General features: G+C 71.4%; 38 protein-coding genes (1 of these 38 cut by a window edge). 12 read left to right on the top strand and 26 right to left on the bottom strand.

What is annotated here, in order from left to right:
• The 6 genes from ABZT49_RS00375 to ABZT49_RS00350 form a co-directional block, all read right to left on the bottom strand.
• Positions 1-1375, bottom strand: a 1375-nt coding sequence (locus ABZT49_RS00375; protein ID WP_355281541.1) for an AtzE family amidohydrolase, incomplete at its 3' end; no start/stop codon positions are given.
• The gene (locus ABZT49_RS00370; protein ID WP_355281539.1) at positions 1372-1590 is read right to left on the bottom strand and encodes a DUF4089 domain-containing protein; all 219 of its coding nucleotides are present in this window, start codon (positions 1588-1590) and stop codon (positions 1372-1374) included. The genes ABZT49_RS00375 and ABZT49_RS00370, both read right to left, overlap by 4 nt.
• A 295-nt stretch (positions 1591-1885) precedes the next feature.
• Complete coding sequence (locus tag ABZT49_RS00365) at positions 1886-3550, bottom strand: ABC transporter ATP-binding protein (protein WP_355281536.1); 1665 nt, start codon at positions 3548-3550, stop codon at positions 1886-1888.
• A complete protein-coding gene (locus tag ABZT49_RS00360; RefSeq protein ID WP_355281534.1) occupies positions 3547-4443 on the bottom strand; it encodes an ABC transporter permease in 897 nt (298 codons plus the stop codon). Before ABZT49_RS00360 ends, ABZT49_RS00365 begins: the two co-directional genes overlap by 4 nt.
• Positions 4440-5453: an ABC transporter permease gene (locus ABZT49_RS00355; protein WP_355281530.1), complete on the bottom strand. Its 1014-nt coding sequence runs from the start codon at positions 5451-5453 to the stop codon at positions 4440-4442. The genes ABZT49_RS00360 and ABZT49_RS00355 overlap by 4 nt, the downstream gene beginning before the upstream one ends.
• Positions 5454-5784: 331 nt before the next feature.
• Entirely contained in the window at positions 5785-7386 is a 1602-nt protein-coding gene (locus tag ABZT49_RS00350; RefSeq protein WP_355281527.1) for an ABC transporter substrate-binding protein, read from the bottom strand.
• A gap of 198 nt (positions 7387-7584) precedes the next feature.
• On the opposite strand from ABZT49_RS00350, the gene ABZT49_RS00345 reads away from it, so the two are divergent.
• A complete protein-coding gene (locus ABZT49_RS00345) occupies positions 7585-8313 on the top strand; it encodes a GntR family transcriptional regulator (RefSeq protein ID WP_355281524.1) in 729 nt (242 codons plus the stop codon).
• 303 nt (positions 8314-8616) lie between these two features.
• On the opposite strand, the gene yghU is transcribed toward ABZT49_RS00345, so the two are convergent.
• The 15 genes from yghU to ABZT49_RS00270 form a co-directional block, all read right to left on the bottom strand.
• Positions 8617-9495, bottom strand: coding sequence for a glutathione-dependent disulfide-bond oxidoreductase (gene yghU / locus ABZT49_RS00340; protein WP_355281521.1), 879 nt, complete (start codon positions 9493-9495; stop codon positions 8617-8619).
• 111 nt (positions 9496-9606) lie between these two features.
• A complete protein-coding gene (locus ABZT49_RS00335; RefSeq protein WP_355281518.1) occupies positions 9607-11097 on the bottom strand; it encodes an FGGY-family carbohydrate kinase in 1491 nt (496 codons plus the stop codon).
• Between the two features lie 65 nt (positions 11098-11162).
• A complete protein-coding gene (locus ABZT49_RS00330) occupies positions 11163-14216 on the bottom strand; it encodes a PAS domain S-box protein (RefSeq protein WP_355281515.1) in 3054 nt (1017 codons plus the stop codon).
• Positions 14217-14504: 288 nt separating this feature from the next.
• Positions 14505-15995, bottom strand: a complete 1491-nt coding sequence (locus ABZT49_RS00325; protein WP_355281512.1) for an FAD-dependent monooxygenase — start codon at positions 15993-15995, stop codon at positions 14505-14507.
• Between the two features lie 254 nt (positions 15996-16249).
• Entirely contained in the window at positions 16250-17848 is a 1599-nt protein-coding gene (locus tag ABZT49_RS00320) for an FAD-dependent monooxygenase (protein WP_355281509.1), read from the bottom strand.
• Between the two features lie 36 nt (positions 17849-17884).
• A complete protein-coding gene (locus ABZT49_RS00315) occupies positions 17885-19066 on the bottom strand; it encodes an alpha/beta fold hydrolase (protein WP_355281506.1) in 1182 nt (393 codons plus the stop codon).
• Positions 19067-19121: 55 nt separating this feature from the next.
• Positions 19122-19442, bottom strand: coding sequence for a GCG_CRPN prefix-to-repeats domain-containing protein (locus ABZT49_RS00310; RefSeq protein WP_355281503.1), 321 nt, complete (start codon positions 19440-19442; stop codon positions 19122-19124).
• A 433-nt stretch (positions 19443-19875) separates the two neighbouring features.
• Positions 19876-21168, bottom strand: coding sequence for a phosphopyruvate hydratase (gene eno, locus ABZT49_RS00305; protein WP_355281500.1), 1293 nt, complete (start codon positions 21166-21168; stop codon positions 19876-19878).
• Positions 21165-22163 (bottom strand): phosphotransferase, encoded by a 999-nt coding sequence (locus tag ABZT49_RS00300; protein ID WP_355281497.1) that lies wholly within the window; start codon positions 22161-22163, stop codon positions 21165-21167. The genes eno and ABZT49_RS00300 overlap by 4 nt, the downstream gene beginning before the upstream one ends.
• A 217-nt stretch (positions 22164-22380) precedes the next feature.
• Positions 22381-23409 carry a galactofuranose ABC transporter, permease protein YjfF gene (yjfF, locus tag ABZT49_RS00295; protein ID WP_355281494.1) on the bottom strand — a complete coding sequence of 343 codons (1029 nt, stop codon included), beginning with the start codon at positions 23407-23409 and terminating at the stop codon, positions 22381-22383.
• Positions 23406-24398, bottom strand: a complete 993-nt coding sequence (locus ABZT49_RS00290) for an ABC transporter permease (RefSeq protein ID WP_355281491.1) — start codon at positions 24396-24398, stop codon at positions 23406-23408. The genes yjfF and ABZT49_RS00290 overlap by 4 nt, the downstream gene beginning before the upstream one ends.
• Positions 24399-24401: 3 nt before the next feature.
• Complete coding sequence (locus tag ABZT49_RS00285; RefSeq protein WP_355281488.1) at positions 24402-25946, bottom strand: sugar ABC transporter ATP-binding protein; 1545 nt, start codon at positions 25944-25946, stop codon at positions 24402-24404.
• A gap of 26 nt (positions 25947-25972) precedes the next feature.
• Positions 25973-26965 (bottom strand): galactofuranose ABC transporter, galactofuranose-binding protein YtfQ, encoded by a 993-nt coding sequence (gene ytfQ, locus ABZT49_RS00280; RefSeq protein ID WP_355281485.1) that lies wholly within the window; start codon positions 26963-26965, stop codon positions 25973-25975.
• A 446-nt stretch (positions 26966-27411) separates the two neighbouring features.
• The gene (gene rhaI, locus ABZT49_RS00275; RefSeq protein WP_355281483.1) at positions 27412-28710 is read right to left on the bottom strand and encodes an L-rhamnose catabolism isomerase; all 1299 of its coding nucleotides are present in this window, start codon (positions 28708-28710) and stop codon (positions 27412-27414) included.
• Between the two features lie 65 nt (positions 28711-28775).
• On the bottom strand, positions 28776-30875 hold the full coding sequence (locus tag ABZT49_RS00270) for a bifunctional rhamnulose-1-phosphate aldolase/short-chain dehydrogenase (protein ID WP_355281481.1): 2100 nt from the start codon (positions 30873-30875) through the stop codon (positions 28776-28778).
• 262 nt (positions 30876-31137) lie between these two features.
• On the opposite strand from ABZT49_RS00270, the gene ABZT49_RS00265 reads away from it, so the two are divergent.
• The 7 genes from ABZT49_RS00265 (at position 31138) to ABZT49_RS00235 (ending at position 38730) form a co-directional block, all read left to right on the top strand.
• Positions 31138-31971, top strand: a complete 834-nt coding sequence (locus tag ABZT49_RS00265) for a DeoR/GlpR family DNA-binding transcription regulator (protein WP_355281478.1) — start codon at positions 31138-31140, stop codon at positions 31969-31971.
• Positions 31972-32024: 53 nt separating this feature from the next.
• Entirely contained in the window at positions 32025-33017 is a 993-nt protein-coding gene (gene rhaS / locus ABZT49_RS00260) for a rhamnose ABC transporter substrate-binding protein (RefSeq protein WP_407943410.1), read from the top strand.
• Positions 33018-33309: 292 nt separating this feature from the next.
• Complete coding sequence (locus ABZT49_RS00255) at positions 33310-34878, top strand: sugar ABC transporter ATP-binding protein (RefSeq protein WP_355281472.1); 1569 nt, start codon at positions 33310-33312, stop codon at positions 34876-34878.
• A 65-nt stretch (positions 34879-34943) separates the two neighbouring features.
• Positions 34944-35900, top strand: a complete 957-nt coding sequence (locus ABZT49_RS00250) for an ABC transporter permease (RefSeq protein WP_355281545.1) — start codon at positions 34944-34946, stop codon at positions 35898-35900.
• 4 nt (positions 35901-35904) lie between these two features.
• Positions 35905-36948, top strand: a complete 1044-nt coding sequence (locus tag ABZT49_RS00245) for an ABC transporter permease (RefSeq protein WP_355281469.1) — start codon at positions 35905-35907, stop codon at positions 36946-36948.
• On the top strand, positions 36945-37286 hold the full coding sequence (locus ABZT49_RS00240; protein ID WP_355281466.1) for an L-rhamnose mutarotase: 342 nt from the start codon (positions 36945-36947) through the stop codon (positions 37284-37286). The genes ABZT49_RS00245 and ABZT49_RS00240 overlap by 4 nt, the downstream gene beginning before the upstream one ends.
• Positions 37287-37311: 25 nt before the next feature.
• Positions 37312-38730 carry an FGGY-family carbohydrate kinase gene (locus tag ABZT49_RS00235; RefSeq protein ID WP_355281463.1) on the top strand — a complete coding sequence of 473 codons (1419 nt, stop codon included), beginning with the start codon at positions 37312-37314 and terminating at the stop codon, positions 38728-38730.
• Between the two features lie 79 nt (positions 38731-38809).
• Here the strand turns inward: ABZT49_RS00235 and ABZT49_RS00230 are convergent, their stop codons facing one another.
• Together ABZT49_RS00230 and ABZT49_RS00225 are read right to left on the bottom strand one after the other, a co-directional pair.
• Positions 38810-39304, bottom strand: coding sequence for a hypothetical protein (locus tag ABZT49_RS00230; protein ID WP_355281460.1), 495 nt, complete (start codon positions 39302-39304; stop codon positions 38810-38812).
• A 60-nt stretch (positions 39305-39364) separates the two neighbouring features.
• Positions 39365-40069, bottom strand: a complete 705-nt coding sequence (locus ABZT49_RS00225) for a GntR family transcriptional regulator (RefSeq protein ID WP_355281458.1) — start codon at positions 40067-40069, stop codon at positions 39365-39367.
• Between the two features lie 165 nt (positions 40070-40234).
• Here ABZT49_RS00225 and ABZT49_RS00220 point away from each other — a divergent pair, with 165 nt between their 5' ends.
• The 4 genes from ABZT49_RS00220 to pyk are packed head-to-tail and all read left to right on the top strand — an operon-like array spanning position 40235 to position 45405.
• Positions 40235-41548, top strand: coding sequence for an MFS transporter (locus ABZT49_RS00220; RefSeq protein ID WP_355281455.1), 1314 nt, complete (start codon positions 40235-40237; stop codon positions 41546-41548).
• A gap of 39 nt (positions 41549-41587) precedes the next feature.
• The gene (locus tag ABZT49_RS00215; protein WP_355281452.1) at positions 41588-42667 is read left to right on the top strand and encodes a tartrate dehydrogenase; all 1080 of its coding nucleotides are present in this window, start codon (positions 41588-41590) and stop codon (positions 42665-42667) included.
• Positions 42668-42677: 10 nt separating this feature from the next.
• On the top strand, positions 42678-43937 hold the full coding sequence (locus ABZT49_RS00210; protein WP_355281449.1) for a glycerate kinase: 1260 nt from the start codon (positions 42678-42680) through the stop codon (positions 43935-43937).
• 55 nt (positions 43938-43992) lie between these two features.
• Positions 43993-45405, top strand: a complete 1413-nt coding sequence (pyk, locus tag ABZT49_RS00205) for a pyruvate kinase (protein WP_355281447.1) — start codon at positions 43993-43995, stop codon at positions 45403-45405.
• A gap of 360 nt (positions 45406-45765) precedes the next feature.
• Here pyk and ABZT49_RS00200 read toward each other — a convergent pair whose 3' ends face one another.
• The 3 genes from ABZT49_RS00200 to ABZT49_RS00190 all read right to left on the bottom strand — a co-directional run.
• Complete coding sequence (locus tag ABZT49_RS00200) at positions 45766-46947, bottom strand: hypothetical protein (RefSeq protein ID WP_355281444.1); 1182 nt, start codon at positions 46945-46947, stop codon at positions 45766-45768.
• A 62-nt stretch (positions 46948-47009) separates the two neighbouring features.
• On the bottom strand, positions 47010-47606 hold the full coding sequence (locus tag ABZT49_RS00195) for an SCO family protein (protein ID WP_355281442.1): 597 nt from the start codon (positions 47604-47606) through the stop codon (positions 47010-47012).
• Positions 47603-47610 carry the 3' end of a hypothetical protein gene (locus tag ABZT49_RS00190; protein WP_355281439.1) on the bottom strand. It continues 1867 nt past the right edge of the window, so 8 of the gene's 1875 nt are visible here — the last part of the coding sequence; the start codon falls outside the window, past its right edge — the gene reads right to left on this strand; its stop codon occupies positions 47603-47605. Before ABZT49_RS00190 ends, ABZT49_RS00195 begins: the two co-directional genes overlap by 4 nt.

Raw genomic sequence — 47610 nt, 5'->3', positions numbered from 1 at the left:
GGGGTGGGTTGAGGACGATCAGACTGGATGGGCAGCGTGCGCGCCGGACGAGCCGGCACCCCGCCACCGGCGCCGCGATGACCTGCACGGCCAGCGGCAGCCCGCCCCCGACCCGCACCGGCACCGCCGCGACCGGCAGGCCGATGAAGGAGATCGGCTGGGTGAACACCCCGATATTCGGCCGCGCCGGCACGGTCACGCCGTCGAGCTCCATGGTGGTCTGGCCGAGGCGCAGCGCCCGGCAGGGCGTGCAGGGAGCGAGGATCACGTCGACCTCGTCGAACAGGGCCAGCACCCGCGCCCGGTACCAGCTGCGGAAGCGCTGGGCGCGGTGCACCCAGGCGGCGGGGATCGTCGTGCCAGCGATGAGCCGGTCGCGCACCGCCGGGTCGTAGTCGCCGGGGCGCTCGCGCAGGCGGTCGAGGTGGAGGCCCGCCGCCTCCGAGGCGGTGATGACGAAGGCCGCGGCGCGGGCGCGGGCCGCCTCCGGAATCTCGACGGCGCGGGTGGCGCCCACGGCCTCGGCCGCGCGCGCGACGGCCGCGAAGCAATCCGGCTCGCCGCCCCGGGCGAAATAGCCGCCCGCGACCGCGATGCGAAGGTTCGTCGTGCCCTGCGCCAGCGCCTCCGTCACCGGCTCGGTCGCGCGCGGCGTCTGCCAGGGATCGTCCGGATCCGCGCCCTGCATCGCGTCGTAGGAGAGGGCCAGATCGGCGACCGAGCGGGCGAGCGGCCCGAGATGGTCGAAGCTCGCGACGAACGGGAACGAGCCGGCCCGCGACAGCCGGCCGAAGGTGGGCTTGAGCCCGAAGGTGCCGCAGAACGCCGAGGGCACCCGGATCGACCCGTTGGTATCCGAGCCGAGGGCGAGGGGCACGAGCCCCGCCGCCACGGCCGCCCCCGACCCGCCCGACGAGCCGCCGGACATCCGCTCGCGGTCGTGCGGGTTGCGCGAGGGGCCGTCGTGGGCGTTCTCGCCGGTGAAATCGTAGGCGTATTGCCCCATGTTGAGGGCGCCGACCAGCACCGCGCCGGCCGCCTCCAGCCGCCGTACCAGGGCGCCGTCGCGGGCAGCGGATTCGCGCTCGCGGTTGATCTTCGAGCCGGCGCGGGTCGCAAGGCCCTCGACGTCGAACAGGTTCTTGACCGCGAAGGGCACGCCCGCGAGCGGGCCGGGCGCCTCGCCGGCCGCGATGCCGGCGTCGATCGCGGCCGCCCGGGCCCGGGCACGCCCGGCGGTCACGTCGGTGAAGGCGTTCACGCCGGGATCGATTGCGGCGATCCGCGCGAGCGCTGCCTCGACCGCGGCTGTGGCGGTGAGCCGGCCCGCCGCTACGGCGGCGGCGATCCCGGCGGCTGTGTCGGGCGCGCTCATGCCAGGGGCCCGCTTGCCTGAAACACCGGCGCCGGCTCGACGGTGTCGTCGAGGGGGAAATCCAGCACGAGGCGCGCCGCCGCCGCCGTCGCCTTGACGCTGACAATCACCGTTTCGCGCCACTCGGGCGCCATCGGGATGCCGACGAGGGGCATCATTGCGTCGACGATGGCGCCGGCTTCGGCGTCGTCGAGGGGGAGAGGAGGTGTCGTCATGGTCGAACCTCAATCTGTTTGACGTGGTGGCGTATAGAGATGCTTGGTCCTGGTCGGTCCCGGTCGCGACATGCTCTGCGCTCCCGACACCCTCCGCGTCATTCCGGGGCCGCGATAGCGGAGCCCGGAATCCAGAGCCGCGGATGGTTCAGGATCGAGCGGACGCCGTACCACCCTCTTTTCAAACACCTGCGTTTCTGGATTCCGGGCTCCGCTGCGCGGCCCCGGAATGACGCGGAGGGTGTGAGCACGGTCGAGACCACCGATGAGCGTCGGATTAGGATGATCCGCCTCCTCACACCGGCGGATGCGGGATCGCGGCGAGCAGCGCGCGGGTGTACTCGGCCTGCGGCGCCTCCAGCACCTGCGCCGTCGGCCCTTCCTCGACGATGCGGCCGGCGCGCATCACGATCACCCGGTCGCACAGCATCCGCACCACCTGGAGGTCGTGGCTGACGAACAGGTAGCTCATGCCGAGCGCCTGCTTGAGGTCGGCGAGCAGGTTCAAGACGACCGCCTGGACCGAGACGTCGAGGGCCGCGGTCGGCTCGTCGAGGATCACGAGGTCGGGGGAGGGCGCGATCGCCCGCGCGATGCCGACCCGCGCCTTTTGGCCGCCGGAGAGCTGGTGCGGGAAGCGGTCGAGGAGGTCGACCGGCAGGCCGACGAGGCGGGCCAGCTCCTCGCAGCGCGCCCGGATCGCGTCCGCCCCCGTCACGGTGCGAAAGCGCAGGAGCGGGTCGGCGATGGCGCGTGCCGCGGTCCAGCGCGGGTTGAGCGCTTCGGTCGGATCCTGAAACACCATCTGGATCTTCGGCCGCAAGGGATGGCGGGCGAAGCGGGCGGCCGGCACCCGGCCGATCTCCTCGCCGGCGAACACGATCGCGCCTTCCGTCGGGTCGGCGAGGCGCATCACCATCGTCGAGGTGGTGGACTTGCCGCAGCCCGACTCGCCGACGAGCCCGACGCTCTCGCCGCGATCGACCGTGAAGCTGAGCGAGTCGACCGCCCGGAACGGCGCCTCCGGGGCCTTGCGCGCGAGCAGGGCCTTCGGCTTCGGGTACTCCTTCACCAGGCCCGAGACCGCGAGGAGCGGCGCGCCCGCGGCCTCGGCCCGCTCCAGGGGCGCGGCCGGCGCCCCCGCCGGCAGGAGGTCGCGCAAGGTCACGCCCGGGCGCGGCGTCGCCTGCATGAGCTTGCGGGTATAGGCGTGGGCCGGCGCGCGGAAGATCGTGTCCGCCGGCGCGGTCTCGACGACGCGGCCCTGCTCCATCACGGCGATCCGGTCGCAATAGGCCGCCGCGAGGCCGAGATCGTGGGTGATCAGCACGGTCGACATGCCGCGCTCCCGCGTCAGCGCGGTGACGAGGTCCATCACCGCCTTCTGGGTCGTCACGTCGAGGCCGGTGGTCGGCTCGTCGGCGATGAGGAGCTGCGGCCGGCACGCCAGCGCCAGCGCGATCACCACCCGCTGGCACATGCCGCCGGACAATTCGAACGGGTAGGCGTGGTAGCGCTCCTCCGGCCGGGCGATCTTCACCTGTTCGAGCGCCGCGATGGCCTTGGCCTTGGCGTCGCCGGACCCCGCCTCGGCGTGCTGGCGCAGCACGTCCTCGATCTGGTGGCCGACCTTGCGGATCGGGTTCAGGGCCGCGCGGGGATTCTGGAAGATCATCGAGATCTCCCGCCCGCGCAGGTCGCGCATCTGGCGCTCGGTCGCCGCCCGCAGGTCGATGCCGGAAAAGTCGACTGCGCCGCCGGCGATGCGCCCGGCCCGGTCGAGGATGCGCATCACCGCGTAGGAGGTGACCGACTTGCCCGAGCCGGACTCGCCGACGATGCCGACGGTCTCTCCCTTGGCGACCGTGACGTCGACCTGGCGCACCGCCTGGACCGGCCCGCGGCGGGTGGCGAACTCGACCGTGAGGTCGCGGATGGCGAGGAGCGGGATCGCGGTCACGTGCGCCTCTGGGGGTCGACGATGTCGCGCAGGCCGTCGCCGATGAGGTTGAAGCAGAACACCGCGAGCATCAGCGCGAGGCCCGGGAACAGCGCGATCCACCACTCGCCCGAGACGATGAAGCTCGCGCCCTCCGCCACCATGATCCCCCATTCGGGAGTGGGCGGGCGCACGCCGAGGCCGATGAAGGAGAGGCCGGCGGCGTTGAGGATCGCGTAGCCCATGGTGAGCGACATCTGCACCATCATGATCGGCAGGATGTTGGGCAGGATGCTCGTGAGCACGATGCGCAGGTCGGTGTTGCCGGTCAGGCGTGCCGCCAGCACGAAACCGGCATTGCGCCGTTGCGCGGCCTCGGCCCGGGCGAGGCGGGCGTAGAGCGGAAAGTTGATGATGGCGGTGGCGAGAACGATGTTGCCGACGGTGTTGCCGAGCGCCGCCACGATGCCCATCGCCAGGACGAAGAGCGGGAAGGCCATGATGGTGTCGGCGAGCCGCCCGACGATCCGGTCGGTCCAGCCGCCGAAGAACCCGGCCATGATCCCGGCAAGTCCCCCGGCGACGAAGACCAGCGCCACCGAGAACACCGCGATGGCGAGGTCGAGGCGCGCGGCCACCACCACCCGCGAGAGGATGTCGCGGCCGAGCTGGTCGGTGCCGAAGGGGTGGGCCCAGGTCGGGGCCTGGAGCGCGGCGGAGGTGTCGGAGGCCAGCGGATCGTAGGGCACGAGCGAGGGGCCGACGACCGCGCAGGCGACGAGGCCCAGCAGCAGCGCGAAGGCGAAACCGGTGACCGGGTTGCCGGAGACGACCGAGCCGGCATGGGCGAGCGTCGCGGACAGGCCGCTGCGGGACCGCTCGGGCAAGAGGGCGGGGGAGCCGGTGGCGGTCATGGGTTGGCCCTCACGCGCGGGTCGATCAGCCCGTAGGCGAGGTCGATCAGGAGGTTGAGCAAAGTGTAGAGCAACGCCATGGCGAGCACGAAGCCCTGGACCGGGGCGAAGTCGGAGGCGATCAGCGCCTCGACCGCGTAGGAGCCGACGCCCGGCCAGGCAAACACCTTCTCGACCAGCACGTTGGCCCCGAGCAGGAAGGAGAACACCATGCCGAGCGTCGTCACCACCGGCAGCAGGGCGTTGCGCAGCGCGTAGGTCACCACGACCCGGCGGCTCGACAAGCCGGCGGCCCGGGCGGTGCGGACGAACTCGGCGGCGAGCACCGCGAGCATCGCCGCCCGGGTGATGCGGGCGATGGGGGCGAGGGCGAAGATCGCCAGCGTCAGGCCGGGCAGGGCGATCTGGGCGAGCGCCGCCCGGAAGGTCTCGATGTCGCCGGTGAGCAGGCTGTCGAGGAGGAAGAAGCCGGTGCGCGTCGGCGGCGGCGTGGCGAAGGCGTCGAGGCGGCCCAAGGGGGCCGGGGCCCAGCCGAGGACGAAGTAGAACGCATAGACGAGGAGGAGCCCGGTGAAGAAGACCGGCAGCGACACGCCGGCCGTCGCCACCACCCGGCAGGCATGGTCGACGAGGGAGCCCTGCCTCAGCGCCGCCGCGACGCCGAGGGGGATCGCCACGAGGAGCGAGAGGACGAGGCCGAACAGGGTCAGCTCGGCGGAGGCCGGCAGGCGGCTGCCGAGATCCGCGGTCACCGGCTGGCCGGTGGTGAGCGAGCGGCCGAGGTCGCCGTGGGCGAGATCGGCGACGTAGCGGGCAAATTGCTCCGGCAGCGGCCGGTCGAGGCCGAGTTCGGTGCGGATCTGGGCGATCGCCTCGGGCGTCGCGGCGGGCCCGGCGAAATAGGCCGCGGTGTCGCCGGGCAGGACCCGGGTGAGCAGGAACGACACCACGACGACGCCGGCAAGCGCCGGGAGCGTGGTGGCGAGGCGGTCGAGGAGCGTGCGCAGCATCGTGTGGCCCTCCTGGGTGTGAGTACGATGGCTGATCCCGGACGAGCGAGAGTGGTGACGACGCCAAGGCATCGTTCGCGTGCTGACTTGATGAAGTGGCCAGCCGGAACGGCGCATACGGTGCCACTTCTTGGCGTCATCCCGGGGCTCGCCGAAGGCGAGAACCCGGGATCCATAACCGCTGATGATGCCGGATGAAGCGACCGGCGTTCCGCTTCGTTCTGAACTGTCGGCGGTTATGGATCCCGGGTTCCGCTGCGCGGCCCCGGGATGACGATGGAGGGTAAGAGTTCGGTCGCTCGACACGACCAAGCTCCAGGACAGCCCGTCCTCACGACGCCGTCCCCTTGGTCAGGTACCGGAAGTCCGGCTCGCGACACGGCTGGAACTGGTAGCAGTTGATCGTGCGCTGCATCGCGACGTCGTGGGTCGGCTGGGCGATCGGCACCATCGGCACCTCGCGCTCGGCGAGCGACACGAAGTCGATCACGCTCTTCCGGTAGACCTCCGGATCCTCGGTGAAGCGGGCCGTATCGATCAGCTTGTCGAGGGCCGGGTTCTGGTACGAGGCGATGTTGAAGATCGAGTTCGCCCCGTGCAGGGTCCAGAACAGGTAGTAGTCGGGATAATCGAGCCAGCCGGCGAAGCGGTTGAGCACCATCGGGTTGGTCTTCTTCGAGATCTCGCCGCGGAAATTCGCGCCGGGGATCTTGCCGATCTCGACCGTGATGCCGATCCCGGCGAGCGCCTCCTTGATCAGCACCGCCATCGGCTCGGCAACCGTGGCGTTGCCGGCGTCGAACAGGAGCGTGGTCGTGAGGCCGCCCGGCGCCGCCGCCTGGACCAGGGCTTTCGCCTTCGCCGGATCGGTCTTGTACGGATAGGGTTGCGGCCAGGCCACGAGCGGCGTCTCCGGCCCGCCCGACATGTCGAGGCCGCGGCCGAACAGCGAGGCCTGCAGGATCTTCTCGTAGGGCAGCACCCAGGCCACCGCCTGGCGCAGGCGGACATCGGTGAACGGCCCGACGGCGGTGTTGAGATAGACCGACCAGACCCCGTTCGGGATCGGCACGCCGACGACCTTGATCTTGCCGGCGTCGATCAGATCCTTGAAATCCTTCGGCGGCAGCCCGTACGAGATGTCGGCATCGCCTTTCTCGATCAGCGCCCGGCGGGTCGAGGGCGAGGCGATGTCGCGGGCGATGACCCGGCGCAATTGCGGCAGCTTGCCCGACGCCCAGGCATCGTTGCGGGCATAGATCGTCTCGACGCCGGGCTTCCAGCTCTCGACCCGGTAGGCGCCCGAGCCCGCGACGTTGTTCTTCAGCCACTCCTTCGCCCAGGGGTCGCCGCCGCCGTTGGCTTTCGCCAGTTCCGCGTCGATCACGAACGGGATCGTGACGGCGAGGTTCGACATCGTCATCTTGTCCTTGCGGACGAAGTCGATGCGGAATGTTTTCTCGTCGAGGGCTACGAACTGCTCGGGCTTCTCCAAAGAGCTGGCATTCATCTGCGTGGTGGCGAAGCCCCCGATCGACACCGCCCGGTCGAGCGACCACTTCACGTCCTTCGCGGTGACCGGGCGGCCGGAATGGAACTTGGCGTCGCGAAGCTTGAAGGTGCAGCTCATCCCGTCGGAGGCGACCTGCCAGCTCTCGGCGAGCTCGCCCTCCATCTCGCCCATCTTCACCGCGTTCCCGCCGCCGCCCGGGATCGGCACCGGCTTGAAGCGCAGGAGCCGGTCGTAGCAGTTGAGCGCGACGCCGTTCACCGGCTGCGAGGCGCCGATGCCCTGCATGTCGAGGGAGTTCGGCCCGTATTCCTGCACCAGGAGCAGGGTCTCGTTGCGGGTCGGGTTCTGCGCGCTCGCTTCGCGGCGCACCACGAACGGCGCGGCGAGCCCGGCGGCGAGGGCGGTGCGGCGGGTGATCATGCGGCGCGGACCTTTGAACGAGAGGAATCGGATGCCCGCGCCGGCGGGCATCCGCCGACAGGAGGCAAGGTTCGGACCGGCACTCGAAATTGCATGCAACTCGGGTAGAGTGCATGCATTGCGGCGATGTTGCACGCATGGAGTTTGTGCGCGGCCGCCGCAATTTCAGGCAGGCCTGCGGCCTTCCGATGCGGCAGGGTGACGACCGGTCTGGACGGGGGCGGGATGGACGAGGCGGCAGGACGGACGCGGACCGAGCGGCTGGCGGCGGAGATCGCCGAGGCGATCGTCACCGGTGCGCTCGCGCCGGGCAGCCGCCTCGACGAGCAGGCGCTGGCCGACCGGTTCGGCGTGTCGCGCACGCCGGTGCGCGAGGCCCTGCGCCAGCTCGGCACGTCGGGTCTCGTCGAGGTGCGGCCGCGCCGGGGCGCGGTGGTGGCGCAGGTAACGGCCGATCAGCTCGCCGAATTGTTCGTCGCCATGGCGGAGGTCGAGGCGACCTGCGCGCGCCTCGCCGCCCAGTCGATGAGCCCGCTCGAGCGCCGCCGCCTCGACGCCCTGCACGAGGCCATGGGCGGCCTCGCCCGGGCGGGCGACTGGGCGGCCTATGCGCGGGCCAACACGGCCTTTCACGGGGCGATCTATGCCGGCGCGCACAATTCCGTGCTGTCCGACTTCGCCTCGAGCCTGCGCCGTCGCCTCCAGCCCTATCGCGAGGCGCAGTTCCGCTTGAGCGGCCGCCTCGCCCTCTCGCACGCGGAGCACGGCGCGGTGGTGGCGGCAATCCTGGCGGGGCAGGCGGCGGAGGCGCACGCGGCGATGCTGCGGCACGTCACGCTGGTGGAGAGTTCGGTGGAGGGGCTGCTGGCGGGGGAGGGGGGTGCGGTCGCGTCAGGACCGCACGGTGGCGCGCGGCAGTCTACGTGATGTCACAGAATCTCTCCGACCATCTCCGACAGTCGTGACAACCTCCGAGTCTAATACAGATTTCGCTCGTTCTGTCGAAATAAAAATCAAGCGCATCTCCCCTCTCCCGTCTGGGAGAGGGGCCGGGGGTGAGGGTGACACGCTTCAGTGTAAAACTCTGACCGTTGTGGCAGCAGGCCGATCAGAGCCTGGCCCAGAACCGTAGCACCCTCGCGCGATCTTCGATCGCCCCTACCCCTCTCCCACACGGGAGAGGGGATCCCGCGCTTTACTTGTGTGATTATAGATCAGGCGGAACCTGATTCACCCCTGCCCGCCGCCCACCTTGTCCTGCGTCTTCGTCTCGAAATCGCCCGCATCGTGCCGCTCGTGGAGCTGGTCGGCCGGATCGCCGGTGAGGCGGTTGACCTTGCGCCCGCGCTGCACCGCCGGGCGGGCGAGGAGCTGGTCGGCCCAGCGCAGGACGTTGCGGTAGCTCTGGACGTCCAGGAACTCGGCCGCCTCGTAGAGCCAGCCCTTCACCACGCCGCCGTACCAGGGCCAGATCGCCATGTCGGCGATCGTGTAAGCGTCGCCGGCGATGAATTCATGCTCGGCGAGGCGCCGGTCGAGGACGTCGAGCTGGCGCTTCGACTCCATCGCGTAGCGGTTGATCGGGTACTCGAACTTCTGCGGCGCGTAGGCGTAGAAGTGACCGAAGCCGCCGCCGAGGAACGGCGCCGAGCCCATCTGCCAGAACAGCCAGGACAGGGTCTCGGCCCGTGCCGCCGGCTCGGTCGGCAGGAAGGCGCCGAACTTTTCCGCGAGGTAGGTCAGGATGGCGCCCGATTCGAAGACCCGGATCGGCGTCGCGCCGCTGCGGTCGACGAGGGCGGGGATCTTCGAGTTCGGGTTGGCCTCGACGAAGCCGGAGCCGAACTGGTCGCCGTCGCCGATGCGGATCAGCCACGCATCGTACTCGGCGCCCGCGTGCCCGAGCGCCAGAAGCTCTTCCAGCAGGATCGTGACCTTCTGGCCGTTCGGCGTGCCCAGCGAGTAGAGCTGGAGCGGGTGCTTGCCGACAGGCAGGGGCTTGTCGTGCGTCGCGCCCGCGATCGGGCGGTTGATGCTGGCGAAGCGGCCGCCGCTCTCCTTGTCCCAGGTCCAGACCTTCGGCGGCACGTAATCGGCTCGATCGCTCATGGGGCGCTCTCCGGTGTTGCGAGGCAACAGATAGGCGCTCCGACCGCCCGGCGAGAAGGGCCCCGCTTGCAGAGCTGACGGGAAGCGGGCGCGAGCCCGCCCCCGCCGGGATCAGCCGCGCAGGGTCGCGAGCGCGTGGTAGGCCTGCTTGTAGCGCTCGTAGACCGGCCGGTACTGCGCGTGGGCCGCCTCGTTCGGCGCGATGCGGCGGGAGACGTGCACCATCGCGCCCGCCGCCTCCTCGATCGAGCCGTAATGGCCCGCCGCCTTCGCCGCCAGGATGGCGCTGCCGAGCGCCGGCGCCTCGCCCACCTCGGTCACGGTCAGCGGCTGGCCACAGACGTCGGCGTGAATCTGCATCCAGAGGTCCGAGCGGGTCGCGCCGCCGCAGATCACGATCTCGTCCGGCCGGTAGCCGCCCGCGCGCATCGTCTCGAAGATCAGCTCGGTGCCGAAGGCTACGCCCTCCATCGCCGCGCGGAACAGGTGGGCGCGGCCATGCGCCAGGGTCAGCCCGGTGAAGGCGCCGCGCGAGGCCGCGTCGGTGTGCGGCGTGCGGTTGCCCTGGAAGTGGTCCTGCACCAGCACCCCGTCCGAGCCCGGCGGCAGGGCGGCGGCCTCGGCGTTCAGCGCGTCGTAGGACCAGTCGGTGCCGACGATCCGGCGCAGCCAGTTGACGATCGAGCCCGTCGAGGTCTGACCGCCCTCGACCACGTGCAGGCCCGGGATCACCGCGTCGGCGTAGGTGCCCCAGATGCCGCGGCCGTGGAACGGCTCGGCCGAGAGCCCGAGATGCAGGTGCGACGAGCCGGTGATGAAGGCGAGCTTGCCCGGCGCGGTGACGTTCAGGCCGATCATCGCGATCTCGGCATCCGAGCCGCCCTGCGCGACGGGGAGCCCGGCCGGGAGCCCGAAATGCGCGGCGGCCTCCGGCGTCAGCCCGCCCACCACCTCGCCGAGCGGCAGCACCTCCGCCGGCCATTTCTCCGCGAGTTCCGGGATGCCCAAGCTCTCGACCAGGCTGCGGGCGTAGCCGCCCTCCCGCGACCGGTAGTGCCAGCGGATCGCCGCGTTGGTGATCGAGGCGGCGCGCCGCCCCGTCATCCGCAGGTTCATGTAGTCCTGGTACTCGCAGATCGTCGCCGCGCGGTCGAAGAGGTCGCGCTCGTGCCGGGCGAGCCACAGCGCCTTCGGGATCATCCACTCGGCCGAGACCGGCCCCGCACCGGCAGAATTGAGGATCAGCGCGGGATCGCCGGTGGCGAGCACCAGGGCGGCCTCGTCCGCGGCGCGCACGTCCATCCAGATCAGGGCCGGGCGCACCGGGACCCCGTCGCGGTCGAGCGCCACGACGGAGCAGTTGGTGGTGTCGGCGCAGAGGGCCGAGACGTCGCGGGGATCGATGCCGGACTTGTGCACCGCCTCGCGTACCGCAAGGCCCGCCGCGTTCCACCAGTCCTGCGGATTCTGCTCGGCCCAGGACGGCCGCGGGAAGTGCGTGGGGTAGGGGTGCGCTGCGAAGGCGAGGGGCCGGCCGGCGAGATCGAACACCCCGGCCCGGATGCCCTCCGTGCCCCCGTCGAGACCGATGACGACGCTCATGACGGCTCCTTGCGGGGCGAGGCTCGGGGGGGTGACGGGATACGGCGACGGCGCGGGGGAGCGCCCTAGACCGCTTCGGAGCTCAGGCGCGAACCGAGGGCCTGGTGGAGGATGCGGCCGAGCTGCTCGGCCGAATAGGGCTTGTGCAGCAGCTCGAACCCGTGCGCGTCCGATTGGGCGAGCACGTGGCTGTAGCCCGAGGCCAGCACCACGGGCACGTGGGGCGAGCGCTTCTGCATCTCCTGCGCCAGGGCGACGCCGCCCATGCCCGGCATCACCACGTCGGAGAAGACCAGGTCGAACCGGCTGCCGTCGCGCCCGAGCTGCTCCAGCGCCTCCTCGGCATTGGCGGCCCAGATCGGCTGGTAGCCGAGATCCTCCAGGATCTGCGTCGCGAACTGGCCGACGCCGACATTGTCCTCGACGACGAGAATCCGCTGGCCGGTCCCGAGGGGGGCCAGGCCGAGATCCTGCGGGCGCTCGGCCGCCGACCTTTCCTCGGCGACGACCTCCGGCAGGTAGAGCGTGAATGTGGTCCCCTGTCCGGGGGCGCTGCGCACGTCGACGTCGCCGCCCGACTGCTTGGCGAAGCCGAAGACCTGGCTCAACCCTAAGCCCGTGCCCTTGCCGACCTCCTTCGTGGTGAAGAACGGCTCGAAGATCCGGCCGAGCTGCTCGGCCGGGATGCCCGTGCCGGTATCGACCAGGGCCACGGCCGCGAAGGGGTTCTGGGATCCGGCATGGCCGCGGATCGCGGGCAGGGCCGCGCCGCAGGACACGCGCAGGGTCAGGGTGCCCTCGCCGTCCATGGCGTCGCGGGCATTGACCGCCATGTTGACGAGCGCCGTCTCGAACTGGCTCACATCCGCCCGGATGAGGCAGGGCGCCCGCGGGACCTCGGTGACGACGCGCACCCGCGAGCCCGTGAGGGTGTCGAGCATGTCGGCGATCCCCCGGACCTTCTGGCCGACGTCGAAGACCTCCGGCTTGAGGGCCTGGCGGCGCGCGAAGGCCAGGAGCTGTCCCGTGAGCTTGGCGGCCCGCTCGACCGTGTCCGACACCGCGTCGAGGTAACGCGCTTTGCGCGCCTCCGGCAGGTCGGGACGGCGCAGGAAGTCGACCGAGGAGCGGATGATGGTGAGCAGGTTGTTGAAGTCGTGCGCCACGCCGCCGGTGAGCTGGCCCACCGCCTCGAGCTTCTGTGACTGGCGCAGGGCCTCCTGGGCCTGGGCCAGCTCGGCCTGGCTCCGCAACCTCTCGGTCACGTCCATCACGAACTGGTAGCAGCCGGTCCTCGCGCCGTTCGCGTCGCGCAAGGTCCGGAAGCTGATCTGGTAGCAGGGACGGGCGCGGGCCGGATCGCCGTACTCCTCCACCAGGGTGATCTCCTCGCCGGCGAGTCCCCGGCCCCAGCCGGCCCGCACCTGGGCCTGATGCTCGGGCTGGTCGGCGAGAAGATCGAGCATGTTGTCGCCGACCTTGGGCCGCACGCCATAGATGCGCGCGAACTCGTCGGCATTGGCCTTGTTGATGGCGAGGATCGTGTAGTCGAGGTCGGCGGCCATCATCATGATGTCGGTTCGCTCGACGATGGTGGCGAGCAGGTTGCGCTCCGCCGTACGCTCGGAGACCTGCTGCTCCAGGGTCTCGTTGAGTTCCTGCAGGCGGCGCTCGCTCTCCGCCAGGCGCTGCTCGGCCTCCTTGCGCCGGCTCAGGTCGGCGGTCACGACCAGCAGGTTCTTGAGGCGTCCATCCGCGTCGTCGAGGCGCTCGATGCTGCTGTTGGCCCAGATCGCCGTGCCGTCCGGGCGGCGGTAGCGCTTGTCGAGGGAGATGCTGCGTCCGGTCGCGATCGCCTCGGCGACCGCCGCCAGGCTCGGCCGGAGATCGTCGGGGTCGGTGACCGCGGCGAGGTCGAGCCGCAAGACCTCCTCGGCCGATCGCCCGAGGATGCGGCACAATTCGGTGTTCACCCGCAGGAAGCGACCGTCGGCGCTCACCTCGGACAGGCCGACCGAGGCCCCGTCGAAGATCGCCGCGAGGTGCGCCTCGCTCTCGCTCAAAGCCGTCTCGGCGCGGCCGCGCTCGATCGCCGCCTTGACGCGCTCCCCGACCTCCCGGATCAGGTTCTCCTCGGCCCGGGTCCAGGCGCGCGGGGTCGCGCTCTGCACCGCCAGGAGGCCCACCCACTCCTCCTCCCGGAACAGGATGATGTCGACGAAGGCGGCGACCTGCCGCGTCTTCAGGCCGGCGCGGGCCTCGTCGCTGAACCGGGGGTCGGCGGGCACGTCCTCGACCGCCACGACCGCGCCGTCGCGGTAGGCGGCCAGGAGGTCCGGGCCGAACGCCGCGAGCGAGTGTTCTCCCACGATCGTCTCGACGCCGTTCGTGTAGTCCCGCTCGACCTTCATCAGGCTGCCGCCGATCTCGGCGTAGAAGACCCGGCTGGCACCGACCCGCTCGCCGAGACGCTGGGCCGCGACCTCGGCGATGTCCGTCGGCGAGGTCAGCGTCCGCAGCGTGTCGCTGAGGTCGAGGAGGAAGGATTGCCGCTCCTCGTTGTCGTGGAGCAGCGCCTCCTCCCGCTGGCGGTGCGCGACGAGCCCCTGGCGGGGGGGCTCGATGCAAGTGGCCTCGGTGAATGTGGTCTCGATGCAGGTGCCGGACAGCCCCTCGACTCGCCCGGCCGCATCGCGGACCGGCACGCAGGAGAGGGCGAACCGCGTCGCCTCACGGCCGTCCTCCCGCTCCAGGACGTGCACGGCGTCGTCCGTGCGGGATGCGCGGCCGGACACCGCCTGCGCGAGGGGAGCGAGGACGGCCTCGATCCCGGACCAGACCTGGAGGTAATCGCGCCCGAGCGCGGCGGGGTGCCGGTCGCCGAGGATCTCGGCATAGAGATCGTTGTAGAGGAGCGTCCGCTCGGTCCCCCAGACGAGGAACATCGGCTGGTGCGCGGCGAGCATCACGCCGACGAGCGTCGTCAGGCAGGGCGGCCAGGTCGCCGGATCGCCGAGCGGCGAGGCGCGCCAATCGTGCCCGCCCATCAGCGCGCTCATCGCGCCGCCGTCGACGAGGAAGCTCGGGACGATCAGAATGGCGTCGGATCTGCCGTGCATGACGTCCTGTCCCTGCCTCACGGGGCGGTGATGGCGCGCCCGGCCGACCCGTCGCGCGAACGGCCAAGGAAGCAGGAGCGCCACCACTTCGACATTTTGGTGGTCACTCGAGGCGCCTCGGACAGGAATCGGCCGATCCGGTTCGTCCGTCGCGGAAGGCGGTCGTCGGGTGCCGGTACGGCAAGCGTGAGCGGTCTCACAGGACACCGCTTCTGTCAAAGATTCATCGTGGGATCCGGTTCGCACGGCGCCCGTGTCCCGGGGGCCGGCCGCCGGCCGTCCTCCCCGTCACGCGGCGGGCGCGCCGGCGCCGCGATCGCCCGGCACGAGCGCCCGGAGGTATCGCTCGGCCTCGTCCCAGTCGCTTCCTCCGGCAGACAGGCCGAGATACCCGTCCGGCCGCACGAGGAAGAGGCGGGATGGGTCCGGCGGCCTGCGCGGCGCCGCCTCCACGAGGCCGGGGAAGCGCGCCGTCAACGCCCGGCCGCCCACCGCGTCGGCGGCGTAGAGCACGAAGAGCGGCGCGCGCCCCGCGCCCGGCGGCGCGCCGCCATCCGCCTCGGGCTCCCAGCGCGCGCCGGCTCCGGGACCCCGCGACAGGGGGCTTCTCTCGTAGGCGATCTCGATCTCGCTCATCTGCGTCGCCATCCTGTCGCGGACGGCGTGCAGGCCGAGCAGGAAGCGCAGCGCGAGGTTGCGCGCCGCCTGCGCCGCCGGGTGCGACAGCGTCGCCATGTCGGTGAGCCGGCCGGCATTGCGCAGCACCAGATCGCCGACCGCGCTCCGCTCGGGGCTGTAGCTGGCAAGCAGCGCGTCGTCCGCCCGGCAGCGCACCACCATCGCCAGCTTCCAGGCGAGGTTCACCGCGTCCTGCATGCCGGTATTCATGCCCTGGCCGCCGGCGGGGCTGTGGATATGGGCGGCGTCGCCGGCGAGGAAGACCCGGCCGTGCCGGTACTCGGCCACCTTGCGCTCGTTGATCCGGAAATGCGTCAGCCAGACCGGGTCGGAGGCGCGAAATCCGCCCCCCGCTCGCCGGTCGATCAGCGCCTGCACCTCGACGAGGGTGGGGTCGGGCCGTGGATGCGCCGGATCCGTCCGGCCCACCGTGGCGACGACCCGCGCCCGGCCGCCCGGGATCGGGAAGATCACGAAGGGGCCGTCGCGGTGCAGGTAGGTCGCGACCTCGTCCGGGGGCGGGGCGCCCGGGCCGTCGAGGCGCACGTCGGCGAGCAGCCAGTCGTCGCCCTGGGCCGCGCCCGCGAAGGCCACCCCGAGCCCGTGCCGCACGGTGCTGTGGGCGCCGTCGCAGCCGATCAGCCACGGCGTCCGCACGCTCTCCTCGCGCCCGTCCGGGTGACGCAGGCGCGCCGCGACGCCGCCCGGGGCTTCAGTAAAGCCGATCAGCTCCACCTGCCGCTCGACCGCGACGCCGAAGGTTTGCAGGTGTTCCGTCAGCAGGCGCTCGGTGTCGCGCTGCGGCACCATCAGGGCGAAGTTGTAGGCGCTCGCGATGTCGGCGAAGCGCGGCGCGCCGAGAACCGTCCCGCCGCTGCGGATCGAGGCGCCGGGCGCGCGCAGGCCGGCATCGAGGAAGGCCTGGGTGCAGCCCATGCGGTCCATGAGCTCGAGCGTGCGCGACCAGACCACGAGGGCCTTGGAGGTCTCGGTGGCGTGCGCGGCGCGGTCGATCAGGCGCACGCCGACGCCGTAGCGGGCGAGCTCCGCCGCCATGGTCAGGCCCACCGGGCCGGCGCCGACGATGAGAATGTCCGTCATCTGGTGGTCTCCCAGAGCCTGATCGTCGTGCGAGGATAGCACCGCGAGGAAATTTTCTGTCCCATCCGCGACCTCATCCTGAGGTGCTGCGTAGCAGCCTCGAAGGAGGCCTCCAGGGATCTTCAAGACTTCTGGAGGCCTCCTTCGAGGTCAGTCGATCTTCGATCGACTAACACCTCAGGATGAGGTCGCGGATGGGAAACATGTACGTTGATGAATCCAGCAGGGTCCGAGACTTCCGTAAGAGGGCCGGCTCAGGCGGCCAGGAACAGTTTTCGTAAGTACGCCCCGAGTCCGGGCTCCCGCCACGAACGGCCGCGCCAGCCGAGATGGCCGTCGGGCCGGACGAGATAGCTCATCGCCCGGCGCCCGTAGGCCTCGGCGAACGTCCCCGCGCGGTCCTCGATCAGCTCGGCCCCCGGCAGCGCGCGGTCCGCCCCGGCGCTCACCACCACGACGACGCGCAAGTGGTCCTGCAGCAGGGCGGCGTGGTGCTGCATCCAGTCGGAGAGGGCCCGCGCCTCCTCCCGGTCGCAGGCGCCGTCCGGGTGGACCAGCAGGACGTGCCGCGTGCCGCGCAGCAGGTCGAACAGGCGCAGCGGGAAGCCGAGACCCGGCCGCCCGAGACCGTTCACGTCCGGCGCGCGGTCGCCGGCCGCGGGACCGCCCAGCTCCTCCGCCTCCTCCGCGACGAAACCCGTTCCCCGGTAGGAGATCGAGACCTGGGCGTCGGCGGCCCGGTCGGGCGCGCCGCCGCGCTCGCGGCCGTAGCTCTCGCTCGCCCGGCGGGTCCGCGCGATCACCTCGGCCCCGACCGGGCGGCGCTCCCCCTCGTAGCCGTCGAGGAGGCTCTCCGGGCTCGCGCCCGTCGCGACCAGGGCCAGCTTCCAGGCCAGGTTGTAGGCGTCCTGGATCCCGGTATTCATGCCCTGCCCGCCGGTCGGCGGGTGGATGTGGGCGGCGTCGCCCGCGATGAAGCAGCGTCCCCGGCGGTAGGCGGCGGCGAGCCGCAGGCTGATCCGGTAGACGGAGGACCAGCGCAGATCCGAGAGCGGCGCCGGATCGGGCAGGAGAGCGTCGGCGACCGCCTGCAGGTCTGCGAGCGTGGGACCTGCGAGCTCGGCCTGGATGCCGTGATCGGTCCCGCCGCCGGGAACGAGGTGGGGCGGGGCCAGCATCGAGACGCGGTAGCGGCCGGGCTCGGGCAGCGGGATGGCGACGAACAGGTCGGGCGGTCCGCCCTCCACCAGCCGCAGGGCGCGCACCGACAGGCCGTAGGGCACGTCCCAGTCGATCCGGACGTCGCCGAGCATGAACGGCCAAGGGTAGGCCTCCCCCTCGAAGCCGATCCCGAGCCGCCGCCGGACCGCGCTGTGCGCCCCGTCGCAGCCGACCACATAGGCGGCGCGGACCTCCTCGGCGGGCCGGCCGTCGCGCTCGATCCGCGCGGTGACGCCCGTGCCGTCCTGGTCCAGGGCGGTCAGGGTCGAACCGCGCTCGACCGCGATTCCGTAGCGGTCGAGGTGCCGGGCGAGGATGCGCTCGGTCTCGTATTGCGGCAGCCCGAGAGCGGCGTAGGGCAGGCTTAAGGCGGGCTGGACGGCGTCGCCGGTCCACCGGCCGTCCACGATGGAGCGCAGGCCGGTCAGCCACAAACCGGCATCGATCATCTCGCGGGCGACGCCCATGTCGTCCCAGACTTCGAGCGTTCGCGGCGTGACGCCGATGGCACGGCAATAGGCGGAAGGGTGCGGCGCCGCGTCGACGATCCGCGGGCGCACCCCGTGCCGGGCCAGCTCGCAGGCGAGCGTCAGCCCGACCGGGCCGGCTCCGACGACCAGGATCTCCGCCACCGGCACCTCCTCACGCGCGATGTCGTCACGCGGGGGCTATTGCGCCCCGCAATTGCTCGGCGCCGGCGCGCCGGCGAACCGGTCGCCGATCCAGTCGAGGGCGGCCGGCGCCGCGTCCCGGGCGATCGAGAGGTGGCCGACGCCCGGCACGAGGTCGTACTCGACGCGGCTGCCGGCCCGGCACAGCCGCTCCCGGTAATCCTGCGTCACCCGCGGCAGCACGAGGGTGTCGGCGGCGCCCTGCGCGAGGAAGACCGGGATGTTCGGCGGTAGCGGGCCGGGGGTGTTGCGGGCGAGCAGCGCGCGCCAGGGCTCGCGGTCGGCGAGGTTGTCGACCGACAGGAAGCTTCGGTCGAGCGCCTTCGAGGGGCCGCGCCGCTCCAGCACGTCGAGGATCGTCTCGATGCAGTCGTTGGCAAGCTCATTGATGACGGGGAGAGCGGCCGGCACCACCACCTTCGTCATCGGCGCACCGTAGACCTGCGACCACGACCACAGGGTCATGGCGGTGAGGTTCTTGCCGCCCGAGGTGTCGAGGTCGGCCATCATCAGGGTGGCGAGCTCGGTGGCGGGCGCGGCCGCCGCGACGCCGACGAGCGCCAGGTCCGGCGCGTAGGCGCGGGCGAGGAGGCCGGTGAAGAGCGCGGCGTGGCCGCCCTGCGAGTGACCCCAGACCGCGAAGGCGTTCGTCGCAGCCCCGGGGCCGGCGAGCTGCCGGGCGGCCCGCACCGAATCGAGCACCGCCCGTCCCTCACTGAGGCCGACGAGGTAGGGATGCACGCCCGGCGTGCCGAGGCCCGGATAGTCGGTGGCGGCGACGATATAGCCGCGCGCCAGCATCTCCTGCAGGCCCTGGATCGAGCGGTAGAGCACGCGGGCGAGGGAAGGCGCGCACTTGTCGACGACGCCGGTGGTCGGGTGGGCCCAGGCGACGATCGGCCGGCCGCCGGGGGGCACCGGCCCGGCCGGCACGATGATCGCGCCCGAGACCGCGATCGGCTCGCCGCGCAGGCCGGTCGAGCGGTACAGCACGCGGTACGCCGCGGCGCCGTCGGGCGCGTTCGGCAGGGGCTGCGCGTCGAGCAGCGTCCCGGGCGCCGCGCGACCGGCGGCCGGCCGCGCCTCGGCCCGCGGCGCTGCCGCGGCGAGGCCCAGCACGAACATCAGGGCCCCGGCCAGCCGGGCGCACCGCGCGGCCTGCATCACTCTCGTCAGCACGTCGCTCTCCGCTGAGGCCGGGATCGATCGGGGGGTCCGTCCGCGGGTCGGGTGCTCACGGCTTCCAGCCGCCGCCCGGCAGGCGTCCGTGATACGGCGTGTTGCGGCAATGGCCCCACGGGCCGCGCCAGTATCCCGGCGGGCAGCCGTTGCCACCGCGCACCTGGTACCAGCCGCCGGGCAGCGGCCCGACATAGGGCGTGCTGCGGCAATGGCCCCAGGGACCGCGCCAGCGCCCGGGCCCGCACCCGCCGGCCACGAATTCGACCGGGGCCTGGACCCCGGGATCGGCCGGCACGGGCAGGGCCCGGGCCGGTCCGGCAAGGGGGATGGCGAGGGCGAAGGACGCGGCGAAGAGCACGATCGCGCGAGGCATGGTGGCGGATCTCCCTGTCTGCCTTCAATCAAACATAGAAATGACAAGCTTGGCAAGTCAATCGTTCAATATAATTACATAATATATTTTGCTAATTTACTGCAACTGATGCATGGCGCAGTTCGCGTTAATTTCAAATGATAAATAATATCGAATTACGACCAATTTTATGCGCGCAGTACAGCGTGCCCTGTCGTCACGGTCGGTCTTTCCGCGAGAGTTGTCGCTCGTGGCGTTTCGCCTTGCGATGGAGACGGCAACGCTGCGTCCTCCGTCGTTCAGGCCGTCGATCGCCACGCCGGGTGCAACGTCACGGCCGTCCCGGCGATCGCGATGACCGATGGATGCGCCGGGATCGACCCGCGGAACGCCGCCATCGGCCGGCCCGCGCGGGGACGGGCGCCCGCAGCCCCGGCGGCGGCGTTCGCGACCGTCAGGAGTCCCGCCGGAAGGGCAGGGCGCTCCAGCCCGCGAAGCGCGCCTCCGTGCCGAGGCTCTCCTCGATGCGCAGCACCTCGTTCCACTTCGCCATGCGCTCCGACCGGGAGAAGGACCCGACCTTGAGCTGGCCGGCGTCCCAGCCGACGGCGAGATGGGCGATGGTCGTGTCCTCGGTCTCGCCGGAGCGGGCCGACACGATGGTGCCGAAGCCGTGCCGCTGGCCAGCCAGGAGCGCGGCGTGGGTCTCGCTCAGCGTGCCGGCCTGGTTGGGCTTGATCAGCACGGCATTGGCCGCGCCCGCCTCGGCCGCGCGCTCGACGCGCCCCGCATCGGTCACCAGAAAATCGTCGCCGATGACCTGGCAGCGCCCGCCATGGGCCGCCGTGAAGGCCCGGAACCCCTCGGCGTCGTCCTCGGCCACGGGATCCTCGATCGACACGATCGGGTAGGCGTCGAGCCACCCTTCGAGCATCGCGATCATCCCGGCGGTGTCCAGGGTCCGGCCGTCGAGGGCGAGCCGGTAGGATCCGGCCCGGCCGAATTCCGAGGCCGCGACGTCGAGCGAGATCGCCACGTCGGCCCCCGGCGCGAAGCCGGCGGCCTCGATCGCCAGGACGAGGGTGTCGAGGGCCTCCTCGTTCGCGGCGAAGACGGGCCAGTACCCGCCCTCGTCGGCGACGCCCTGGAGCTTGCCGGCCCTGCGCATCAGGGCGCCGGCCGCGCGGTAGATCTCCGCCGTCCAGTCCAGCGCCTCGGCGAAGGAGCCGGCGCCGGGGCACATCACCATGAAGTCCTGGACGTCGACCCGCCGCTCGGCATGCGCGCCGCCGCCGAAGATCTGGATCTCGGGAAGCGGGAGGCGCACCGGCTTGCCTCCGGCGAGCAGCCGCCAGACCGGGAGCCCGGCGGCGGCGGCCCTCGCGTGCAGCACGGCCATCGACGTCGCCACGATCGCGTTGCCGCCGAGCCGCGCCTTGTTCGGCGTCCCGTCGAGGCCGATCAGCGCCGCGTCGATGGCGGCGGGATCGCCCGCGTCCCTGCCGACGAGCGCCCGGGCGATCGGCCCGTCGACGTGGCCGACGGCCTGGCGCACGTCGAGCCCGCCGAACGGCGCGCCCCCGTCCCGCAGGTCGATCGCCTCGCCCGAGCCGGTGGAGGCCCCGGCCGGCGCGATCGCCCGGCCGACGGCGTCGCCGCCTAAGCTGACCTCGACCTCGACGGTCGGACGGCCCCGGGAATCCCAGACGCGGCGTCCGCGCACGGCGGTGATGGTCGTGGCGATCACGGCAGGATCTCCTTCGCCCACTCGTCCCGGACCTGCGCCAGCCGCGAGCAGCGGCCCGCGATCAGCCGCCGGGCCACGCGCCGGACGAGGTCGCGGTCGCCCTCCCCGGTGATGTACTCGACCGGCGACTTGCCATCGACGCGGGCGAGGAACAGGGCCGGCAGCAGCCGGGCCGCCCGCGCCTCTATGGCCTCGGGCGCCTCCCAGGCCACGCCGGCGCGGTAGGCATCCGCCAGCGCATCGAAGCAGGCGAGGTAGTCGGCCGCGTGCGCCCGCTGCCACACGCCCTTGAGGAGCAGGTGGTTGAGGCAGAAGGCGAGGTCGAAGGCCGGCTCGCCGTACCAGGCGCATTCGGCGTCGAGCAGCACGGGTCCGTCCGGGCCGGCGAGGATGTTCTTCGGGCTGACGTCGCCGTGCACGAGGGCGAGTCTGGTCCCGAGGGCCGCCGTCGAGAGGGCGAAGAGGTCGTTGGCGAGGTCGCCGTGCCGCTCCGCCGTCGCCTCGAGATAGGGTTCCAGGCGGATGGCGTGGAAGGTGTCGTCGTTCGCGAAACGGCGCGCCAGGTCGGGCGAGCCGGCGGTCGCGGCGTGGATCGCCGCGATGGTCCGGCCGACCGCCGCGGCGAAGGCGGGGTCGGCGCGGCCGTCGCGCAGCTCCTCCTTCCAGACCGGATGGGTGGCGGGATCGAGGTAGCTCATCGCGAACACCCCGAGGACCGGGTCGTGCGCCAGGATCTCCGGGACGGCGCGCGGCACGGCGCGCCGGGCCTCGACGAACCAGCCCACCTCGCTCGCGTTGCGCGAGACCGGCGCGGTCCATTCCCGCGCGACGCGCAGGCGCGCCAGCGCCTTCTTGACCACGAAGGTCCGTCCCCCGGCCTCCACCCGAAAGATGTCCGAGGCGACGCCGCCTGTGAGCGGCACGAGCCGCGCCGGTACGCCGGGCGTCACCAGCCCGGACCGGGCAAGGAAGTCACGGATCGCAGGATCGGCCACGGTCGGCGACGCGGCAGTGTCGGAGCCTGTTTGACTTGCGAGGCCAGTACCAAGGGACACTTTCCTCTCCCAACCCACGACCTCATCCTGAGGGGCGAACACAATGAGCCTCGTAGGAGAGCTCCAGAGACCTCGGAGATTTCCGGAGGCCTCCTTCGAGGCTAGTCGATTTGCAACCGACTAACACCTCAGGATGAGGTCGTTGGGGGGATAAAATTTACCCGTTCGGCAGCGCCCGGGCGGGGAGGGGATCCGCTGCCGGGTTCTTGCGGGCCGGGGCCCCGCCGGGGCGGCGGACCCGGCGCGCCAGGACGGACAGGCCCTGCTGGAGCGCGATGAAGGCGAAGAGCAGCGCGCCGGTGGCGATCTTGGCCCACCAGCTCGACAGCGTGCCATCGAAGGTGATGTAGGTGCCGATCAAGGCCTGGATCATCACGCCGAGGAAGGTGCCGACCATCAGCCCCTGTCCGCCGGTGAGCAGCGTGCCCCCGATCACCACCGCCGCGATGGTGTCGAGCTCGACCCCGACCGCCGAGAGCGAGGTGCCCGACGAGGTGTAGAGCGAGAACACGATGCCCGAGAGCCCCGCGAGCGCGCTCGACAGGGTGTAGATCGCGATCGTCCGGGCGCCGACGCGCAGGCCCATCAGCCGGGCCGAGACGCGGTTGCCGCCGAGCGCGTAGGCCGCGGTGCCGAACCGGGTCAGGTGCAGGAGGATGCTGCCGGCGACGAAGACGGCGAGCATGAGGCCGGCGACGATCGTAAGTCGTCCGCCGCCGGGCAGGCGCAGGCTCGCCTCGCTCACCGCCTCGTAGAGCGGCGCGGTGATCGGGATCGATTCCGTCGAGATGAGGAAGCTCGCGCCGCGCGCCAGGAACATGCCGGCGAGCGTCACGATGAAGGGCGGGAGATCGAGGACGGCGATGATCCATCCCATCGCCGCCCCGAAGGCGGCCGCGATCAGGAGCGCCAGGGCGAAGGCGGCGAGGGGCGGCAGGCCCCAGCGCTCGATGGCGATGGCAAGGAAGACGCTCGTGAAGCCGATCACCGAGCCGATCGACAAATCGATGCCGCCCGAGACGATCACGATCGTCATGCCGACCGCGACGATGCCCAGGAAGGCGCTGTCGGTGAGGAGGTTGCCGACGACCCGCGTCGACAGGAAGGCCGGGAACTGCGCGGCGCAGAGCGCGTAGGCGGCCGCGAAGACGAGTGCCGTGACGAGGACGGGGAGGTAGCGGTTCATGCCGCCCTCCGCCGGAACAGCAGCGACAGGCCGGCGAGCCGGGGCGACTGGACGAGGAGCACGGCGAGCACCACCACCGCCTTGACGAGAAGGTTCGTCTCCGAGGGCAGGCCCGAGAGCAGGATGCCGGTGTTCATCGCCTGGATGATGAAGGCGCCGAGCACCGCGAGCGGCACGCTGAACCGCCCGCCGAGGAGCGAGGTCCCGGCGATCACCACCGCGAGGATCGCGTCGAGCTCGAGCCACAGGCCGGCATTGTTGGCGTCCGCCCCCAGGATGTCGGCGGTGGTGACGAGGCCGGCGAGCGCGGCGCAGAACCCGCTCCAGACGTAGACGGCCAGCGTCGTCGTGCGCGTGCTGACGCCTGCCAGCGCGCTCGCCCGCGCATTGGCGCCCGTCGCCTCGATGAGCAGGCCGAGCGCCGTGCCGCGCACGACCAGCACCGTGACGGCGAGGACGCCGAAGGTGAGGATGATGGGAGCGGGCAGGCCGAGCACCGCGCCGTTGCTGAAGGCGGCGAGCCCCGGGGCGCTGAAGGTGACGATGCGCCCTTCCGTGAGGAGCTGCGCGATGCCGCGTCCCGCCACCATCAGGATCAGCGTCGCGATGATCGGCTGGATGCCGAGCACCGCGACGAGGAATCCGTTCCAGGCCCCGCACAGGATCCCGGCGCCGAGCGCGGCCGCGAGGACGACCGGCAGGGCATGCGCGTCGGCGAGGCTCGCGGCGACGGCGCCCGCGATCGCCATGACGGCGCCGACCGACAAATCGATGCCCCGGGTCGCGACGACGAGGACCATGCCGATGGCGAGCAAAGCCACCGGCGCGCCGCGGTTGAACACGTCGATCAGGCTGCCGAACAGCCGTCCGCCCTGCATCCGCAGGTCGAAGAATTGCGGCGAGACGAGCCAGTCGACGACGAGGATCGCCGCGAAGGCGAGGAGCTGCGGGGCGCCGCGCCGGCCGAGGCGGAGGGAGAGGGCGTGCATCGGTCAGGCGGCCTCCGCAGCCTCGTCGCCGGCGATCGCCTTCAGGATGGCGGTGACGTCGACGGCGCCGGCCTCGAGGGTGGCGATCTGGGCCCGGTCGCGCATCACCACGACCCGGTCGGCGTAAGTGACGATCTCCTCGAGTTCGGAGGAGATGACCACGAGGGACAGCCCCTCGTCGCAGAGCCGCCGGATCAGCCGGATGATCTCCGCATGCGCACCGACGTCGATGCCGCGGGTCGGCTCGTCGAGGATCAGCACGCGCGGCTCGGTGGCGAGCCAGCGGGCGAGCAGCGCCTTCTGCTGGTTGCCGCCCGAGAGCAGCCCGATCGGCCGCTCGGGATCGGGGGGGCGGATGTCGAGCATGGCGATGTAGCGGCGCGCCAGCGCCTCCTGCTCCCGCCGCGAAATCGGGCGGAACGGCCCGCGCCTCGCCTGGAGCGCCAGGACGATGTTTTCGCGGACGGTCAGCTCGGCGATGATCCCCTCCGTCTTGCGCTCCTCCGGGCAGTAGCCGAACCGGTGGCGGATCGCGTCGCGGGGGTTGCGCAGCCGCATGGGCGCGCCGTCGATGCGGGCCTGCCCCGTCTCCGCGACCTCGGCGCCGAAGAGGAGGCGGGCGGTCTCGGTGCGGCCGGAGCCGAGGAGGCCCGCCAGCCCGACGACCTCGCCGCGCCGGAGCGTCAGGTCGAAGGGCGCGACGTAGCCGGGTTTCCCGAATTGTTCGAAGCGCGCGACCTCGTCCCTCCCGCCGGTACCGGGAGGGGGCCGGTCCGCATGGCCCGTTGCGGCGGTCGCCTCGCTGAGTTCGCGCCCGAGCATCGCCTCGATCAGCGTCATGCGCGGGAGTTCGGCGGTCGCCCAGGAGCCGACGAGCCGGCCGTTGCGCAAGACCGTGATCCGGTCGGTGACGGCGTAGACCTGGTCGAGGAAGTGCGTGACGAAGACGATGCCGAGACCCCGCGCGGCGAGGCGGCGCATCACGCGGAACAGGATCTCGACCTCGTGCGCGTCGAGGCTCGCCGTCGGCTCGTCGAGGATCAGCACCCGGGCCGACAGGTCGACGGCGCGGGCGATGGCGACGAGGTGCTGCACCGCGACCGAGTAGTCGCCGAGGGGCGCGCCGGTGTCGATCGCGAGGTCGAACGCGGCCAGCAGCGCGGTCGCGCGCCGGCGCATCTCGCCGTGGCGCACGAGGCCGAACCGGGTCGGCTCGCGGCCGAGGAAGAGGTTCTGCGCCACCGAGAGGTTCGGCAGCAGGTTCACCTCTTGGTAGACGGTGGCGATGCCGAGGGCCTGCGCCGCTTCGCCCGAGCGCGGCGCGATGGGTGTCCCGTCCAGCTCCACCGTCCCGGCATCGCGCGTCACGATGCCGGTGACCGTCTTGATGAGCGTCGACTTGCCGGCGCCGTTCTCGCCGAGCAGCGCGTGGATCTCGCCCGCCCTCAGCGTGAGGTCGACGCCGGACAGGGCGGGAAAGCCCGCGAAGCTCTTCGTGAGGCCGCGGACCGCGAGGAGCGGTGCGGCCTCGTCCTGGCTTGAGGACATGCGGTCGGCTTTCGGGACGCGCGGCGTCAGTAGCCGAGGCTCTTCTTCGACTCGTAGACCGCCTGCGGGTCGTCGGCCGGGGTGAAGAGCTTCGATTCCGTCTGGATCCACTTCGGCGGGACGGTGCCCTTGGTCTTGTAGGCCATGACGGCGTCGAGGGCCGGGCCGGCCATGTTCGGGGTCAGCTCGACGCTGGCATTCGCCTCGCCGGCCATCATCGCCTTGAAGATGTCGGGCACGCCGTCGATCGAGACGGTGAGGATGTCCTTGCCCGGCTTCAGGCCGGCTTCCTTCATGGCCTGGATCGCGCCGACCATCATGTCGTCGTTGTGGGCGTAGACGGCGCAGATCGACTTTCCGCCGCCCTCGGCCTTGATGAAGCTCTCCATCACCTCCTTGCCCTTCGAGCGGGTGAAGTCGCCGGTCTGGCTGCGCACGACCTTGATGGTCGGAGTCGCGGCGATGCCCTGCTCGAAGCCCTTCTTGCGGTTGGTGGCGACGCTCGCCCCCACCGTGCCCTGCAACTCGACGACGTTGCACGGCTTCGAGCCCACGGTCTTGGCCAGCCACTCGCCCGCGACCTTGCCCTCGTGGACGCTGTCGGAGGTCACCGCCGTGAGGTAGAGGTCCTTGCCGGACGGGTCGATGTCGCGGTCGAGGAGCACGACCGGGATCTTCGCCTCGCGGGCCTCCTTCAGGACCGCGTCCCAGCCCGTCGCCACCACCGGCGCCAGGAAGATCGCGTCGACGCCCTGCGCCACGAAGGACCGGATCGCCTTGATCTGGTTCTCCTGCTTCTGCTGCGCATCAGCGATCTTCAGGGTGACGCCGCGCTTCTGCGCCTCCGACTTGGTCACGGAGGTCTCGGCGGCGCGCCAGCCCGATTCCGAGCCGATCTGCGAGAACCCCACCGTCAGGCCGGCCGCCGAAGCAGCCGGCGCGGCGAGGCCGGTCAGCAGCGTGGCGGCGAGCAGAAGGCGATGCGTCCTGCGAAGGCGATGCGTCCGGGCACCGGGCATGAGGCGTCTCCCTGAGGTCCTTGTCGTGGCGCATCTGCGTGCGTCGGCCGAGCATGAAACAGCCGCGATGGCGACGCAATAGTCATATTGTAAGATTTTTCCTCCGGAGCGCTGGCTCAGTCACCGAGCGGTCGCCCTCGCGGCCGCGTGAGCGACGCGGTCCGACTTCCGGCAGCAAGTCCGGGTTCGCGGTGCCCGATGTCACCGCCGACCTGCTCCGGGCGGCCGCGACGCCCACCCGATACGCGACGGCCGGAGCGCTGGACCGTCCGACCGCGCCGGAGGACGCAGCCGGTGGGTTCTCTGAGAAAATGCCGTTATGCGAATGAGGGCCGAAGGACCGCCCAGTCCGCCATGGGCTGCCTGCCATGCGTCGCCTCGCCTGGCCGGTCCTCGGCGCCGGCGGCCGGCAGGACCCGGTGGCGCAGCGATCACCGGTGCCCGGATCAGACGATCCCGCCGCCGCCGCCCTGCGCGGCCGGCCGCCTGGCCGCGACCATCTGCCTGTAGCCGCTCGCCCGGTAGGCACCGACGGGGTCGATCGCGCCGCCGGCATCCAGCCGGGCCCGGGCCAGGATCGGGTCGACATCCGTGCGGAAGCCGGCCTTCAGGGTCTCGGACGCCATCAGCGCGTCGTTGTCGCCCTGGTAGGAGGCGAGCGCGGCCCGGTCGACCAGGAGGGCCTGGGCGTAGGCGCGGCGGATCTCGTCGGCCGAGCGGATCAGGCTCTCGATCGGGTCGGTCACGTTGTGGGACTGGTCGATCATGTAGGCCGGCGCCTCGACGCGTCCCTCCAGGTCGACGAGCTCGTTGAACACCAGGAACAGGCGGAACGGGTCGATCGTGCCGGCGTCGAGGTCGTCGTCGCCGTACTTCGAATCGTTGAAGTGGAAGCCGCCGAGCTTGCCCGCATGGGCGAGGCGCGACACGATCATCTCGATGTTCACGTTGGGTGCGTGGTGCCCGAGATCGACCAGGCAGCTCGCCTTCGGGCCGAGCGCCTGGGCCGTGAGCAGGCTGGTGCCCCAATCCTGCACCACGGTGGCGTAGAAGGCGGGCTCGTACATCTTGTGCTCGGAGAAGAGCCGCCAATCCGCCGGCAAGGCCGCGTAGATCTCCTGCATGGACGACAGGTAGCGCTCGAAGGCGCGGCCCATATGGCTCTGGCCGGGGAAGTTGGCGCCGTCGCCGATCCACACCGTGAGCGCTTTGGACCCCAAGGCCTCGCCGAGGCGGATGCAGGCGATGTTGTGCGCCACCGCCTGGGCGCGCACCGCCGGGTCGACATGGCTGAGCGAGCCGTACTTGTAGGAGAGCGGGTGGTCGGGATCGCCCGGATGGTCCTGGAAGGTGTTGGAGTTGATCGCGTCGAAGGTCAGGCCCAGCGCCGCGGCGAGGGCGCGCAGCTCCGCCGGGGGCGCCGCGTCCCAGGGGATGTGCAGCGACACGGACGGGGTGGCCCGGCCGAGCTGCTGGATCACCGCGCAATCCTCGAGCTTCTGATCGATGCCGGTGGGCTCGCCCGGGCCGGGGAAGCGGGAAAAGCGCGTGCCGCCCGTCCCGACGCCCCAGGACGGGATCGCGACGGAAAACCGCGCCACCTTGGCGGTGATGGCGTCGATGTCGATGCCGCGGCGGGTAAGGCGCCGGCCGAGCGCGTCGTAATCGTCGGCCAGCGCCCCGGTGCGGGCCGCGTTGTGGTTGGCGATCAGGTCCGGGTCGATGGGCAAAGACGGTGCGGGCATGGGCGTTCCTCGTTGCTTGGTCCTTCGCGGTAGCGTCCCGTCGCCGGAGCGGCGACGGGGGCTTCTCATCGTGTGAAGGACTGGGCGTTGCCCGCGTCGACGTTGATGATGTTGCCGGTCGACTTGGCCGACAGGTCGGAGGCCAGGAAGTAGACGGCCTCGGCGATGTCCTCCGGCAGCACCGAGCGCTTGAGCATCGAGCGCTTGCGGTAATGCTCCTCGAGCGCGTCGCCCTCCAGCTGGTAGGCGGCGGCGCGCTGCTCGCGCCATTCCCCCGTCCAGATCTTCGAGCCGCGCAGCACCGCGTCCGGATTGACGACGTTGACCCGGATGCCGGCCTCGGCGCCCTCGAGTGCCAGGCAGCGGGCGAGGTGGATCTCGGCGGCCTTGGCGGTGCAGTAGGCGGCGGCGTTCGGCGAGGCGGCGAGCCCGTTCTTGGAGGCCACGAAGACCAGGGCGCCGCCGAGGTTCTGGCGCCGCATCAGCCGGAACGCCTCGCGGGAGACCAGGAAGTAGCCCTTCGCCAGGATGTCCATGTTGCGCTCCCAGAGGGCGACGCTCGTGCTCTCGATCGGCTCCGAGGAGGCGATGCCGGCATTGGACACCAGGATGTCGAGCCCGCCGAACTCCACCGCCGCCTCGGCGAAGCCTTGGACGACCGCCTCCTCCCGGGTGACGTCGAGGACGAGGCTGCGGACCTGGTCGCGGCCCTGCGCGGCCGCGAAGGCCGCCTCGGTCTCGGCGAGCGCCCCGGCGTCGATGTCGGCCAGGACCACGCAGGCGCCTTCCGCCGCGAGCTTCGCGGCGACCGCGCGGCCGATGCCCCCTGCCCCGCCGGTCACCAGGGCGATGCGGCCCGCGAGGCTCTTGGGCTTCGGCATGCGCTGGAGCTTGGCCTCTTCCAGGAGCCAGTACTCGATGTCGAACGCCTCCTGCTCGGGCAGGCCCCGATAGGTGTCGACCGTCGAGGCGCCGCGCATCACGTTGATGGCGTTGACGTAGAACTCGCCGGCGATGCGCGCCGTCGCCTTGTCGCGCGCGAAGGTGATCATGCCGATCCCGGGCACGAGGTAGACGACCGGGTTGGCGTCGCGCATCGCCGGGCTGTCGGGATGCCGGCAGCGCGCGTAATAGGCGGCGTAATCCGCCCGATAAGCCGCGATCGCGGCGTCGAGGCCTTCGACGACGGAATTGACCGTGCCGGTCTCGGCATCGAAGTCGAGCACCAGGGGACGGATCTTGGTGCGCAGGAAGTGGTCCGGGCAGCTCGTGCCGAGCGCCGCCAGCTCGCGCAGGCGATGCCCGTTGACGAATTCCAGCACCGCGGGGCTGTCGTCGAAATGGCCGACCTTGCGCTCCTCCGCGCCGATGCGGGCGCGGATCGCCGGCATCAGCCCGGCCGCGATGGCGCGCCGCTCGTCGGCCGGCAGGCTCACGGTGGCGGCGCCGCCGAACACGGGGCGCGCCTTCGTCTCGCGGTCGAACCAGGCGATCGCCGCGTTGATGATGCGCAGGGTCGTCTCGTAGCAGGACCGCGCATCCTCGCCCCAGGTGAAGAGCCCGTGGCTCTCCAGCACCACGCCCTTCGCGTGCGGGTTCTCCTGCGCGAAGCGCGACAGCATCAGGCCGAGCTCGAAGCCCGGCCGGCGCCAGGGCAGCCAGCCGATCTCGTCCCCGAACACCGCCCGGGTGATCGCGCGGCTGTTCTGCGTCGCGGCGATCGCGATCACCGCGTCGGGGTGCATGTGGTCGACATGGACGTAGGGCAGGTAGGCGTGCAGCGGCGTGTCGATCGAGGCCGCGCGCGGGTTGAGCGCGAAGGTGCAGTGGGGCAGGAAGCCCACCATCTCGTCCTCGTGGGCGGGGCCGCGATACAGTTCCCGCAGCTGCTCCAGCTTGTCCATGTACAGGGTCGCGAAGCCGTCGCGCGTCATGGTGCCGACGTCGCCGCCCGAGCCCTTGACCCAGAGCACCCGCGTGTCGCGGCCGGTCAGCGGATCCCGCGCGATCACCTTGGCCGAGGTGTTGCCGCCACCGTAATTGGTGATCCGCTTGTCGGCGCCGAGCAGGTTCGAGCGGTAGAGGAGCAGTCCCGGCTCGTCGAGCCCGGCCGCCTTGGCGGTGTCCCAGCGGCTCTCCAGCAGACCTTGAGCGGCGCGCGACATGGTATCCTCCCCGATAGCTGCGATCGTTGATGGCGTCGATCGTTCCCGGCTTCGATCGATTCTGGCGATCCGGGATCGATCCCGGCGATCCGGGCGGCGCCTCCCGCCGGACGCCCGGCATCCCGGGCGGTGATGGCAGGATCGATCATGATCTGTCAATATCACGCAATCGCGGATTGAGTTGCAGTGCAATATGATCGTTTTTGGTCGAAGATGTTGACGTATAGCGGATCGGCTGATTGGATAGCGATGGGAGGCAACGATGCATGAGCGCGAACGTCACCGCGTCATCCTGGACCTGTTGCGGGAGCGCGGCGTGGCGACCGTCCAGGTGATCGCGGATGCGACCGGGGGCTCCGAGGCGACGGTGCGACGCGACCTCGCGGCGCTCGCCGGCCAGGGGCTGCTGCGGAAGCTGCGCGGCGGCGCCGAGGCCCTCCCGGCACCGGTCCTCCACGACGCCGTGCCCCCGGCCCCGAACCTCGTGCCCCTGAGCACGCCGGGCGGCGGGGGACCGAACCTCCTGGAGAAGCGCGCCATCGCCCGGGCCGCCGTGGAGCTCTGCGCGGAGGGCGACGCGATCATCATCAACGGGGGCACCACGACGTTCCAGATGGTGCACGCCCTGGACGGGCTGAAGCTGCAGGTCCTGACCAACTCGTTCTCCGTGGCCGACCACCTCCTGCGCCACTCGGCCTGCGCCGTGATGGTGCCGTCGGGCACGATCTACCGCGAGCAGAACATCATCCTGAGCCCGTTCGAGGATGACGGGACCGTGCATTTCCGCGCCCGGCGGATGTTCATGGGGGCCATGGGGGTCTCAGCCCTCGGCATCATGGAGCAGGACGCGCTCATCATCTCGTCCGAGCAGCGCCTGATGCGGCAGGCCGACGAGCTGGTGCTGCTCGTCGATGCCACGAAGTTCCGGATGCAGTCGTCGATGATCCTGGCGCCGCTCAACCGGGCGGCCCGGATCATCACCGACGACCGCATCACCGACGAGGACCGGCGGATGGTCGAGGCGGCGGGGATCGAGCTGATCGTCGTCGATCCCCGTCGACCATTCCGTCAAAATCGATCATCGGCGACCGCCTAACGAGCAAAAAAGCTCAAGCGGACGCCGGCGACAGCAACCATGGGAGGATGCACGTGACGCTTCTGAGAGTTCTGGTTCGCTCCGCCGCCCTGGCGGCCGCACTTCTCGCCACGTCGGCGCAAGCACAGGACGTTCGGATCGCCCTCGTGGCGAAGTCCCTCGGCAACGGCTTCTTCGAGGCCGCGGCCCGGGGCGCCGACGAGGCCGCCAAGCAGATCGGCGGCGTCAAGATCATCTATACCGGCCCCACCACGACTACGGCCGAGGGGCAGATCGAGGTGGTCAACGCCCTGATCTCCCAGAAGGTCGACGCCATCGCGATCTCGGCCAACGACAAGGATGCGGTGGTCCCGGTGCTCAAGCGCGCCATGCAGCGCGGCATCAAGGTCATCTCCTGGGATTCGGCGGTCGCGGCCGAGGGGCGCCAGCTGCACCTGAACCCCTCCTCCAATGCGCTCATCGGCAGCATGCTGGTCAAGCTCGCCGCCCAGGCGCTGCCGGAGGGCAAGGGCAAGATCGCGATCCTCTCGGCCACCGCCACCTCGACGAACCAGAACACCTGGATCGCCGAGATGAAGAAGGTTCTACCCGCGCATCCCGGCATCGACCTCGTGGCGACGGTCTACGGCGACGACCTCAGCGACAAGAGCTACCGCGAGACGCAAGGCCTCCTGCGGGTCCACCCGGACGTCAAGGTCATCGTGGCGCCCACCTCGGTGGGGATCGTGGCGGCGGCGCAGGCCGTGAAGGATGCCGGCAAGGCCGGCCAGGTCTTCGTCACCGGCCTCGGCCTGCCCTCCGAGATGGCGGGCGCGGTCCATGCCGGCGTCACCAGGAGCTTCGCGATCTGGAACCCGATCGACCTCGGCTACACGGCCGCCTACCTCGCCCACGACCTCGTGAAGGGGGCCACGGCCGCCCCGGGCGCCGAACTGCCGATCGGCCGCATGGGCAAGCTCAAGATCGAGGCCGGCGCCGAGGGTGCCATGGCGGAGCCCTTCGTCTACGACGGGACGAATATCGACCAGTTTGCCAAGATATTTTGACAGAGGTCGTCTAAAATAGACCTTGTGGGATCCTGTTTGATCGGACCATTTTAGATTTATTCCGCGCCACGTCATTCCGGGGCCGCAAAGCGGAGCCCGGAATGACGCGGAGGATCTCAAGACCGTAGAGAGTCGAACAGGCTCTGACCTCTTCCTCCTTCGGCCGGTGTGCCGGAGGAGCGGCGGGCGGAGGATGACGCCAAGGCGCACGCGCCCCTGACGTCATCCGCCGCCGGATACCTTCTCCGGATCCCTGAGAGAAGGACGAGCGAATAGTTGGGAGCGAAGCGCCGTGTCCTGCGCCCTGAAGATCCGTCCGCCCTCTGCTGCGGAGCCCGCCCTGCCGGCCCCGCTTCTGGAGCTGCGCAGCATCGCCAAGCATTTTCCCGGGGTCAAGGCGCTCGACGGCGTCGACCTGGTGCTGCGCCCGGGCCGCGTCACCGCGCTGATCGGCGAGAACGGGGCCGGCAAGTCGACCCTGGTCAAGATCCTCACCGGCATCCACCGCCCCGACGCGGGCGAGATCCTGGTCGGCGGACATCCGGTCAGCTTCGCCTCGCCCCGGGACGCCGAGGCGGCCCGCATCACCGCCATCCACCAGGAAACGGTGCTGTTCGACGAACTCACCGTCGCGGAGAACATCTATCTCGGCCACGCGCCGCGGACCCGCCTCGGCCTGGTGGACTGGTCGGCGATGCGGGCGCGGGCGGCCGCCCTGCTGCACGGGCTCGACGCGCCGATCCGGCCGACGACCCGCCTGCGCGACCTCTCCATCGCCCAGCGCCATCTCGTCGCCATCGCGCGCGCCCTGTCGGTCGACAGCGAGGTCGTGATCATGGACGAGCCGACCGCCGCCCTGTCGCACAAGGAGGTGGACGACCTCGTCCGCGTGGTCGAGCGCCTGAAGGCCCAGGGCAAGGCGATCCTGTTCATCAGCCACAAGTTCGAGGAGCTGGACCGCGTCGCGGACGATTACGCGGTGTTCCGCGACGGCCGCTCGGTCGGGGCGGGCCGCATGGCCGAGGTCGACCGCGACACCCTGGTCCGCCTGATGGTCGGGCGCAGCGTCGACCAGGTCTTCCCCAAGGTCGCGGCAACCCTGGGCGAGCCGATCCTGGAGGTGAGGGACTACGCCCACCCGACCGAGTTCGACGCCATCTCCTTCACCCTGCGCCGCGGCGAGATCCTGGGCCTCTACGGCCTCGTCGGCGCCGGCCGCTCGGAGCTGTGCCAGTCGCTGTTCGGGATCACGGCGCCCTCCTCCGGGACGGTCGCGGTCGAGGGCCGGCCAGTCCGGATCCGGTCGCCGTCGGACGCCATCCGCGCCGGCCTCGTCTACGTGCCCGAGGAGCGCGGGCGCCACGGCGCGGTGACGGCGATGCCGATCGTCGAGAACGTCACCCTGGCGAGCCTCGGCCGCGTCTCGCGGCGCGGCTTCCTGCGCTCGGCCGAGGAATTCAGTCTCGCCCGGCTCTACGCCGAGCGCCTCGACCTGCGCGCGGCCTCGCTGGCGCAGCCCGTCGGCACCCTGTCGGGGGGCAACCAGCAGAAGGTCGTGATCGGCAAGTGGCTCGCCGCCGGGCCGAAGGTCGTGATCCTGGATGAGCCGACCAAGGGCATCGACATCGGCTCGAAATCCGCCGTGCACGCCTTCATGAGCGAGCTCGCCGGCCAGGGCCTGGCGGTCCTGATGGTCTCCTCCGAGCTGCCCGAGATCCTCGGCATGGCCGACCGGGTTCTGGTGATGCGCGAGGGCCGGATGGCGGGCCTGTTCGAGCGCGAGGGGCTCACCCCCGAGACCCTGGTCGCCGCCGCCACCGGCAACGTCGTCGCGGCGAACGAAGGGAGTGCCCGGCGATGAGCGCTTCGTCCCGCCCCGACATCCCGGCGGCCGGCCCGTTGCGCGCCGCCTTCGCCCGGCGCGAGATGCTGCTCGCCGCCGCCCTCGCGCTGCTCATCGCCGGCATCGCCGCCCGCTTCCCGGCCTTCGTGACGGCGCCCAGCCTCGCCGGGGTCTTCAACGATACCTCGATCCTGATCATCATGGCGCTCGGACAGGCCGCCGTGATCCTGACCCGCTCGGTCGACCTGTCGGTGGCCGCCAACGTGGCGCTCACCGGCATGGTGGTGGCGCTGATCGACGCCCATCACGGCCTGCCCGTCGGGCTGACGATCCTCGTCGCCCCCGCCCTCGGCCTCGTGCTCGGCGCGGTCAACGGCGCCCTGGTGTGGCGGCTCGGGATGCCGCCCATCGTGGTGACGCTCGGCACGCTCACGATCTATCGGGGACTCGCCTTCGTGCTGTCGGGCGGCGCCTGGATCAACAGCTTCCAGTTCACGCCCTCCTTCCTGGCGGTGCCGCGGGCCGAGCTTCTCGGCCTGCCCGCGCTGAGCTGGATCGCGGTCGCCACGATCGCCGCGGCGTGGCTGGTCTTTAACCGCACGGCGGTCGGGCGGGGCTGGTTCGCGGTCGGGGGCAACCCGGTCGCGGCGGCCTATGCGGGGATCGATCCCGGCCGCGCGCGCTTCCTCGCCTTCTGCTTCTCGGGCCTCCTCTCGGGCCTGTGCGGCTACCTGTGGGTGGCGCGCTACGCCGTGGCCTATGTCGACCTCGCCTCCGGCTTCGAGCTCGACGTCATCGCGGCCTGCGTGATCGGCGGGGTATCGATCGCCGGCGGCATCGGCTCGGTCGCCGGCGCGGTCCTGGGCGCCCTGTTCCTCGGCACGATCAAGAACGCCCTGCCGGTCGTGAACGTGTCGCCCTTCGCCCAGATGGCGATCTCCGGCGCCATCATCATCGCGGCGGTCGCCCTGAACACGCGGGCCGAGCGCCGCCGCGGCCGCATCATCCTGCGGCCCCAGCACCCGCAACCGGCGGAATGATGCCATGATCCTGCCAAGGACGACCCCGAATCCGACGCCGCAGACGGCACCCCCGGCCGCCCCCCGCGCCATCCCCGACCGGCTCGGCTCGCCGCTCCGGCAGGCCGCCACGAGCTGGGAGGCGCTCCTCCTGGCGCTGGCCGCGGCGATCTTCGCCGCCGACGCCTTGGCCTCGCCCTACTTCCTCGACATCTGGAACCTGTCGGACGCCACCTTCAACTTCTCCGAGAAGGCGATCATCGCCCTGGCGATGGCCTTCGTGGTGATGGGAGGCGAGATCGACCTGTCGGTCGGCGGCATCATCGCGCTCGCCTCGACGGCGATGGGCCTCGCCGCCACCTCCGGCGCCGGGACGCTCACCGTCGCGGCGATCGGGCTCGGGGTCGGCGCGGCCTGCGGCCTCCTCAACGGGATCCTGGTGGCGCGGCTCGGGCTGCCCTCGATCATGGCGACGATCGGCACGATGAGCCTGTTCCGGGGCCTGAGCTACCTCGCCCTCGGCGACGGGGTGCTGAAGGACTACCCGGCGGATTTCGGCTGGTTCGGCCAGGGCTACGTCTGGCAGGCCCTGTCCTTCGAGTTCGCCAGCTTCCTCGCCCTCGCGGTCGTGGCCGGCCTCGTGCTGCACAAGACGGTGTTCGGCCGCGCCGTGCGGGCGATCGGCAACAACGCCTTCGCGGCGCGCTTCTCAGGGATCCGGGTCGAGCGCATCCGCCTCGTCCTGTTCCTGATGACCGGCCTCGCCTCCGGTCTCGCGGCGGTGATGCTGACGAGCCGGCTCGGCTCGACACGCCCCTCCATCGCGCTCGGCTGGGAACTCGACGTGGTCACGATCGTGGTGCTCGGCGGCATCAGCATCCAGGGCGGCGCGGGCACGATTGCGGGCGTGGTGATCGCCGCCTTCGTGATGGGCCTCGTCACCTACGGGCTCGGCCTCCTCAACGTGCCGGGCATCATCATGTCGATCGTCATCGGGGCCATGCTGATCGGCACCATCGCGCTGCCGATCCTGATCACCCGCCTCGTCCCGCGCCGGAGGCCGACATGATCGGCCCCTTCGACCCCGCCACGCACGAGAAGCACGCCTTCGCGATGCGGCTGCGGCCCGGCTGCGAGGAGGCGTATCGCCGTCGCCACGACGCGCTCTGGCCGGAACTCGCGGCCCTTTTGCGCGACGCCGGCATCGCCGACTACTCGATCCACCTCGAACCGGGTACCGGCCTCCTCTTCGCGGTCCTGTGGCGGCGGCGCGACCACCGCATGGACGCCCTGCCCGATCACCCGGTGATGCGCCGCTGGTGGAGTCACATGGCCGACCTCATGGAGACTGGGCCGTCGCACGCGCCCGTCGTGCTGCCGCTGCGCACGCAGTTCCATCTGCCATGATCCACCTGCCATGATCCCGCCTTCCATGAGCAGCGCCCCCGCCCCCCGCCGCGTCGCGGTGCTCGACATCGGCAAGACCAACGTCAAGCTGGTCGTCCTCGACGCCGCGACGGGCGACGAGATCTGGGCCAGGCGGGTGCCGAACGCCGTCCGGCGGGACGGCCCCTACCCGCATGCCGACGTCGGGGCGATCGAGGCGTTCCTCCTCGACGCCCTCGCGGATGCAGGCGCCGCCGTCGGGATCGACGCCGTGTCGATCACCACGCACGGGGCCACCGGCGCGCTGATCGGGCCGGACGGTCTCGTCCTGCCGGTGCTCGACTACGAGCATGACGGCCCCGACGCCCTCGCGGACGAGTATGCGCGGGTCCGCCCGGATTTCGCCGAAACCTTCTCGCCGCGCCTGCCCGGCGGCCTGAACCTCGGCGCGCAGCTCTTCTGGCAGGCGCGGCGCTTTCCGGACGCCTTCGGCCGCGCCACCGCCTTCCTCACCTATCCGCAATACTGGGCGTGGCGCCTCACCGGGGTCGCCGCCACCGAGGCGACCTCCCTCGGCTGCCACACCGATCTCTGGGCGCCCGAGAAGGGTAGCTTCTCGACACTCGTCGACCGGATGGGCTGGCGCGGGTTGATGGCCCCGGTGCGCTCGGCCTTCGACGTCCTCGGAACCCTGGACCCCGCCCTCGCCGGCAGGGCCGGCCTTCAACCCGCACTGCCCGTCGCCTGCGGGTTGCACGATTCCAACGCCTCCCTCCTGCCGTATCTCCGGGACGAGGCGGGCCCCCAGACGATCATCTCGACCGGCACCTGGATCGTCGCCCTGGCGGTAGGGGCGCCGCTCGGGCGCCTCGACGCGGCGCGCGACATGCTCGCCAATGTCGATGCCTATGGCCGGCCCGTGCCCTCCGCCCGCTTCATGGGCGGCCGGGAATTCGATCGCCTGACCGGCGGCCGGGCGAGCGAGCCGGACCCGGCCGTCGTGGCCTCCGTGCTCGCCCGCGGCGTGATGGCGCTGCCCTGCTTCGCCCCCGGCAGCGGCCCGTTCCCGGATGCCGTCGGCCGCTGGTCGCACGATCCGGACGGGCTGACCGCGCCCGAGCGCCATGCCGCGGCGAGCCTCTACGCGGCCCTGATGACGGCGACCTGCCTCGACCTGCTCGGGGCTGTGGGCGCTGTCACCCTCGAGGGGCCCTTCGCCGGCAACGCGCTCTACCTCGAGGCCCTGGGCCACCTCGCGCGCCGGAGCGTCCGGGCCTCCTCGGGCCGGACCGGCACGAGCGTGGGGGCCGCCGCCCTCCTCTCGGCGCCGCGCGAGGAGCTGCCGGCTTTGTCCGTACCCGCGGGAGGCGCCGGGCTCCTGAGCGCGGAGATCGAGACTTATGCGGCACGCTGGCGCGCCGCCGCCGGGGTGGAGAGATTTCCCCCGGAACGTCGCGGCAGCTGACATCGGAGCCGGTCGGCGCGCGCGCCGTCCTCCGCTGCCGTCTCGCGCAGGCCCTCCCCCTGCGCCGAGCTCGACGAGATCACGCGGTCGGGCCGTCGTCGCGCGGGGTCTTCCAGGACACGTAACGGGTGTTGGCGAACCGGAAGACCAGGAATTGCCACGCCGTCTGTCGGGCGATCGTCATCTCCCGCGGCTCGCCCGTCGCCTTGTCGTAGACGAGGTCGCAGGACTGGCCGGACTGATCCAGCTTGGTCTCTGACCACATGAGGGCGATCTTGACCGAGCCCGGGGTGTGGGCGACCTCGTAGCCGCCGATCTTGAGGACGGGTGCGGGATCGCTCGACCAGGTCTTCGTCTCGCCCCGCTCCTCCACCTCGACATCGCCATGCCCAGCCGCGTGGCCGCGGCTCTTCGTCCCCGGAAGACTGAGATCGACGATGAAGGTGAAGCGCCGCGGCGTCCGCATCGGGACGAGGGCGATCAGGCGCCGCGCATCGCTGACGGAGAAGGTCGGCCCCTCGGCCACGAGGCGATCCAGGATCGCGTTGGCTTCGAGGCGCTCGGCAAGGGTCATCGCGGTCGTCGCTCCAGGAGGCTGGAGCACTTATCCGCGCTGCGATCCCGGAGCCATGCCCTACAGATGTCTGAGGCCGAAATTTTCCAACAGGGGGAGCAGGTTGTCGCGCGCACGGATGCGGTGCTCGCGGGCGTGCCGGTGCGCACCGGGCGCGTCGCCCTCGCGGATCGCCGCGATGATGCGGCGATGTTCGGCCACTGACGCGTCGAGTTCCTGGCGCAGTCGCAAGGTCAGCATCCGGGCGCGGTGCGACTGGTCGTTGATGGTCTGCATGATCCGGATCAACCGCCCGTTGCCGGCCTGCTCGACGAGCGTCCGATGGAAACCCTCATCCGCGAGGCCCCAGGCCGGGAGGTCGCCGCCGGTCTGTGCCGCAGCCATCGCGTCCGTGTGCGCCGCGAGCGCGTCGGCGGCGCGCAGCCGCTCGGGGGCCGGCAGCCCGGCGACCCGCTCCGCCGCCTGCCCCTCCAGGGCGATGATGACGTCGTAGATCTCGCGCATGTCCTCCGGCGCGAGGGCGCAGATCAGGATGCCGCGCCGCGGCAGCACCCGCACCAGCCCATCCTCCTGCAGCCGGATCGCCGCTTCGTGCACGGGCGTGCGGCTCATGCCGAGCCGCAGCGCGATCTCCTGCTCGGAGGCCTGGTAGCCGGGAGCGAAATCCGAGTTCCGGATCGCCAGCTTCATGGCCGCGTAGGCGTCGTCGACGAGAGAGGGGCGCCGTTCGCCGTCGTCGGTTCGTGCCGGTTTCGCCCGCGCCATCTCGCCACCCGATCACACCGCCCGCTCTCCCGATTAGCATCTTCCATGCAAGTTTCAACGGAACCGTTGACGGCTCCGCACTGCGATGGCATACGCCATGCGAGCTTGCATGGAAGTTGGCACGAAAGCTGGCGCGCGGTGCAGGCGATTCCATAGGAGGAAACGATGGACCGCTCGCTCGAGCAGGCCACCATGCGCCGCGTCGCGTGGCGCCTGGTCCCCTTCATCTGCCTGCTCTACTTCATCGCCTTCATCGACCGCGTGAACATCGGCTTCGCCGCGCTGACGATGAACAAGGATCTCGGCTTTTCCTCCGCAGTCTTCGGCTTCGGGGCCGGCATCTTCTTCTTCGGATACTTCCTGTTCGAGGTGCCGTCGAACATCGTCCTCGACAGGGTCGGGGCCCGCCTGTGGATCGCCCGGGTGATGATCACCTGGGGCCTCATCTCCGGCGCCTTCGCCTTCGTGAAGGGCGAGTACAGCTTCTACGCCCTGCGCTTCCTGCTCGGCGCGGCGGAGGCCGGTTTCTTTCCCGGCATCATCCTCTACCTGAGCTACTGGTTCCCGGCCCGCTACCGCGCCGGCGTCGTCTCGCTGTTCATGGCCGCGGCGCCGATCTCGGTGGTGCTCGGCTCGCCCCTGTCGAGCGCGCTCCTCGCGATGGACGGCATCCTCGGCCTGCACGGCTGGCAGTGGATGTTCCTGATCGAGGCGGTCCCGGCGGTGGTGCTCGGCGTCGTCGTGCTGTTCTACATGACCGACCGGCCCGAGAAGGCGACGTGGCTGCCCGATGACCAGCGCGCCTGGCTCGTCGCCGAGATGAATGCGGAGCATGCCCGCAAGACGGTGGGCGCCGAGCACGGCACCATCAAGCACGGGATCATGGCGGGCATGGCCGACCTGCGCGTCCTCGCCCTGGCCCTGGTCTATTTCGGCACCTCGGCCGGCCTCTACACCCTCGGCATCTGGGCGCCGCAGATCATCAAGAGCTTCGGCCTCTCCAACATGGCGGTCGGCTTCCTCAACGGCGTGCCGCCGACGCTCGCGATCGTCGCGATGATCCTGTGGGCACGGCACTCTGACAGGACCGGCGAGCGTACCTGGCACGTCGTCATCGCCTGCCTCGTCGCCTCGGTCGGGCTGCTGCTCGCCGGTGGCGCGGACTCGACGCTGGCGGTGATCGCCGCACTCAGCCTGGTCAACATCGGCATCAGCGCAGCCAAGCCCCCGCTCTGGGCGATGCCGACCATGTTCCTGTCGGGTCAGGCCGCGGCGGTCGGCATCGCCACGATCAACTCGATCGGCAATCTCGGCGGGTTCGTCGGTCCCTGGGTGATCGGCTGGATCAAGGACCAGACCGGCAGCTTCACCGGCGGGCTGTTCTTCGTCTCCGGCCTGCTCGTCCTCTCCGCCATCGTCACCGTGATCGTCGCCCGCGCCGGGCGGCGCAGCGAGGCGGCCGACGCCGTCGCGCACTGATCCCCCTTCCACATCCCTCATCACACACGGAGATCCGTCATGACCAAGACCTACAGAATCGCCGCGATCCCGGCCGACGGCATCGGCATCGAGGTCATCGCCGCCGGCGTCGAGGTGCTGAACGCCCTCGCCGAGAAGACCGGCACGTTCAACTTCCAGTTCGACCACTTCGACTGGGGCTCGGACTACTACAAGAAGCACGGCGTGATGATGCCGGCAGATGGGCGCGAGCAGATCAGGAACCACGATGCGATCTACTTCGGTGCCGTCGGCGCGCCGGACGTGCCCGATCACATCACCCTGTGGGGCCTGCGGCTCGCGATCTGCCAGCCCTTCGACCAGTACGCCAATGTCCGCCCGACCCGGATCCTGCCCGGCATCACCAGCCCGCTGCGCCACGTCTCGGGCCCGGAGCTCGACTGGGTGATCGTGCGCGAGAACTCGGAGGGCGAGTATGCGGGCGTCGGCGGGCGCGTGCACCAGGGCCACCCGGAGGAGGTCGCCACCGACGTCTCGATGATGACGCGCACCGGCGTCTCCCGCATCATCCGCTACGCGTTCAAGCTGGCGCAGAGCCGGCCGCGCAAGCTTCTGACGGTCGTCACGAAGTCGAATGCCCAGCGCCACGCCATGGTGATGTGGGACGAGATCGCCGCCGAGGTGGCGCAGGAATTCCCGGACGTGACCTGGGACAAGATGCTGGTCGACGCCATGACGATGCGCATGGTGATCAAGCCCGAGACCCTCGACACCATCGTGGCGACGAACCTGCACGCCGACATCCTGTCGGACCTCGCCGCGGCGCTCGCCGGCTCGCTCGGCATCGCACCGACCGCGAACATCAATCCGGAGCGCAAGTTCCCGTCGATGTTCGAGCCGATCCACGGCTCGGCCTTCGACATCACCGGCAAGGGCATCGCCAACCCGGTCGCGACGTTCTGGACCGCCTGCCAGATGCTGGAGCATCTCGGCGAGAAGCCGGCGGCCGACCGGCTGATGCGCGCGGTGGAGCGGGTGACCGCCGATCCGAGCCTGCACACCCCCGATCTCGGCGGCAAGGCGACGACCCGCCAGGTCACCGACGCCGTCATCGCTGCGATCCAGGGCGACAACGAGTAAGGGGGACGCCGTGACCGAGCCCGGAGATCTCCTGCGGCGGCTGTTCGCGGCCGCCGTGGCGGCGGCCGATCCGGCCGTCAGCCTCGCCAAGGCCCTGCCCGAGCCGCCCCGCGGGCGCACGATCGTCGTCGGGGCGGGGAAGGCGGCCGCGTCGATGGCCCGCGCCGTCGAGGCGGCCTGGCCGGGAGACCTCTCCGGGCTCGTGGTCACCCGCTACGGGCACGGCGCCCCGACCACCCGGATCGAGGTGGTCGAGGCGTCCCACCCGGTGCCGGATGCCGCCGGCGAAGCCGCCTCGAAGGCCATCCTCGACCTCGTCGCCGGGCTGACGCCCGACGACCTCGTGCTCTGCCTGATTTCCGGCGGCGGTTCGGCCCTGCTGTCGCTGCCGGCGCCGGGGCTGACGCTCTCCGACAAGCAGGCGGTCAACCGCGCCCTGCTGGAATCCGGTGCGGCGATCGGCGAGATGAACTGCGTGCGCCGCCACCTCTCGGGCATCAAGGGCGGACAGCTCGCCGCCGCCTGCCACCCGGCCCGGGTGGTGACGCTGCTGATCTCCGACACCCCCGGCGACGATCCCCTCGACATCGCCTCCGGCCCGACCGTGGCGGATCCGACGACCTGTGCCGACGCGCTGGCGATCCTCGATCGCTACCGGATCGAGGTCCCGGAGGCTGTGCGCCTCCACCTCGCGGCCGGTCGGGGTGAGTCGGTCAAGCCCGGCGACCCGCGGCTCGGCCCCACCGACCTGCGGATGGTCGCGACCCCGCTGATGGCGCTTCAGGCCGCGGCAAGCCTCGCCCGGCGCGAGGGCATCACTCCTTACATTCTCGGCGACGCGATCGAAGGCGAGGCGCGCGAGGTCGGCAAGGTCATGGCCGGGATCGCCAGAAGCGTCGCCGTCCACGGCCTGCCGGTCCCGAAGCCCTGCCTGCTGCTCTCGGGCGGCGAGACCACCGTGACGGTGCGGGGCGAGGGCCGCGGCGGACGCAACGTCGAGTTCCTGCTGGCGCTCGGGGCCGCTCTCGACGGGCATCCCGGCATCCACGCCGTGGCCGGGGACACCGACGGCGTCGACGGCTTGGAGGAGATCGCGGGCGCCGTGCTGGCGCCCGACACCAAGGCGCGGGCCGCAGCCCTCGGCCTGTCGCTCACGGCGAGCCTCGACCGCAACGACGGGCACGGGTTCTTCGAGGCGCTCGGCGACGGCGTCATCACCGGCCCGACACTCACCAACGTCAACGACTTCCGGGCGATCCTGATCGTCTGACACCCCCCTCCCCGCGACACCAGAAGGCGGCCGTTCCCCGCGGCCGGATCGCGTCATGCGCCGTCACCGCCACGCCAAGATCGTCGCCACCGTGGGTCCGGCGAGCTCCGCTCCCGATCGGCTGAAAGCCCTGTTCCTGGCCGGGGTCGACACCTTCCGCCTCAACTTCAGCCACGGCACCCACGACGACCACGCCGAGGTCCATGCCGCCATCCGGGCGCTCGAGGCGGAGGTGGGCCGCCCCATCGGCATCCTCCAGGACCTGCAGGGCCCGAAGATCCGCATCGGCACGCTCAGGGACGGGCGCCTCGATCTTGAGGCGGGGGAGACCGTGCGCTTCGTGCTGGAGGGACGGGACGGCGGCAAGCAGGCCATCCCGCTGCATCACCCGCAGATCTTCGCGGCCGTCGTGCCGGGGCAGGACCTGCTGATCGACGACGGCCGGGTGCGGGTGCGGGTCATCGGGCTGGAGGCCGCCGCGATCACCGCCGAGGTGGTGACCGGCGGGATCATCTCCAACCGCAAGGGCGTCAACCTGCCCGGCACCCTGCTCGACCTCTCGCCGCTGACCCAGAAGGACCGCGCCGACCTCGCCTTCGGCCTCGAACTCGGCGTCGACTGGGTCGCCCTGTCCTTCGTGCAGAAGCCCTCCGACCTGGTCGAGGCCCGCGCCCTGGTCGGGGACCGGGCCGGGCTGCTCGCGAAGATCGAGAAGCCGCAGGCGCTGGAGCGGATCGAGGACATCATCCGCCTCTCGGACGCCGTGATGGTGGCCCGCGGCGACCTCGGCGTCGAGATCCCGCACGAGGACGTGCCGGGTCGCCAGAAGGAGCTGATCCGGGCCTGCCGGCTGGCGGTGAAGCCGGTGATCGTGGCGACGCAGATGCTCGACTCGATGGTCGGCGCGCCGGCCCCGACCCGGGCGGAGGCCTCGGACGTCGCGACCGCGATCTACGACGGCGCCGACGCGGTGATGCTCTCGGCCGAGTCGGCGACCGGCCGATATCCGGTCGAGGCGGTGTCGATGATGGACCGGATCATCCGCTCGGTGGAGGGGCACAAGCTCTACCACTCGATCGTCGCGGCCTCGGACCCGGGCGAGGAGGAGACGCCGCCGCACGCGGTGGCGACCGCGACCGCGACGCTCGCCGAGGCGCTGCACGCCAAGGCGATCGTGACCTACACGGCGAGCGGGACGACCGCGGCGCGCGTCGCGCGCAAGCGGCCCGAGCCGCCGATCCTGGCACTGACGCCGAACCTCGCGACCGCGCGGCGGCTATGCCTGCTCTGGGGCGCGCACAGCGTGCAGACCGAGGACGTGAACTCCTACGAGGGGATGGTCGCCAAGGCCGCGCACCACGCACGGGTCGAGGGCTTCGCAACGTCCAACGACCACATCGTCATCGCGGCCGGCATCCCCTTCCATACGACCGGCAACACCAACAACATCCGGCTGGTGCAAATCTGATACCAACGGTCGTTGGAAAACGACCTTTGGTTCCGTTCTCGAATTTTCGCCAAGCCCAAGGTCCTGGATTTCTGGGCTTGGCATCGAAAATTCGAGATGGATCAATGGCCCCGTCGATCTCGGGCCTGCCCGAGATCGAATGATGCGTCAGCATCTTGGGCCATTGGTATGACTGGAGATCCGGTGCGGCGACGCGCCGGCGACATCCGGCGGAGCGGCTCGGGATGGGCGCTGCGCGCCATGAGGACGGCGTCGGTCGCCCGCTCCGGCTCCTCGACGCTGCGGGATCGTGCCTGGCTTCGCCCCATCCGCTCCGCCCGCGGGCGAGGCAGGTGCCGGCGATCGCTCGACGTCCTCCACTCACTCGAGACGGACGATGCCGACCGTACGGGTCCCGGTCACCGCGTAGCGGGCGAAGTCGAGGTTCGGCCAGAACGGCGTCCCGAGCCTCAGGTCTGCGAAGCCGCGCATCAGGCTCCCCCGGGTCAGGTCGCGCCCGGCCGCGACGAGGGCATCCACCAGGAGCCTGGCCGCGGCGAGGGCGAGGCGCTGGCGGACCGGCCGCGCCCCGTCGACACCGGGCCCGGCCGCCGGATCGGTCAGGACGAGGCGCAGGCCCCGCCGGCCCAGCACTCCGAGGCTCGGCGCGATCTCCGGGCCGAGGGCGAAGATGCGCCCGCCCGCCGGGGCCTGCGCGGCCAGGCGCGGCCAGTCGACGGTCTCGGCGATCACGACCATGTCCGGCGGCAGGGATTCGGGTGGCAGGGGATCGGGCGGCAGGCCGACGACGCGGCCGAGATCGGCGGCCGGCAGGGCTCTCCGTCCCGCGGCGTCGGCGAGGATGGGGGCGTCCGGCGGCGCTTCGCGCAGCAGCGCCGCCGCCTGGTCGCGCCGCGAGGCGGAGAGCGCCCGCACCTCGTCGGGACGCGCGGCGTCGTCGACGGGCAGGAGCGGGAACAGGAGCGGGATGCCCGCCGCGCGAGCCTCCGCCCCGGCTTCCGGCGAAAACAGCACGGCAAGCGGCGCCTCCGGGCCGTCCGCGAGCGGCGCGGCGACCGTCGTGAAGACGACGCGCCGGCCGTGGACGAGCCCGTGCTCGCCGAGAATCCCGCGCATCGCTTGCCCCAGGGCGCCCGCGAGGTCCGCACCGGCGCGGGCGTCGATCCCCAGGACAACGGCGTCCGGCCCGACGCCCCGACGCTCGACGAAGCGGCGCTCGCCGAGGTGATCCCACAGGGCGGAGGCCTGCGCCCCGTCGAGGGGGTAGCGGGGCATGAGGGCGGCGAGCGGGCGCCCCGCGGCGTCCCGGCCCTCGGTCACGGCCCGCGCGAAGCTGGCGCGGTCATAGGCCGGGCGGTCGAGGGTGTGGCGGGTCAGGGCGGCGGAATCGATCGGCGGAACGATCGCTGCGCCCTCCCGGCCGCCGGCGCCGTCCCGGGCGTGGCAGTCGCGGCAGGGGCCGGCCCCGGGGCGCAGGCCCGTCAGGAAGAGGCGCTCGGCCGAGGCGGCGTCCTGCGCCCGCGCCGGGATGGCCTGCGGCAACAGCGCGAGGAGCAGCCGCGCGAGGACCCGCCGGACGACACGATTCCGGAGGCGCCGCGGCCTCACCGCGCCGCCGCCAGCACGGCCGCCGTCAGGGCCTCGGGGGTCGCCCGGTCCTCCGGGATGCGCGCGACGGCGCGGCCGGCCGCATCGAAGACCAGGAAGAACAGCGGGTGATCGGCGGCGTTGCCGAAGACCATGCCGAGGCCGTCGAGGAGCGGGTAGAGCTGGTCGGGGACGCCGGTCAGGAAGGTCCGCGACGGGCCGGGGCCGAACTGCTCCGCGTGGCGGCGCAGGTCCTCGGGGCGGTTGTCCGGATTGATGGTCAGCGTCACGAGCCGGACGTCGCCGCGGCCGCGGGCGGCGAGCGCGTCCTCGACCAGGTTCATCCTGTGGTCCGAGAGCGGGCACTGCACCTGGCAGCCGACCAGCGTGAACGACACCAGCGTCACGCCCCGGCCGAGCACGTCGCTGCGGAACCGCACCGGCCTCGACCGGGTGTCGCGCAGCTCCGCGTCGGTCGCCACCACCGCGGCCGCGCCTCCCGCCCCTCCCCGGGCGGTGACGCCGAGGGTGAGTCCCGTGGCGGGCACGGCCGCGAGGGCGAGGACAAGGGCGAGGCTCGCGCGCGCGGCGTGGCCGGAGGGACTCGGAGTCATCGCG

This window comes from Methylobacterium sp. EM32, from assembly GCF_040593685.1.
Lineage (GTDB): Bacteria > Pseudomonadota > Alphaproteobacteria > Rhizobiales > Beijerinckiaceae > Methylobacterium.
This window is presented reverse-complemented; position numbering and strand designations above follow the sequence as displayed.

What these genes read in the sequence shown, in the direction of transcription:
- ABZT49_RS00370 (WP_355281539.1), bottom strand. Translation starts at nt 1,590, where the DNA reads ATGACGACACCTCCTCTCCCCCTCGACGACGCCGAAGCCGGCGCCATC.
- ABZT49_RS00360 (WP_355281534.1), bottom strand. Translation starts at nt 4,443, where the DNA reads ATGACCGCCACCGGCTCCCCCGCCCTCTTGCCCGAGCGGTCCCGCAGC.
- ABZT49_RS00355 (WP_355281530.1), bottom strand. Translation starts at nt 5,453, where the DNA reads ATGCTGCGCACGCTCCTCGACCGCCTCGCCACCACGCTCCCGGCGCTT.
- ABZT49_RS00350 (WP_355281527.1), bottom strand. Translation starts at nt 7,386, where the DNA reads ATGATCACCCGCCGCACCGCCCTCGCCGCCGGGCTCGCCGCGCCGTTC.
- yghU (WP_355281521.1), bottom strand. Translation starts at nt 9,495, where the DNA reads ATGAGCGATCGAGCCGATTACGTGCCGCCGAAGGTCTGGACCTGGGAC.
- ABZT49_RS00335 (WP_355281518.1), bottom strand. Translation starts at nt 11,097, where the DNA reads ATGAGCGTCGTCATCGGTCTCGACGGGGGCACGGAGGGCATCCGGGCC.
- ABZT49_RS00330 (WP_355281515.1), bottom strand. Translation starts at nt 14,216, where the DNA reads ATGCACGGCAGATCCGACGCCATTCTGATCGTCCCGAGCTTCCTCGTC.
- ABZT49_RS00325 (WP_355281512.1), bottom strand. Translation starts at nt 15,995, where the DNA reads ATGACGGACATTCTCATCGTCGGCGCCGGCCCGGTGGGCCTGACCATG.
- ABZT49_RS00310 (WP_355281503.1), bottom strand. Translation starts at nt 19,442, where the DNA reads ATGCCTCGCGCGATCGTGCTCTTCGCCGCGTCCTTCGCCCTCGCCATC.
- yjfF (WP_355281494.1), bottom strand. Translation starts at nt 23,409, where the DNA reads ATGAACCGCTACCTCCCCGTCCTCGTCACGGCACTCGTCTTCGCGGCC.
- ABZT49_RS00290 (WP_355281491.1), bottom strand. Translation starts at nt 24,398, where the DNA reads ATGCACGCCCTCTCCCTCCGCCTCGGCCGGCGCGGCGCCCCGCAGCTC.
- ABZT49_RS00285 (WP_355281488.1), bottom strand. Translation starts at nt 25,946, where the DNA reads ATGTCCTCAAGCCAGGACGAGGCCGCACCGCTCCTCGCGGTCCGCGGC.
- ytfQ (WP_355281485.1), bottom strand. Translation starts at nt 26,965, where the DNA reads ATGCCCGGTGCCCGGACGCATCGCCTTCGCAGGACGCATCGCCTTCTG.
- rhaI (WP_355281483.1), bottom strand. Translation starts at nt 28,710, where the DNA reads ATGCCCGCACCGTCTTTGCCCATCGACCCGGACCTGATCGCCAACCAC.
- ABZT49_RS00270 (WP_355281481.1), bottom strand. Translation starts at nt 30,875, where the DNA reads ATGTCGCGCGCCGCTCAAGGTCTGCTGGAGAGCCGCTGGGACACCGCC.
- ABZT49_RS00265 (WP_355281478.1), top strand. Translation starts at nt 31,138, where the DNA reads ATGCATGAGCGCGAACGTCACCGCGTCATCCTGGACCTGTTGCGGGAG.
- ABZT49_RS00250 (WP_355281545.1), top strand. Translation starts at nt 34,944, where the DNA reads ATGCTGCTCGCCGCCGCCCTCGCGCTGCTCATCGCCGGCATCGCCGCC.
- ABZT49_RS00245 (WP_355281469.1), top strand. Translation starts at nt 35,905, where the DNA reads ATGATCCTGCCAAGGACGACCCCGAATCCGACGCCGCAGACGGCACCC.
- ABZT49_RS00240 (WP_355281466.1), top strand. Translation starts at nt 36,945, where the DNA reads ATGATCGGCCCCTTCGACCCCGCCACGCACGAGAAGCACGCCTTCGCG.
- ABZT49_RS00235 (WP_355281463.1), top strand. Translation starts at nt 37,312, where the DNA reads ATGAGCAGCGCCCCCGCCCCCCGCCGCGTCGCGGTGCTCGACATCGGC.
- ABZT49_RS00230 (WP_355281460.1), bottom strand. Translation starts at nt 39,304, where the DNA reads ATGACCCTTGCCGAGCGCCTCGAAGCCAACGCGATCCTGGATCGCCTC.
- ABZT49_RS00225 (WP_355281458.1), bottom strand. Translation starts at nt 40,069, where the DNA reads ATGGCGCGGGCGAAACCGGCACGAACCGACGACGGCGAACGGCGCCCC.
- ABZT49_RS00220 (WP_355281455.1), top strand. Translation starts at nt 40,235, where the DNA reads ATGGACCGCTCGCTCGAGCAGGCCACCATGCGCCGCGTCGCGTGGCGC.
- ABZT49_RS00215 (WP_355281452.1), top strand. Translation starts at nt 41,588, where the DNA reads ATGACCAAGACCTACAGAATCGCCGCGATCCCGGCCGACGGCATCGGC.
- pyk (WP_355281447.1), top strand. Translation starts at nt 43,993, where the DNA reads ATGCGCCGTCACCGCCACGCCAAGATCGTCGCCACCGTGGGTCCGGCG.
- ABZT49_RS00195 (WP_355281442.1), bottom strand. Translation starts at nt 47,606, where the DNA reads ATGACTCCGAGTCCCTCCGGCCACGCCGCGCGCGCGAGCCTCGCCCTT.